Below are 42589 nucleotides of genomic sequence, written 5' to 3' on the forward strand. Positions count from 1 at the left end.
TCCGCGTGAGCCGACCTATGTCGACTTCCTTAACGCCAACAACGCGCTAGGCGGCAATTTCCTCGCGCGCNTTAAGGAAGTCGACATAGGTCGGCTCACGCGGATCGACCGGCGTGCGCTGGCCGCCCAGAATGAAGCTTTGCGGCGAGTTCGGGCGGTTGATCAGCACGATGCGCGGCTCGGTCGGCATGGCCGCCATGCTGCCAAAGCTTTTGGTGCCCTTCGCCACATTCGGAGCCTGCCAATCGCCGAAGACGGCGTTCAGCGCGGAGACGATCTCGTTCAACGGACGGTCGGAAACGACGAAGACCTGGCCGTTATCGGGCCGGATCCAGCGATCCTTGAAGCCGATAATATCGGCGCGCGTGATCGACTCGACCGATTCCGTGGTGCCGCTGCCCGGGCCGCCATAGGGGTTGTCCGCCCCGTAGACGAGCGGTGCCAGTGCGCGCACCGCGATGTTTTGCGGCGTGCGGAGTTCCTGCTGGATGCCCGTGAGCTGCTGATTGCGGACACGCTCGATCTCCGCCTCGGCGAAGGCCGGGTTGCGGATGATGTCGCTCATCAATTCGAGCGAGGGCACCAGGTTCGCGGAGAGCGAGGACAGGGTGAAGCTCGACCGATCGGCCCCGCCACCCGTCGAGATGCTGGCCCCGAGCCGCTCGCGCGCTTCGGCGATCTGCTGCGAGGTCATGGTGGTGGTGCCTTCGTCGAACAGGCCCAGCGCCAGCGATTCCAGCCCGCGCTTGCCGCGCGGATCGGCGGCGCTGCCCGCATCGAAGGACATGGTGACATAGGTCGCGGGCACCGCGTCGCGCTGCGCGTAATTGAGGCGCATCCCATTGGCGAGCGTGACGTGCTGGACATCGGGGAAGTCCAGTTCCGCCGTGCCGGAGATCGGCGGCTTGGGCCGGACCTTGGTGACGGTGATCTGCTCTTCGGCGGCCGCTTCTTCGGCAGCGGTCGGCTCGGCGGCGACAGAGGCGGCTTCGGCGTATTTGCCTTCGCGCTCGCCCGGTTCGAGGACCAGAGTCATCGCCGGGCGGGTCATCCAGCGCTGCATCGCGGCCTGGACTTCACCCGGCGTCAGCGTGGCGAGGATTTCCAGCTGGTTGGCGAAATAATCGGGATCGTCGGCCAGCACTTCGCCCGATGCCAGCGTGACCGCCTTGCCACCGAAACCGCCGACCTGTTCGAGGCCCCGGATCGTGCTGGAGACAGTGCTGGTAGCAGCACGGCGCACTTCGTCTTCGGTCGGGCCGGTGCGGATGAAATCGGCGACCAGCTCGTTAAGGCGCTTTTCCACCAGCGCCGGATCGACGCCGGGACGGGCCGTGGCGCTGACATTCAGAATGCCGACGCGCTGGAAGCTGAAATTGCCCGCCGAAACGCTGACGGCCAGCTTCTCGTCACGCACCAGCGCTTGGTCGAGACGGCTGGAGGCGAGGCCGCCCAGGATCTGCGTCCCCACGGTGAGCGCGGTCAGTTCGCGATCGAGCATACCGGGCGCGGTCCAGTATTTGGCGATATTGGTGGCCGCCACCTGATCCTTCATCACCGTGCGGACATCGGCGGGAAGCTCGGTGATTTCGGCCATCGCAGGCTCATTCACCGGGCCGCGCGCGATCGGGCCGAAATACTTCTCGACCATCGGGCGCGCCTGTTCGGGCGAGATGTCGCCGGCGAGGACCAGCGTGGCGTTGTTCGGGCCGTAATTGTCGCGGAACCAGTTCTGCACCGTATCCATCGTCGCCGCGTCGAGATCGGCCATCGAACCGATCGGCGTGTGATCGTAGGGGTGGGGCGCGGGGAACAGCGTGTTGACGATCTCGTAGAAGACGAGCCCGCCCGGCTGGTTGTCGCCCTGGCGCTTCTCGTTCTGGACGACGCCGCGCTGGTTATCGAGCTTCGCTTGCGTCACCGCGCCGAGCAGGTAGCCCATGCGATCGCTTTCCAGCCAGAGCGCGCGTTCGAGAGCGGCGGTGGGGACGGTCTGGAAATAATTGGTGCGGTCGAAATTGGTGGTGCCGTTGTAATCGGTGGCGCCCATTTCCTGCAGGTACTGGAAATAATCTTCCGGCGCGTTTTCCGATCCATTGAACATCAGATGTTCGAACAGGTGGGCAAAGCCGCTTTCGCCCTTGGGCTCGTCCTTCGAGCCGACATTGTACCACACCGCGACCGCCACGATCGGTGCCTTGCGGTCGGTATGGACGATCACGTCGAGCCCGTTCTGAAGCGTGAACTTCTCGTACGGAATTTCTACCTCGTCGATCAGCGAGGCGAGCTCGGCAGGCTCCGCGGTGGTCATGTCGCCCGCATCGGCCATCGGTGTCGCGGCAGCGGGCGTGCTCGCCATGTCCATGTCGCTTGCAGTGGTGGTGCAGGCGGCGAGCACGAGCGATGCAGCGCCCGCGGCGAGAATGGATTTGATGCGCATGATTTTCCCCAAGGTTTTTCGTGTTCTAGTTGGCAGCGTGGTAAACAGGTATCGCGTCAGCGGGCATTCGTCACTCGCTTTCGAGACGCGGCATTCGCGAGGACATCCTCGCGCCAGAAATGCACCGGCTTCAAGCGGTGCTGGACGAACAGCGTAGCCTGGTCGGTGAAATGCACATTGCGGGGCCGCGTGGTCGCCGCGCCGAAGGGCTGGATCGATTCCGAACGGACTCGCCGCCCGTCCTGCCATTCGACGAACTGGATGAAGCTGTCCCCGTGACGCACGGCGAGCCGCCCGTCATCCGCGACATCCCAGGTGGTGGATGCCCGCAGCGTATCCGATCCTCCGTCCAGCGGCAGATCGACGGCATAGGGCCCCGGCCCCTGGCGCAGCCGAAGCAGATCGCCCATCGGCGGATCGATCCGCCCGAAATGAGTCTGGAGATGCTCGACTGCCTCGGTCAGTTCCTCGCGCGCATCGGGCCAGGGATTGTTCTGGTATTCCGACGACATGAAATCGCGGACCAGCAGCAGGGCCAGGGCATCCGCGCTCCCGACATTGTCGGCGGTGAAATCCCAGGTCAGCAGCAGGTCGCGCGCCTTGGCCAGCTCGGGCGCATCCGACAGGTCGAGCGCCGCCATTTCCTCGAACATCCGCGCCAGATAGCCGGTCCGCTCGTAGCCCGTGTCGTATTTGATCTCCTCCAGCCGCGATCGGTCGATCAGGCTGGATTCGCTCATCAGCTTCCAGGCCCTGCGCGACCGATTGGTCTGCTTGGTCTCGACGCCCAGTTCAGGTGCGAAATCGTCAGGCGACAGGTCGCTGCCCGGCCCGGCGGCGGTGTAGGGCGCATTATTCGCGTTGTAGAGCCAGCCGCTCGCCGGATTGAAATAGCGCGGCAGGCGGTCGTAGGCGACCGGCCCGGTCCAGATCAGCGTGGGATCGTCACCGGGAAGGATGCTGCGCCAGTCCACGCCCGGCTTCCGGTCGGGCAGAGCGGCGTTGTAGATATAGGCGATATTGCCCTCGCGATCGCCGTAGATGAAATTGGTGCTGGGGATGTCCATGCGCGCCAGCACGCTCTCCCATTCCTCGAAATCCTCTGCCTTGTTCAGCCGGTAATACGCATCGAGTTGGCCGAGATTGTCGATCCCGCCATAGCGGAAGGCGAAGACGCCCCTGTCGTTCTTGATGACCGGCCCGTGGACGCTGCGATAGACCGTGCGGCGGATCGGCAGGACCATCGGACCCATCTTGACCGGGAGAGTGACGGTCTTCTCCTCGAGTTCGAGCCAGCGGTCGCCGAGGCGGTAGCGCGTGCCGCTATCGTCCATCACGAGCTCGTAGACATCGACCATGTCGGGCCGGTTGACCGTGTTGGTCCAGCCGAGATTCTCGTTATGGCCGAGGAAGGGAAACGGGCTGCCGGGGAAATTCGCGCCCGCATAATGCCAGCCTTCGCCGCTTTCGACGACCAGCTCGTACCAGGCGACGCCGCCCCGCCAGGGCTGGTGCGCATTGGAGACGAGCAGAGTGGGCCCACCCGATTTCTCCGGCGCGATGGCGAAGGCGTTGGAGCCCGCCAGCGCTCCGTCCCTGCCGAGGGGGAGGGGCGCGCGAGCGGGTTCGGGCCGGGCGGCGGCGCTGTGGTCCGCCGTATCCTCGATCACGCGGGCAGGCGGGATGCCGTCGTCTGCGGCAGTGGGATCGGGCACGATCGGCGGGCCGAATTCCGGCCGCAAGTCCTCGCCCGCCACCAGCGGCCCGATGATATTGTTGAGCCCGAAGAAGAATGGCTGGCGCAGCGCGAAGCCTGCCGCCACGTCCGTTCCGTCGACGGGGAAGAGATTGGCGATCTTGAGTTCGTCCGGATGCGCGGCGGCGAACTGGTTGAGGCCGCTGGCATAGGCTTCGAACAGGGCACGCGTATCTGCGGGAAGGTCGGGATAGCGCCGCTCCGCCGTGCCGCGCGCGTCGAGGAGGTGATAGACGTAATCGACCTGCGCCCCGTCCTCTCCCGCGATCGCACCATAGCGGCCGCGGCTCATCGCCATCACATCCTGCAGCGTGAAGAAATCGTCCTCTGCATGGGCGATGGCCACCCCATAGGCTACGTCGGCATCGGTCTCGCCGTAGATATGCGGCACACCGAATTCGTCGCGGATGATTTCCGCGCTGTAGATCCGGCCGGACGAGCTGCCGCTGGTATCCTGCCGGGCGAAGAAAGGCTCCCACGTAGCCAGAGCGACGAAAGCCGCCATCAGCAAAACCAGCAGGACAAAGCCGACGCGCGGCAACCATCTTTTCATCGCATATCTCTCCCGCGCTCTGCCTAGACGCGCGGAGCGCAGGAACAAGCCCGGTGCCGGAAAATTTTCGCCCGAGGGACTGTCCAGCCGAAGCGCAGGTTCTATATTCGACTAACACACCCCCTGTGGCCTGGAAATATACAGACCACACTTGTGTTGCGGAATGGCAACACCATATCGTTCGGGACACAGCATCAAAGGTAGCCGCCCATGAATCTCGAAAAGTTCACCGACCGCGCCAAGGGCTTCCTCCAGGCCGCGCAGACCGTTGCGATCCGCATGAACCACCAGCGCATCAGCCCCGCGCATCTCCTCAAGGCGATGATCGAGGATAGCGAGGGCATGGCGTCCGGCCTGATCGCACGTGCGGGCGGCCAGCCGCGCATGGTGGAAGACGATTTGGACGCGGCGCTGGCAAAGACTCCAGCGGTTACGGGCGGCGGCGCGCAGGCGACGCCGGGGCTGGATAACGATGCGGTGCGCGTGCTCGACCAGGCCGAACAGATTGCGCAGAAATCGGGCGATTCCTATGTGACGGTGGAACGGCTGTTGGTCGCGCTGGCGCTCGCCACCACGACCTCGGCGGGGCAGGCACTGAAGGCCGGGCAGGTCGATCCGGCCAAGCTGGAGGCCGCGATCACCGAATTGCGCGGTGGGCGCCGCGCGGACAGCGCCAATGCCGAACAGGCCTATGATGCGATGGAGAAATACGCACGCGACCTGACGCAGGCGGCGCGCGACGGCAAGCTGGACCCGGTAATCGGCCGTGACGAGGAAATCCGCCGCACCGTCCAGATCCTCGCCCGGCGCACCAAGAACAATCCGGCGCTGATCGGCGAACCCGGCACGGGCAAGACCGCGATCGCGGAAGGGCTTGCCCTGCGGATCGCCAATGGCGACGTGCCGGACAGCTTGAAGAACCGCACGCTGATGTCGCTCGATCTGGGCGCGCTCATCGCGGGCGCGAAATATCGCGGCGAGTTCGAGGAGCGGCTGAAGGCCGTGCTCGACGAGGTGAAGGGCGCGGACGGGCAGATCATTCTCTTCATCGACGAGATGCACACGCTGATCGGGGCGGGCGCATCCGAAGGCTCGATGGATGCGGGCAATCTGTTGAAGCCAGCGCTCAGCCGCGGCGAGTTGCATTGCATCGGCGCCACCACGCTCGACGAATATCAGAAATATGTCGAAAAGGATCCCGCGCTCCAGCGGCGGTTCCAGCCCGTCTATATCGAGGAGCCGAGCGTCGAGGATACGATCTCTATCCTGCGCGGCATCAAGGAGAAATACGAGCTTCATCACGGCGTGCGCATCACTGATGGCGCGATCGTGGCGGCGGCGCAGCTTTCGAACCGCTACATCCAGAACCGCTTCCTGCCCGACAAGGCGATCGACCTGATGGACGAGGCGGCATCGCGCATCCGTATGGAAGTGGAATCGAAGCCCGAAGAGATCGAAGGTCTCGACCGGCGGATCATCCAGCTGAAGATCGAGGAGCAGGCGCTCCAGAAAGAGAGCGACACAGCGTCCCGCGATCGGCTGGAGGCGCTGCGCAAGGAGTTGTCCGAGCTCGAACAGCAGTCGAGCGAATTGACGACGCGCTGGCAGAACGAGCGCGACAAGATCCATGCCGAAGCGCGGATCAAGGAAGAGCTGGATGCGGCGCGGCTCGAGCTGGAACAGGCGCAGCGCGCGGGCGATCTCGCGAAGGCAGGCGAGCTGTCCTACGGGCGCATTCCCGAGCTTGAGAAGAAGCTCGACGAAGCATCCGGCCAGACCGAGAACGCGCTTCTCAGGGAAGAAGTGACCGAGGACGACATCGCGGGCGTCGTCAGCCGCTGGACGGGTATTCCGATGGACCGGATGCTCGAAGGCGAGCGCGAGAAATTGCTCCAGATGGAAGAGATTCTCGGCAAGCGGGTGATCGGCCAATCGCAGGCGATCGACGCGGTGTCGAAAGCGGTGCGCCGTGCGCGCGCGGGTTTGCAGGATCCCAACCGGCCGCTGGGCTCGTTCCTGTTTCTCGGCCCCACCGGCGTCGGCAAGACCGAGCTGACAAAGGCGCTCGCAAGGTTCCTGTTCGACGACGACCAGGCGATGGTGCGCATCGACATGAGCGAGTTCATGGAAAAGCACGCCGTTGCCCGCCTGATCGGCGCGCCTCCGGGCTATGTCGGCTACGAAGAAGGTGGCGTGCTGACCGAAGCGGTCCGTCGGCGTCCCTATCAGGTGGTGCTTTTCGACGAGGTCGAAAAGGCGCATTCCGACGTCTTCAACGTGCTGTTGCAGGTGCTAGACGACGGACGCCTCACGGACGGGCAGGGTAGGGTGGTCGATTTCTCGAACACGCTGATCATCCTGACTTCGAACCTCGGGAGCCAGTTCCTTGCCCAGATGACCGACGACCAGCAGGTCGAGGATGTCGAACCGCAGGTCATGGATGTCGTGCGCGGCCATTTCCGCCCCGAATTCCTCAACCGGCTGGACGAGATCATCCTGTTCCACCGTCTCGGGCAGGATCACATGGCCCCGATCGTCGAAATCCAGGTCGTGCGGGTCCAGAAGCTCCTGAAGGATCGCAAGATCACGCTCGACCTGACCGATGCGGCGAAGCGCTGGCTTGGGAGGGTCGGATACGATCCGGTGTATGGCGCGCGTCCGTTGAAGCGCGCCGTGCAGCGCTACGTACAGGATCCCCTCGCCGACAAGATGCTGCGCGGTGAAGTGCCCGATGGCAGCTCGGTAAGGATCGACGAAGGCGACGGGGCGCTGGAGATGGCGGTGGAGTAAAACGCCTGACGTTCCGACCATCACGCCCTCGACTGCGTAAGCAATAACGAAAAAGGGCCCCGGTCTCCCGGGGCCCTTTTGGTTTTGAGCGGATCTCTCCGGCTGACTTAGAAGTCGGCGGTGATCCCGGCATAGAAGTACCGACCGGTATTGCTGAAGATACCCGATCCAGCGCCTGCGCCCGTCAGGCCGAAGGGCGGGAGTTCGTCGGTCAGGTTGTCGACACCGGCGTAGAAGGTGAACTCTTCATTCACGTCGTAACCGAAGCGAATGTCGTGGAACGCCTTGACCGGATACTTGCGCTCAGCCGTGAAGTCCGGATTGGCCGGCGGCGCCGTCACCAATTCGCCGACCGTACAGCTAGTGGTGGTGCGCGGTATTACGCCGCCACCGGCACCGTCCGAAATACATTCCGTGGTGTACGGGATGTAGTTTTCGGCAGCTCCGATGTACTGCGAGTCGATCCAGCGCCAGCTATAGCTGAACGAGATCGGTCCGGTCTGATACGACGCGTTGAAGTTGAACTGCCACTCCGGATCGCCGAGTTCGCCTTTGACGATATTCGGCAGATCGGGATTGTCGACGTCGAGGAAATTCGTCCGGTCGATGACGTGGGTGGCCAAGACGCGGAAGCTGATCCGATCGTCATTGTCGAACGTCTTCGTGTACCGAACGTCGAAGTCGATGCCTTCGGCGGTCAGGTTCGCGTAGTTGATCGGCGCGATGTTGATCGCATTGGTGTTCGCAAGCGAGCCATCGGGCAGACGCGGAGCGATCAGCGGGCAGAACCGGTTGTCCAGCGACGGCGCATCGAAACAGTTGGTCAGGATCTGCTGACCGCTGATGTTCGCGATGACGCTTTCCACCTCGATATTGTAGTAATCGACCGAGGCGGTGAACCCGGGAAGGAAGTCCGGCTGGAAGATCGCACCGATGGTGTAGCTGTCCGACTTTTCCGCTTCGAGCAGATCGTTACCGCCCTGGAGCACGGAACGGTTGCCCGTCACCGGATCCTGGAACCCGACCGGAACACCGGCGGCGCGGCAGTTAGCTTCGCGGGTGGCGGTGCCGTTCTGGATGTTGTCGGCGTCGCAGGGATCGTTCAGGAATAGAAAGTTTTCCGTCGGCGGCGAGAACAAATTGCTCAGAGTCGGCGAGCGAACCGCACGCGAATAGTTCGCGCGCAGACGCAGCGAGTCGACCGGCTCCCAGACGAGGTTGCCGTTATAGGCCCAGACACCACCGGTGTTGCCGGCACCCGAATTGTAGTCCGAGTAACGAGCGGCTGCGGAAACGGTCAGTTCGTTGAAGAACGGAACGTTGGCAAGCAGCGGCAGGCTGAGTTCGCCGAACACTTCGAACACTTCGAGTGCCGGAGGATCGAACACCTGGAACGCGTTGAAGAACGTCGCCCCGCTCGCCGACAGTTCGTCGGGCTCGGAGAAGGCTTCTTCACGGCGCCATTCGGTGCCGAGAACCGCGCCGATTGGCCCGCCGGGAAGTTCGAAGAACGAAGAGCTGTCCGAGCTGATATAGGCGAGCGCGTTGTACTGTTCCGCACGCTCACTCAGCCCAGCGTCGACAAGAATGTAATCGAGCGCGGCCTGGCTCGGAGCACCGGCACCGAGGACATTGAGCGGCGAACAGGCCGGATCGTCATTGCTGGGATCGGCGTCCGCATTGATACGGCAGACAATCTGGCCCGACGGGGCACGCACGGCGTCGAGAGCATTACGGGTGTTCTGGTAGATGATCTGGTTCTGAGCGAGGAGCTCGCTTTCGAACCGACCGTAATTGAACGAAACATCGTACCGCGTGTTGGCCGCGATATCGCCTTCGACACCGGCAACCACACGATAGGTTTCGCGCACGACGCTGTCATTGCGGGTGCCGAAATCGCTGTTGTTGCGATTGATGAAGAAGCCTTGCGATGCCGCTGTCAAACCACCTGCACCGAATGCCCGGAGCAGTTCACCCTGAACGTTGTTCCGGATCACCGCCGCATCGGCCGGGTTCAGATACGGATTGTCGAAGCGGATGAAGAAGGGCGGGGAGGTCAGGCCGTTCGTACAGCTGGGATCGAGGCCCGACAGGCCGTTCAGGCCGCCACAGAAGCTGTTGAAGAAGGTCGGCGTACCCTGGCCGAGGGCTTCGATGCGAGCATATTTCGCTTCGAGGTAGGGGCGGAACGCATCGCTGACATCGAAATGGGTGAGCAGATTGATGTTGTAGCGTTCGATGTCGGGAATAAGCGAACCGTCCGAGAGAGTGGAACCGGTCCCGCCTTGCGTGAAGCTACCGAAAATCGGGCCATTGGTCTCGTAGAAGAGACGGCCGTCTTGACCGAAGCGATACCGTCCGAAGGAATTGCCGGTCGGGCAGCTGGTGGGCTGACGAGCTTCGAAGCCGCGACGACAGAACGAAGCGACCGTACCGCCTTCGGAGATGAAGTCATACACCAGACGATCGGCGAGGATCGTGTCGGGGTTGCCGTCCGAATTGGTCAGTTCGGTGTCGCTATCGACCGTGATGAAGGACCGGAAACCCCGTCCGAAGCCCGAAATTTCGGGGCGCTGCGAATTCAGGACGCTTTCGATCTTGCTGTATTCGCCGACGAGGGCGATGTTGCCGCGACCGTCCGCGAAATTGCGACCGAAGGCGAGGCTGGTGGAATACCGGCCATTGTCGCCACGCTCGGAAATGCCGGCCTGGGCGTTCAGTTCAAGGCCTTCGAAATCGCGCTTGAGAATGAAGTTCACCACCCCGGCGATGGCGTCCGAACCGTACACGGCCGAAGAGCCACCCGTGATGATGTCGGTCCGCTCGAGCAGTTCGAAGGGAATGGTGTTGACGTCGACCTGGAAGTCGCCCGCGCTCGACGTGACGTGGCGACGACCGTTGACGAGGACCAGCGTGCGGCTCGTTCCAAGGCCGCGAAGATCGAGGAAGTTCACACCGGTCGTGCCGATGAAGCGCTGCGAGTTCGACGAGGAGAACGTTGAACGCAGCGAGGGAAGGTCGTTCAGCGCGTCGCCGAGCGAGATGGCGCCATCGTCGAGGATTTCCGACGCCTCGACCGAGGTGACGGGAACCGGCGAGTCGAGGTTCGGCCGCGCGATACGCGTACCGGACACGATGATCAGACCGCTGCTCGTCGCGCCCGCACCGGCATCGGCGGACGGATCGCATTCGCCATCATTGTCCACATCGGCGCAATCCGGAGTGACGGTACCGTCGTCTTCGGCATTCTGGGCGAATGCAGGTGTGGAAAGGGCTAGTGCGGCAAAACTTGCGCCCGCGCAAAGAAGGGCGCGGCCTCGCGCGGTGGCGAAGGTGGTTTTCATCTGGATTATCCCCTACAAGAAGGTCGGTCTGCTCCGACCCGCCTGAGGACACAAGCATAGAGGCGAGAGGCAAGGCAAGCGCGGCGGTGATGAATGCTGCATGACCGGCATGATTGCACGGTATCAGTAACACAATTGCAACACCCTTGCGTGGCGCTTGCTGAAATACCGGATCGCTGCACAGGCTGATCCGTTGCCCAGCCCTCTATCGGACGGGGGCGCGTTCATTCCACGCGCTTCCCCTTCACGCCGATCTGGCCAGCGATTCGAATGAAGAAGGATCCAAGCGAGGCCTTCTTAAGCACGATCTCGTCTCCCGGCCTGGGCATGCGAAGGCGCGAAGGAGCGCTGTCGATTTGCCAGACGCTTCCTTCCTCGATCTTGATCCGGTAGCCGTTGCGACCATAGCGGCTGACCCCGGTTATCGTCGATTCCAGCATGTCGATTTCATCGTCATTCCCGCTGCCGAAGATGTCGAGTTTGGGCAGGGTGAAGCCGAACAGGCCGCGCCGAGTCTGCTGGATCTCCTCGCGATCGACGAGGCGCACCTCGCCGCTGTCACGCGCCTCGACGAGCGTAGCCGAAGCACGGTCGAAGCATGCGAGGCGCTCCGCCGGCACCGCTATCGAGCGACAGGCTTGCAGTTCTGCGAGCAAATCCTTCTCTCCAGTGCCATCTTGAGCTGCGATCGGCGAGGCGAAAGCGAGGCTGGCGAATAGAAGCATCGCCGCGGCAGAACGTGTGCTGGGTCGCGAAAGGATGAGAGAGGGTTCGGTGCTTTCGGCTGCGACGTTCATGGCGCGGGTCATTCGTAAATCTCCATCAGAGCTGTAACGCCTTAAATGCTTTTCTAAAATTCGACTATGCCTATCCCCGGCGACCTCGGAGAGGGGGTGCAGTCGGTGTCTCTCGAATGTCACACTCGAAAGCTTCCGCATCTGCGAAGGTGTGGGATGCATTGCCCGATACGAGCGCCTTATCATAGAGGGCCCCTATTCGGACACATGTCTGAATCCGTTTTCATGCGATCGGGACGCCCTCCGGCCTCCCGCATATGAGGGGATTGCAATGTCTTATCGCTTCACCAAGGCCTCCTTGCTGACCGGCACCATCATGGCGGGTGCCATGATGGCCGCTCCGCTGGCGGCTCAGACTACCGCCACCAACAACACCGATGACCTGACCGATCAGGAGCCCGCCCTTCAGGCCGCTCCCGATGAAGCCGAAGGTCTGATCGTTGTCACCGGTTCGCGCATCGCGCGCCGCAACGTCGAAACCGCAGCTCCGATCGCCGTCGTCAACGACGAGGAATTCCAACTCTCCGGTACGGTCAACGTCGAAAACGTGATCAACACCCTGCCGCAGGTTGTTCCGGGTACGACGTCGTTCTCGAACAATCCCGGTAACGGTACCGCCACGCTGAACCTTCGTGGTCTCGGCTCGGCTCGTACTCTGGTGCTCGTTAACGGCCGTCGCTGGCTGTCGTACGACACCGCGCAGGTCGTCGACTTGAACACGATCCCGTCCTTCCTGCTTGACGGCGTCGATGTCGTGACCGGCGGTGCATCTGCGGTTTATGGTTCGGACGCGCTCTCCGGCGTCGTCAACTTCCGCCTTCGTCAGGTCGAAGGTATCGAAGTTGGCGGACAGTATTCGCTTACCGAGCGTGGCGATGGCCGTCGCTATGAAATTCATGGTGCTATCGGCACCAGCTTCGCCGACGGACGTGGCTCGGCCACCGTCTACGGTGAATACTACAATCGTGATTCTGTGTTCCAGGGCGATCGCGGCTTTTCGAACTTTGCTCTCGGCGGCGAAACCTTCGGTGAGAACCAGCAGCAGTTCGGTTCCTCGACGCTCCCGAATGGCGTGATCCGTTACTTCGGGGACGGCAATCGTGCCGGAACCGAATTCGCGGCGAACCGCGCGGTTGTGTTCGATGACACGCCCGGCCAGTTCCGTACCCGCGCTGGCGACACCTATAACTACGCACCCGTCAACTACCTGCAGCTGCCGCAAGAGCGTTACCTGATCGGTGGTTATGCCGATTACGAAATCGGCGGCGGTCATCGTGCGTATACGGAAGTCACCTACGTCAACAATCGCGTGGCGCAGGAACTGGCGGCGACGCCTGTCACCGGAACCTTCACCGTCAACCTGGCGACCGTTCAGCCGTTCCTGTCTGCGGAAGACTTCGCGCAGCTGGTCCAGCTCAATGCGACCGAAACCGATGGCGATCCCGACAATATCGACCTCTTCCTGCAGCGCCGCACGGTCGAAACCGGTTCGCGTAACAGCCTCGACGAGCGTAACGCCTTCCGCGTGCTCGGCGGTGCAACCGGCCCGATCGGATCGTACCTGGACTACGACGCGTACTACATGTTCTCGCGTACGCGGAACGCCAACGTCCAGCAGGGCAATATCTCGCGCTCGGCTTTCCAGCGTGGCCTCGACGGTACGGATCCGGCGATCAACATCTTCGGCCCGGGCACCCTTACGCCCGCAGCCGTCGACCAGATTTCGATCCTGGCACAGAACGGCGATATCTCGACCCAGCAGGTCGTCAACGCCGCCATCTCCGGCACGCTCGGAGATTTCGCCCTCGGCACTGCCGAACCGGTCGCTTTCGCCATCGGTACGGAATACCGCAAGGTGACGTCGGAATTCATTCCCGACACCGCGCTGGCTTCGGGCGATGTTATCGGCTTCAACGCCGGTGAAGCGACCCAGGGCGAATACGACGTCAAGGAAGTCTTCGCCGAGCTCAACATCCCGGTCGAGTTCGGCAGTGCCCGTCTCGAGCTTTCGGGTGCGGCGCGTTACTCCGACTACTCGCTCGACGCAGTCGGTGGCGTGTGGACCTACGCCGGTGGCGTCGAATTCGCTCCGATCCGTGATGTGATCCTGCGTGGTCAGTATCAGCGTGCGGTTCGCGCTCCGAACGTGGGCGAACTGTTCGGCGGTCAGGCGATCGGCTTCCCGGGCGCGACCGATCCGTGCACCACGGCGGGCGCAACGTCCGGCGGCCTGCGCGATATCTGTCTTGCCAACGGTGTTCCGGCAGGCAGCCTCGGCGATCCGGCCATTCAGCTGAACACGCAGATTCCTTCACTCTTCGGTGGTAACCCCGCCCTGGAAGAAGAAACCTCGACCAGCTACACCTTCGGTGTCGTGCTCCAGCCGTCCTTCGTTCCGGGCTTCACGCTCACGGCGGACTACTTCAACATCGAAATCGAAGACGCGATCACCACGATCTCGCTCGCTCAGAGCTTCGACCTGTGCTTCAATCAGGTCCAAGATCCGGATAGCGGCGTCTGCGGTCCGTTCTTCGGCAATGGCCCGATCCGCAACAGCGCCGGCGTCATCACCGAAGCCAATCCGCCGCTGCTTGGCGGTCAGAACATCGCTTCGTTCGAAACGTCGGGCATCGACCTTGAAGTCAGCTACAGCACCAGCGTGCCGTTCTCGATCTTCACGGATACGGGCGAGCAGGACTTCAACATCTCGTTCCTGGGTACCTGGACCGAAAGCTTCGACTTCCTGGCGTTCCCGGGTGCGGACCTGCTCGAGTGTGAAGGTCAGTTCGGTGCGAATTGCGGCGAACCGCGGCCGACCTTCAAGTGGACGTCGCGTGCCTCGTTCATCGATGGTCCGCTGACCACCTCGATCCGCTGGCGGCACCTGTCGTCGGTTGCGGACGACGATGACAGTGTCGATTATGCAGCCTTCAACGGCGTCGAAGAAATTCCGGCCTACGATCTGTTCGATCTGACCTTCTCGTTTGCCGCTTCGGAACGTGCGACGTTTACCTTCGGTGTGAACAACATCTTCGACGAACTGCCGCAGACGCCGACCTTCAACGGCATCTTCGTCTCCAGTGAGAACGATGGCACGTTGCTGGGCGACAACCAGGAGCAGGCGAACACCTATCCGAGCACCTATGACGTGCTTGGCCGCGACTTCTTCGTTTCGGCGAACTTCAAGTTCTAAGAAACGGGAAGCGCAAGCTCCACGAACAAAGAGGGGCGGCGGACTTCGGTCCGCCGCCCTTTTTTGTGTCATCGAGCCAAAATCAGACCGCCAAGCCGGGTCTGGTCCTGAGCATGCCGGTTGGTTCAGGCTTTGGTCAGCACCACAAAATCAGCAAAGGCGTTGCCCGTCTCGTCTTCGATCGTCTTGGCATCGACCAGTTCTATGCCGGTCGATGCGAAGCGATCCTCGATCGTCTGGCGATCGTCGGCCACGGCGCTAGCGCGGATCAGGGCCTTTATGCGGCCGATCTCGTTTCCTGCCTGCGCCTCGATCGCGTTTAGCGTGTCGAGTACGAATTGCCGTCCCGCGCGCGCGCCCATCAGCAGAGTGCGTCGAACGGCCTCGGGGATTTCCCATGCGGGTGAACTCTCACCAAACTGCTCCAGCCCTTTTTGGGCGGTTTCGGTCGCATAGGGCAGGGCAGGCGAAAGGTCGGACCCAGTGCCGATCGACTGACGCGTCTTCGCCACAATCGCCTTTTCCTCTAACGCCCATTCGAGCTGGGCCCGCCGAGTGCGGTTATGCGCGACGATCGGCCCGTCCCCACGGTGCATCATCAGCCCGATCCTTCCGCCCGGCTTGAGCACTCGCGCGATCTCGGTCGCGACGCGGGCGGTGTCCCCATATTCGAACCCGAACTGGCTGGTCACCACATCGAAGCTCGCAGCCTCGAATGGCAGCTCCTCCATCGGCACCCGACCGCGCACCGTAACGCCCGGCGGGGCCGGGGGCAGGCTGGGTGCCAGATCGACCCCGTGGCATTCCAGATCGGCACGGTCCGCGCCGATCCATGCGGGTACGCGGCCGTCGCCGGTCGCCAGATCGAGCAGTTTGGCATTTTTCGAGATCTGGGCTGCGAAAGCCTGCCAGGCCTTTTTCTGTGCCTGTTCAATGGCCTGCCGGCTATGCGGGAGGCAGCCGGATGATCCACCGCGCGCGTTCTGTTCCCAGAACATGTTCCACGCCGCCTGTTCGCTTGCCTGCGCCATATCGTTCTCCCCCATATGCGGTTCTCGGGCCGCTCAGTTTGACGGCCCCTTGTCGCGCGGCACGCCATCGAAGGCGACCGTAATCCGTTCGGCCCTGTCGAAGGGCGTGGTGCCATGAAAGAGATAGCTGGGAAACAGCGCCAGCCGGCCTGGTTCGGGCTGGATCGTCGCTATGGGGGGAAGGTCGAGGCGTATGTCGGGCGGCGGGCGGCCGAGTTCGAGCCAGCCGCTTGTATCTGGCCCATGCGCATCGTCCGGCACGACGAGATAGAGCGCGGACGAGATTACGCCTTCCGGGTGGATATGCGCGATGTGAAAATCGCCTCCTCCGGTCAGCCGAACCGACCAGGATCCGGCGAGAGCGAAACCGGCATCGCGGTGGCGAAGGAGCGGATGTTCGGGATCCGCTTCGGGCAGGCCCTGTCGATAGCGTTCGACCGCGCCTTCGACAGCTTGGCGCAGTTCCGCGAGAGCCGGCTCGGTGCGATCGAACAAGCGCCCGCGTGTCTGCGTACCGCCTCTCAGCGATTGACCGAGCGGGAGGGGAGAACTTTTGTGAAGATCGCGCAGGACCGCGACGGCGCGTTCGATCAGATCGTCGGCCCCGCCAAGGGGGAGCGGTCGGATCGTTTCGTCGGGACGATAGAGCCATTCCGCCCGCGGATCGTCCGAAAGGCGCCAGGCGAGGCCGCGCAGGGCCCACCCGCTGACGCTCCACGGCGTTTCCTCCTCGGCTCGGTCGAGCAGAGCGTGGGCGCGGCTGACGTCTATGAGGCGCAGAGCGTGCCGTGCTTCCTGCAACCAGCGTTCGCTCGTCTCCGAATCCAGCGCGGCAAACAGGGCTTCGGCGCGCTCATCGTCTCCGCCCGACGCGGCGTAGCTCGCTTCGAGCAGAGCGAGCGAGGGATCGTTTGGAAAGCGGCGGCGCGCTTCGGTCGCGATGTCTGCGGCTTGCGTGAAGCGATCGTGGACCGCGAGCAGGTTTGCGTGCGCGACGGGGATGGCAGGGTTGTCCGGCGCGCGGGCGGCGGCTTCCGCGTAATGCTCGGCGAATTCGGGGCGTCCCTGCGCGAGGTTCAGCTGCGCCATCAGGCGCAGGCCGTCCATCCAGCCGGGGGCCTGTGCCAGGATCTGCTGGACGAGGTCGCGCGCGCCCGCCACGTCTCCCGCCACGTCCAGCGCTTGCGCCTTTCCAAGCCAGAGATCCGCATCGCGCGGATTGGCGGCGAGCGCGCGATCGAAGCGGGCCACTGCATCCCCTTCTCCGCGCTCGATCGCGATGCGCGCCCTTCCGTGCAGGGCGCGGGGATGGTTCGGCTGAAGGGCGAGGCAGCGATCGTAGGATCGACCGGCCTGCGCCGCCATGCCCGCCGCGCGCTCCGCATTGGCGCGCACCGACCAATAGCGCGCGATCCGCTCTCCAGAAGTCTCGAGCGGATGCAATATTCGCACTGCCTCGCGCGGTCTGCCGAGCGCCGTCAGAGCGATGGCACGGTTGACGGCGAAATCGGTGTTATCGGGAGCGAGCGCCAGAGCGGCCGCGAACCTTGCCTCCGCCAGCGCATACTCGCCGAGCCGCTGGGCCAGCGAACCGGCATCGTTGATAAGAGCGGCGTCGCGCGGATGGTCTGCGACGGCCTGCGCGATCACGGCGAGCGCCTCTGCCCGCTCGCCCCGCCGTTCCGCGGCTCCGGCCTGTTCGAGCCATTGCCGCGGGGATTGACTGCTCACTGGTCGCGGAACCAGCCGCTGATCGCGATCCGGCCCTGCGGCGCGAAAGGGGGAACGAAACTGACCGCGTGATGCTGGGGCACGGCGAACAGGTTGAGCGTGTTGAAGCGCGGCATATAGCCTTCGATCACGTCTCCATCGTCGTCGAAGAACAGCAGATAACCGCCCCAGTCGGGCCGCCATTCCAAGGCTGTCATGTTGAGCACATAGGCGATGCGCCACCCTTCCTCGAGCTGCTGGTCCTGATGCAGGCCGAGGAAGTGTTGCGGGCCGAACAGGGTCGCCTGCCCATCCGCCTTCTTCAATTCTGGAATGCGCGTGACCTGACGCACCAGTTCGAGAAAGGGTTCGGTGTTGATATATTCGATCAGCACATCGTGCAGCCCGCCGGGATTCCACCCCTCCTGATAGGCCCTGACCATGGGATAGCGGGCGTAGCGGAAGGAGTAATGCCCCTTCGCCGCCGCTTCGTGAACCTCCTTGTTGAGCGCCTGAGCACGCTGGGCGTGCGCTTGCTGGCGCAGTTCCTCCACCCGGAAATCCTGCGGTTCGCCATCCGCCGCCTGCAACGCCATGCCCCACGGGGTGGTCTGGGCCAGAGCCGCGCGCAGGGCCTCGGCCGTCGGATCGGTCAGCACGTTGCGGATCTGAATCCGGCGGTTGCGGGCGAATTCTTCGGCGAGACCTGCCGTATCCAGTGTGCCGTTGACTTCGAAAATGTTGATCGCTTCGCTCATGGCGTGATGACTAGGGCGGGCGCCGCGCCAATTGCAAGCACCGGGTGGCACGAGCGCCCTCACGATAGGAAACCGGATCGGCAACTTGACGCTTACGTAAGCCTCCCATAACCCGGTCCTGAAAAGCAACGCGTTCCGAAGCGCGACGAGGAGAGAGATCGATGCCCGAAGCCTATATCGTCGAAGCCGTCCGTACTGCCGGGGGCAAGCGTGGAGGGCGGCTCGCAGGGGTTCACCCGGTCGATCTCGCCGCCGTCTCGCTCGATGCGGTGATGGAGCGGACCGGGCTGGAAGCCAAGGCGGTCGACGATGTCGTCATGGGCTGCGTCAGCCAGGGCGGCGAACAGGCCATGCAGGTCGGGCGCAATGCGGTGCTGGCGGCCAAGCGGCTGGGCGAAGGCGTGCCTGCCGTCACGATCGATCGCCAGTGCGGGTCTTCGCAACAGGCGATCCAGTTCGCCGCGCAGGCCGTGATGAGCGGAACGCAGGATGTCGTGATCGCGGCGGGCGTCGAAAGCATGAGCCGCGTGCCCATGGGATCGACCGCGATGCTGCATATGAAAGAGGGGCTGGGCCACTACAAATCGCCGGGGCTCGAAGACAAATATCCCGGCATCCAGTGGAGCCAGTTCACCGGCGCGCAGATGATCGCGGACAAGCACGGGTTCTCGAAGGACCAGCTCGACGCCTTTGCTCTGGAAAGCCACCAGAAGGCGATCCGGGCCACCGAAAGCGGCGCGTTCGAAAAGGAAATCGTCGGCGTCGAGATCGAGACGCCGGAGGGCGAGGCCTGCCACTTGGTGGACGAGGGCATTCGTTTCGACGCCACGCTGGAAGGGATCGCGGGCGTCAAGCTGCTGAGCCCGGACGGCAAGATCACGGCGGCGAGCGCCAGCCAGATCTGCGACGGGTCGAGCGCGGTCATGGTCGTGAGCGAGCGTGCGCTGAAGGAATATGGCCTCACCCCGCTCGCGCGCATTCACAATCTGACGGTGACGGCGGGCGATCCGGTGATCATGCTGGAAGAACCCCTGTTCGCGACCGATCGCGCGCTGGAACGTGCCGGCATGCGGATCGAGGATATCGACCTGTACGAGGTCAACGAAGCCTTCGCCCCCGTGCCGCTCGCTTGGCTGAAGCATACCGGCGCGGACCCGGACAAGCTCAATGTCCACGGCGGCGCGATCGCGCTCGGCCATCCGCTGGGCGCGTCGGGCACCAAGCTGATGGCGACGCTGGTCCACGCGCTGCACCGCCACGGCAAGAAATACGGGCTCCAGACGATGTGCGAAGGCGGCGGTGTCGCCAATGTCACCATCGTCGAGGCGCTCTGACCCCGTTACACCCGAATTTTTCGAGAGATAGAGAGGACTACCCCATGGAAATCAGCAGCAACACTCCCGCCGTCGTCACCGGTGGCGCGTCCGGCCTCGGCGAAGCGACGGCGCGCGCCATCGCGGCGAAGGGCGCCAAGGTCGCGATCTTCGACATGAACGAGGAAAAGGGCGAAGCGGTCGCGAAGGATATCGGCGGCATCTTCTGCAAGGTGAACGTCACCAGCGACGAGGATGTCGATGCCGGTTTCGCCAAGGCGCGCGAGGCCCACGGGCAGGAGCGTATCCTGGTCAATTGCGCAGGGATCGGCAATGCGATCAAGACCGCCAGCCGATCGAAGGAAGACGGCAGCATCAAGCATTTCCCGCTCTCCGCCTTCGATTTCGTGATCCAGGTGAATCTGATCGGCACCTTCCGCTGCATTGCCAAATCGGCGGCGGGCATGCTGACATTGGACCCGCTGAGCGAGGACGGAGATCGCGGCGCGATCGTCAACACCGCGTCTGTCGCGGGTGAAGACGGGCAGATGGGCCAGGCCGCCTATGCCGCGTCGAAGGGCGGCGTGATCGGCATGACCTTGCCCATCGCACGCGACTTGATGAGCGAGGGGATTCGGGTGAACACGATCCTGCCCGGCATCTTCAACACCCCGCTGATGAACGCCGCGCCGCCGCAGGTGAAGGAGGCGCTGGCCGCCAGCGTCCCGTTCCCCAAGCGTCTGGGCAATCCCGAGGAATACGCCAAGCTCGCGCTGACCATGCTCGAATGCGGCTATTTCAACGGCGAGGACGTGCGCCTCGACGGCGCGATCCGCATGGCGCCGCGTTGATGCGACCATCCCCGCCGGACACGGTCCGGCGGGGAGACACTCTCTGAAGGACCGGACGATGACAGACTACACCCAGATCAAGCTCGATATCGCCGACGGGATCGCGACGCTGACGCTGCATCGCCCGGACAAGATGAATGCCTTTACCCGCACGATGATGGACGAGATGATCGATGCCATCGACGTGACGGACGCGGACGACAGCGTGCGCGCCGTGATCGTCACCGGCCATGGCGATCGGGCGTTCTGCGCGGGCGCGGACCTGACGCCCGAAGGCAGCAGCGGCAATATCTTCGCGCGCCACGATCCGGTCGAGGACCTGTCCGACGAGCGAGTGCGCGACGGGGGCGGGCGGGTGGTGCTGCGCCTGTTCAATTCGCAAAAACCCCTGATCGGCGCCTGCAACGGCGTGGCGGTGGGCGTCGGCGCGACGATGCAATTGCCGTTCGACATCCGGCTGGCGAGCGAGACCGCGCGCTTCGGCTTCGTATTCTCCCGGCGCGGGATCACGCCCGAAGCCTGTTCCAGCTGGTTCCTGCCGCGCCTCGTGGGGATGCAGACCGCGCTCGAATGGTGCATGACCGGGCGCATATTCTCCGCTCAGGATGCGCTGGACCATGGGCTCGTCCGTTCTCTCCACGCCCCCGAAGACCTGATGCCTGCCGCCATCGAACTGGCGCGCGAGATCGCGGACAACACCTCCGCCGTCTCGGTCGCGATGACCCGCGCGATGTTGTGGCGCCTGTCGTCCACCGAACACCCGATGATGGCGCACCGGATCGACAGCCGCTCGATCTACCGCCTCGGCAAAAGCGCGGATTCGAAGGAAGGGGTCGCCAGCTTCCTCGAAAAGCGTCCGCCCGACTATCCCGATACGGTCAGCGCGGACATGCCCGATTTCTATCCGTGGTGGGACGAGCCGGAATATAGATAGTTGCGATTGCGACGGCCTTGCGCTTGCGCGGGCGAATTGTAGGACGGGTTCATGCCCGACAAATCTCCTTCGCCGCACACCTCGCAGCGGCTCGCCGATTTCCTGCCCTATCAGCTCTCCATTGCGTCCAACGCGGTGTCGAGCCGGATCGCCGAACAATATCGGCGCCGCTTCGCGCTCAAGACCACCGAATGGCGGATCATGGCGGTACTCGGCGATAGCGGCCCGCTGACCCAGCGCGACCTGTCGCAGATCACGTTGATGGACAAGGTGCCGGTCAACCGGGCCTGCAAGACGCTGGAGAGCCGCGCCCTTGCAGAGCGCAAGCCGAATGCCGCCGACGGGCGCTCGCACCTGCTCGAACTGACGGCGGAGGGGCGGGCGGTCCATGCACGGATCATGCCGCTGGCGCTCGACATCGAACGCGAACTGTTCTCCGCCCTCGACGAGAGCGAGCGCGAGCAGTTGAAATCCATGCTCCTGCGCCTGCGCGAAGCGGCGGGCGACTTCGACGCCGCGGCGCTGGAGGACTGAGCCCGCGTCTGCGGTCGCTTATTCGAACGCTGCAGTGATCGAACAGGCCGCCGGGCCGAGAATGACGATGAACAGCACCGGCAGAATGAACATGATCAGCGGCACGGTCATGATCGCAGGCAGGCGCGCGGCCTTTTCTTCCGCGCGCATCATGCGCTCGTTGCGGAACTCGGCGGACAGCACGCGCAGCGCGGACGCGAGCGGAGTGCCGTAGCGTTCGGTCTGGACCATGGTGGTCACCACACCCTTCACCGCTTCCAGATTCACGCGGAAGGCGAGATTGTCGAACGCCTTCTTGCGTTCGTTGAGGAAAGACAGTTCGATCGCGGTAAGGGCGAATTCGTCGCCCAGTTCGGGATAGGCGCGGCCCAGTTCCTTGGCCACGCGATTGAAGGCGGCATCGACGGTGAGGCCCGCCTCGGCACAGATCACGAGCAGGTCGAGCGCGTCGGGAAGACCTTTGCGGATGGCGTCGGTACGCTTGGTCGCCTTGTTCTTCAGGAACAGTTCCGGGCCCTTATAGGCGAGGAAGATGACCAGCGCGAGCGCGCCCACCCGCTTCATCTGCCAGTCGGGATAGATTTCGACCATGTAGAGCATCACGAAGGCGAAGCCGCCGACGACGATCGGCAGAATGGCGCGCAGCGCGATCAGGATGACCGCGACTTCCTGGTTGCGATATCCCGCCCAGGCCAGCTTCTGCTGCATTTCGCGGACCTGCGAATCCTGCAGCACCTTCATGCGGCCGAGCTGTTCCTTTACCTTTTCGGTGGTGTCGGACTTGCGCGTCAGGCTCTGGCGTTTCTTTGCGGTCGCGGTGACGACCCCGGCCTTCAGCTCCTCGCGCCGGGCGTTGAGCGCCTTGACCCGCTTCGACATCGGATCGGTAATCGTGACGGCCGTGTAGATCGCGAACAGCACGGCCATCGCGGCGACGGCGGCCAGGATCGAGCCCACGACCATGATGTCGACACCGAGAAGCGTAGGGCCAGCAGGGCTTTCCATGATCTCGTCCCGTTCTGCGCGATTAGATTTCGAAGCTGACCATCTTGGCCATGATGAACACGCCGATCGACATCCAGACGAGCCCGCCCATACCGATCACGATCAGAGTTTCGTTTTCGAAGAAGGTGCCGATATAGCCCGGATTGATCCACCAGATCAGGACGAAGACGATGAAGGGCAGGGCGCCGACGATATAGGCCGACGCTTTGGATTCCGAACTCATCGCCCGGATCTTGAGCTTCATCTGCGCGCGCTTGCGCAGCACCTCGGCCAGGTTGGCGAGCGTTTCGGCGAGGTTGCCACCCGTTTCCCGCTGGATTGCAAGCGTGATGCAGAAGAAGTTGAATTCCGGGATGCCCAGCCGATCGGCGGTCTGCTGGAGAGCATCCTCCATCGTGCGACCGATCTTGATACGCTCCACGACGCCGCGAAATTCCTCGCCCACTGGCCCAGGAACTTCCTGCGCGACGACGGACAGAGTCTCCGTAACGGGAAGACCGGATCGAAGGCCGCGCACCAGCAGATCGATGGCGTCGGCGAATTTGGCGTTGAAGGCCGTCGTGCGCTTCTTGATCGCGCGATTGACGATGAAATGCGGGACGCCCGCACCGAACAGAAGGCCAACCCCCAGCGCGAGCGGGAGCGCGCCGGTGCGCAGAAACAGAAGCAGGGCGATCACCAGACCCAGGCCGATCGAGGCATAGGCATATTGCGTCAGCGTCCAGCCCTTACCCGTCCGGTCGAGCCGCAAGGCCAGGGCATCCACCCGCGACGTCGATCCCGCGATCACCTGCCGCGTGGGGCGCCGCGAGGCGATGGCCTTCTTCAGCTGCGACTGGACCTTCGCATCCGTGCTTTCCGAATGGCGGAAACGCAGCTGTTCGAGCCGCCGCTGCGAGGCTTTGCTCGGCGACGGGCCGACGAAGGCGTAGCCCGCGATCCCGAACGCCGCCATCGCTCCCACGAGCAAGAGGGCCAGCTGCATCATGTCCATGCCGTGTCTCCGTCCGAAGCGATTGCGGATCTCGTGAAGCTGCGGCCCGTTATTCCGCCGTGGCGGGTACGGGCTTGGTCTTCTTGGCGAGCAGGGATTTCAGATCGAAGCTGCCGAGCAGCGATTTCTTCCCCGCATGCGGAGCGTCCTCGCCTTGCGCATCCTCTTCGCTCGCACCGATGATCCGCTCTCCGAGAGCCTTGATCACGCTGGCCGGTTTGCTCGTCGCATTGGCCTCGATGAAGGCCTGGCCAAGCTTGGCGGCATTGGCGGCGGTCTTCTGATCGAAGGGAATGCTGAAATCGATCGGGCGCTCGATCGAAGCTTCGAAATCGGCCTTGCTGATTTCCAGTGCGCCGGTCTGGACCTTGTTGGCGACCACGATCGGGACCGCGTGCGCCGCATAGCTCTTGAGCCAGGACAGGATGCGGATCGCATCGCGGGCCGAGGCCAGCGTCATTTCGACTGCCACCACCACCACGTTAACCTCGTTGAGCAAGTGGGGATAGGTGATCAGCATCGAACGCGGCAGGTCGATCACCGACATCTCGAAGGCCTGGCGGAATTCCTCCTCCAGCTGGAGGAAGGCGGCTCCATCGGTCATCAGCGGCGCGTTGATCGGCGCTTCGGCGGACAGGATCGAGAGATTGTCGTGCGCGCGGATCATGGCGCGTTCGATGAACAGCCCGTCGATGCGGCTCGGATTGTCGATGGCATCGGTAAGCCCGCGACCCGGTTCGAGATCCAGTGCCAGCGCGCCCGTGCCGAAATGCACGTCGAGGTCGAGCAGCCCGGTCTGGAGGTTCTTCTTGGAAGCGAAATACCAGCTGAGCGAAGTGGCGAGAGTGGAGGCGCCGACACCGCCGCGCATTCCGACCACCGCGGTGGAGACGTGGTTGTGGGCCGCATCGGGATCGTTCGCCTTGGGGGCGTTGAAGGACGCCTGAGCCTGTGTCAGCGCATCGCGCAGAGTGTTGGCCGACAAGGGCTTCAGAAGGTAATCGTAGATACCGCTTGCCAGCAGATCGCGATACAGGCGCACATCGTTGACCTGACCCATCGCGATCACGATCGTTCCAGGCTCGCAGACCTCCGCCAGCGAGTTGATATCGTTGAGCGGATCGCCGCTTTCCGACAGATCGACCAGCAGGATATTGGGGCTCGCGCTGACCGACAGCGACTGGATCGCGTTGCGCAGGCCGCCCTTGTTGCACTTTTCGGGTGCCCAGCCGAGCTCGATCACCACCGGACGCAGCGTGTCGAGCGCGGTTTCGTCGCACACATAGGCGGCGAAGGGGGTGCGGTCGCCGTTGGGATTGACTTTCCAGGGTGCGTTCACGTCAGTTCCCTCCGGTGGTAGGCTGTTCGGTCAGGCCTTCGGATCCCGTGGGTGCGGCTTCGCGATAGGCATCGATCGCCTTGGTCGAGGTCAGCAAAACGGTTTGTCCCGTACCACGCTTGCCCTGCACCAGATCCTCGGGATCGGCGATCATGGCTGCGATATTGCCGTTGGTGGCGCAGCCATAATTGGGATTGGTTGCGTTCGCATCGTTCCCTTCGGCCGTGTGCGACCAGTCGGGACAGCCGGGAACGGACGCGACGGAGCGGGTCAAAATCACGCGCGCCTGGCCCGGTGCGAGCGCCCCCGCCGTCACCGGCGGCGCTTCGGAAAGCAGCAGGCCATAGCGACCTGCCAGCGCCGCGACATCGTCACGCACGCCGTAGGAGCTGGTGGGATCGTCGATGGCGACACGATCGCCATAGCCGAGTTCCATCGTCTCGAACCAACTGGCAAGGCGGCGTTGTTCCGAAATCGGCAAGCCGTCACCGGTGGTGGCGACGTCGAGCGCGAAGTTGGTCCGTTCGACGACCGGCTGTTTCACGCTATAGAGCGAGCGATTGTCCGTGTTCACCGTGCCCGCGCACGCGCCCAGAGCGAGCGCCAGGGTGGCGGCGAGTGGTGCCCCGATCCGCGTGAACGGGCGGGACAGGAAATGGGAAGGCATGATCGGTCCCCTCACTTGAAGCTGAAGCCGGGCTTGGCGGATGCGCTCTTTTCCCGGTTGCGCGGATCGTAGGACTGCGCGAGCACGGGCTCGGCCTCGACCTTGCGCGAAATGGCGGGATTTGCCGGAGCTGCGGGCACTGCCGACGGTTCCGGACGCGTTCCGCCCGTCACCCCATCGGCGTCGCGATATTGCAGGATGCGCTGGTTCTCGGTGGGCTTGAGATAGCCATCCGTCGGCAGGCGAACATCGGCGGCGTTCATCGGCTTCACCAGATAAGGCGTCACGATGATCACCAGCTCGGTCTCGCCGCGCCGGAAATTGGTGGACCGGAACAGATTGCCCAGGATCGGCACGTCACCGAGGCCGGGCGCCTTTTCGATCGCGTTCTGCGAGAAATTGGACAGCAGGCCGGCGATCATCATACTCTGGCCCGAGCCGAGTTCGATGGTGGTTTCGGTACGGCGCGTGATCAGTGCGGGCACCTGATACCCGTTGAGATTGACCGATCCCTGGCTCGTGAGTTCCGACACTTCGGGTCGCACGCGCAGCGAAATGCGGCCATTGGCGAGCACCGTGGGTGTGTAGGAAAGGCTGACGCCGTAATTCTTGTACTGGACGGTGGTGGTACCGAGGCCTTGGCTGAGCGGGATTGGAAATTCGCCGCCAGCAAGGAATTCGGCGGTTTCGCCCGACAGTGCTGTCAGGTTCGGCTGCGAGAGGGTCACGGCAAGGTTCTGCGTTTCGGCAAGGTCGATCGCGGCGCCGATGTCGAGTCCGAGAAATTCGCCGGCCAGACCTAGAGTGGTTCCCTGGCCGATCTTGGTGACGAGTGAACCGCCGTCGGGTGCCTCTTCGAAGTTGACGCCGAAACCTGCGGGGCTTCCCGGAGTGTATTGCGGGAAGGTGCCCTGGCGGCCCTGGCCCACGCCGAACTGGAAGCCCTGCGTGCTATCGACCGTGGCGAGGTTCACGCCCAGCGAGCGCACGACGCTGCGGCTGACTTCGGCGATGCGCACTTGGAGATTGACCTGCAGGGGCGTCGCCATGCGCAGGCGGCTGATGACGTTGGTGTTATCGCCCACGAAGGCTTCAACCAGATCCTGCGCTTCCGCGGCATCTTCCGGGGCAGCGACGGTGCCGGTCAGCAGCACGGTGTTATTGCCCATGGTCGCGACCGCAATCTTGGCTTCGGGCATGGCGAGGGCCAGCATCTGGTCGATGCTGCCGATGTTCGATCCCACCCGGACATTGGCCGACCAGATGATGTCGCCACGCGAATTGCTGGCGTAGATCGTGGTCTCTCCACCGCCGACCCCGAAGACGTACAGCGCGCGTTGCGATTTGAGCTGCACGTCCGCAATCTCGCTATTGGCGACGAAGACGTCGGCCATGGCGCCGGGTACGTTGATCAGCTCGCCGCGGCCGATCGACAGGACGATATCCTGCGAAGGGCGCACCACCGTCTGGGCGTTTGCCATTGTGGCGGGCGCGGCGGCGGCCACCGGTGCGAGCGCCAGTCCGGCCATGACCGCCTTGGGCCAGACGGTCGGCAGCACTTTGTTGAAGATACGCGGTTTCATGGTTGCAAGCCCCCTGATGGCTTCGCCTGATATACGGTCGGAATTGAAGCGGCTCATCGCGTGCCAGCCCCGGCAGGCATGGCCTGGCCGTTCTTGTCGATTCCCACGGCGTCGGTCTGTGTGCCGCGCATGATGCGCACCTGCGGTCCGGTCGGTCTGGCGGGCTCTGCGCTCACCACCGTCTGCACGGGCCCGGTGACGCCCATCTGCTGGGGCGCCGGGTTGCGCGCGACCTGCGGCGGAATTGTCGAGCGCTGGAAGCGCGAGACATCGCCGCCGGTCGAGAACGAGCCGATCTTGTCGTTCGGTCGGGCCATCGCACGGCGGAGCAGGCGCTCTTCCTGTTCGGGCGTCGCATCGTCGGGGATCGAGATATCGCCCGAAGCCAGCGCGCTTTCGAGGTCGGACTGGTTATCCGTCAGCGAACGCAGCGACAGGCTGAGCTGGCCGATGGTTTCCGCAACCGCGATCTTTTCGGCCATCTTGGGCGTAACTTCGAGCGTGACGGTGCGCGATTCACGCACCACGGTCTTGCCGTTCTCGGTCTCCTGCGAGGTCGACTGATCGGTGGCGAGCACGCGCAGATTGCGCATGATGGTTTCCGACGCCTTCAGCGCCGCGCCCTCCACGCCGGCCACTTCCTGCGTCAGCATGATGTCCACCCTGTCGCCCGGAAAGACGAAGCCTGCGACGCCCGTCTGCGCGGAGACGGGCACGGTGATGGCCCGCATCCCCGGGCTGAGAGCCGCGGCGAGGAAGCCGCGATCGCCGGGGCTCACGAGCGAGCCCTGCGTGACCGGCTCACCTGCGGTGATCGGATGGCGCACCACGGTGCCCAGCAATTTCGCAAGGTCCGACTCGCCTTCGAGGAAATAGGCGTCGGCCACCATTTCGGCAGGCCAGGACTGGAAACCGATCGATTCGGCGGTGATGATCGTGCCTGCGGGCAGGGCGCGCTGGGCAACCAGCACTTTCGGCCCGGTCGGAACGACGGGCGCCGCCTGCGCCTGCGGCGCGGAAGCGCCTGCGAACATGCTCCGCGCGACCATTGCCGTGCCGACCGCGATGATCAGCGCGACGAGCAGCAGAACCAGTTTCTTCCTGTCCATGGCTTGATAAGCCCCCTTCGATGGCCCGCGCCCGGATGGCGGGCAGGTATGGTTTTCCGGCTTAAGGGTGAGTGGTTAACATCGCGTATTCAGGCCGTGAGCGCGGGGCCGCCGGAAACCACCGCCAGATCGCTGGCGATGATCCACAGCCCCGCGATCGCGATGGCGAGCCCGTAGGGCACCTGGATGCGGCGAGCGTGGCGCTTGATGACGCGCAAGGAAACGAGTGTGGCGACCAGCAGCACGAGCGAAGGCGCAAGCGCGACGACAAGCGCTCCGGCAAGGCCGCTGGCGCCGAAGCTGCGCAGGCCGGGCGGCATGGCCAGCCCGCCGAGGAGCATGGTGCCGATCGCAAGAGCGATGACGAAACAGACGCTCAACACGATCATGTCGCGGCTCAGCCCGCCGCCGCTCGACGCGCAAACGCGCCAGGCGGCCATGCCCATGGTCAGCAGCCAGCCGATGATCGCCATCATCACGACGAGGGCGGGGAGGCGATCGAACGGGATCCACAGAGCGAGCGCGCCGAGCAGCTTGACGTCGCCGCCACCCATCTGACCCAGAACGAAGAACAGGTAACAGACTGCGAAGACACCGAAACCGGCGGCGATCTGGATGGCGATGCCGGGCCATGGTGCAAGGCCGCTGCTCCACCAATACAAGGGCGCTGCAAGCGCGATGGAGAGCGTCAGCCAATTGTAGATGCGGCGGCTCTTGAGGTCGGTGGCGATCGCGATCAGCAGCGCGATTGCCAAGCCCCCGAGCAGTCCGTAATGCGCGATCTGATGTAGCGTCGTACCCACAGGGCCCCCTTTCGATGGGCCGTGCTACAGGGTGCGGCTTACCAAACGGTAACCATACCAAAGGACGCGGGCGATCACTCGAAGCGCATCATCCGACCCGATCGATCGGCGAACGATCCCGAACGCGGCGCGCGAGGCGGTGTGGACCGCGCCCGATGGGCACGAGGTGCGGCGGATCGACTGGCCGCTCGACGATGACGCGGCGCGCGGATCGATCCTGTTCTTTCCCGGGCGCGGGGATCATTACGAGAAATATCTCGAAACGCTGGAAGAATGGCACCGGGCGGGCTGGCGCGTCACGGCGGCGGACTGGCGCGGCCAGGCAGGCTCGGGCCGGTTGGGCGGCGATGCGACGACGGGCCATGTCGAAGATTTCCAGGTCTGGCTGGACGATCTGGCGGCCTTCTGGCGGGCCTGGAAAACGGCAACGCCCGGCCCCCACGTGCTCGCCGCGCATTCGATGGGCGGGCATATCGTCCTGCGCGCCGCGGTCGAACATCTGGTCGATCCCGATGCGGTGGTCCTGTCCGCGCCCATGCTGGGCATGGCCGGGCCGCCTTTGCCGCCAAGCATTCTCCAACCCATCGCCAAGCTGATGACGCTGATCGGCGATCCCGCGCGTCCGGCCTGGAAATGGAGCGAGAAGCCCGGCGAAATGCCGACCCGGCGGCGCGACCTCCTGACCCATGACGACGATCGCTACGAAGACGAACTCTGGTGGCGCGAGCATCGCCCCGAGCTGGTGATGGGGCCGGGCAGCTGGCGCTGGGTCGAACGCGCCTATGCCTCCACCATAGCGCTGTTCGAGCACGGCCGCCTCGAACGGCTCGCCGTGCCCGTCCTGATCGTGGCGACATCGGACGACAAGCTGGTCTCCCACTCCGCCATCAAACGGGCAATCGCGCGGTTGCCCAAGGGCGAGCTGGCCGAATTCGGGCCCGAGGCGCGGCACGAAATCCTGCGCGAGACCGATAGCGTGCGCGGCAGGGCGATGGACGCGATCGGCGAGTTTCTCGATCGCGTAGTACCCGTATCCGCACCCCAACCGGCCCAGTGACGGTTTACGATTTCGCCATCGTCGGCGCCGGCATGGCGGGCGCAAGCCTTGCCGCAGAGCTGGCCGAGCATGCCAGCGTCCTGCTGCTCGAAGCCGAAGATGCGCCCGGTTATCACGCCACCGGACGTTCCGCCGCATTCTGGGAGGAATGCTATGGCGGGCCGGAAATCGTGCCGCTGACGCTCGCTTCCGGCGATTACCTCAGAGAGCAAGGCTTTCTCGACCGGCGCGGCGCGCTGTATGTCGGGCGCGAGGGCGAGCGTGGCGCGCTCGATGCGTTCATGGACCGCTTCGGCGATACCGGCGCGACGATCGAGCGGCTGGAACGCCACGCGCTGGCCGAGCGGATACCGGGCCTGCGGAGCAAGTGGACCGGCGCGGTGTGGGAGCCTGCCTGCGCCGATATCGACGTTGCCGGACTGCACGCCCATTATCTGCAACACGCCAAAACGCGCGGCGTCGATCTTCGTACCAGAGCCCGGATTGCGCAGGTCGAGCGTGAGGATGGAGTGTGGACCCTTGCCTCCGAAAGCGGCGAGCAATTCCGCGCCGCCACGCTCGTCAATGCGGCGGGGGCTTGGGCCGATCGGCTGGCCGAAGCCGCCGGCATTCGCCCGCTCGGCATACAACCCTTGCGCCGGACGGTCGTCCAGTTGCGGGTCGATCCCGCCCCGCCATCCGACATGCCGCTGGTGCTCGATATTTCGGGGCGCTTCTATTTCAAGCCCGAGGCCGGACGCGTCTGGCTGAGCCCGCATGACGAGGAGCCGAGCGAGGCTTGCGATGCGGCGCCCGAGGAACTGGCGGTGGCCGAAGCGATCGACCGGTTGCAGGGCGTGGTCGATTGGCGGGTCGAGGCGGTCGAGCGCCGCTGGGCGGGCCTCAGAAGCTTCGCGCCCGACCGGCGGCCGGTCTATGGCTACGATCCGCGCGTCGAGGGCTTCGCCTGGTTCGCGGGGCAGGGCGGGTTCGGCATTCAGACCGCGCCCGCTGCCGTTCGCCTCGCATCGCAGCTCCTGCTCGGGCTGGAGCGGGATGCGATGACCCGTTCTCTGGATGCGAGCCTCTACGCGCCGGAACGCTTCGGCTAGCGCCTTTCAGCCGCCCTGAAAGGTTTCGGCCGCGTCGCTCGCCAAGCGGTCCACGCGTTCGTTTTCGGCATGGCCCGAATGGCCCTTCACCCAATGCCATTCGACCCGGTGCCGGTCCGTCAGCGCGATCAGTTCATGCCAGAGATCGGCGTTTCGCACCGGCTTCTTGCTGGCATTGATCCAGCCGCGCTTCTTCCAGCCGTGGACCCACTTGGTGATCCCGTCGATGAGGTATTTGCTGTCGGTATAAAGATCGACCTCGCACGGTTCGATCAGCGCTTCCAGCCCACGGATCGCGGCGGTCATTTCCATGCGGTTGTTGGTGGTATCGGGCTCGCCCCCCGACATTTCCTTTTCGTGTGGGCCGAGCCGCAGCAGCGCGCCCCAGCCTCCGGGGCCGGGATTGCCCTTGCAGGCGCCATCGGTGAACAGGTCTACGCGTTTCATCTTCGGGGCTCTTAGCGCGCTCTCGCCCTCAGGCGAAAGCCTCTTGGCCAAGATCGCGATAGGTGTTCCATCGCCGCACGAAGTCCATCGGATCCTTGCGGATGACGAGTGCGCCCGCAGGCGTTTCGATCCAGTCCTGCGCGCGGCTGGCGACGAAGCGCAGGCAGGCGCCTTCGGCCAGCAGGGGAAGCGCATCGCGCTCACGCGGTCCGAGCGGGCGCACCGATTCGTACCCGCCGACGAGCGCATGGCCCAGCGCGGCATCGAAGCGGCTTCCGTCCTTGGAAAAGCACCAGGCGGCGTGCGTCACGGCGAGATCGTAAGCCATCGTATCGTGGCAGGCGAAATAGAAGTCGATCAGGCCGCTGACCCGGTCGCCCAGCATCAGGACGTTGTCGGGAAAGAGATCGGAATGGATGATGGATCGCGGGAGATCGCTCGGCCAGGCTTCCGCTACGGCGCGGGCGCGGGGCAGCACTTCGGGCAGGTCGGGGTCGATCTGCGCGAGCGCGGCGCTACCGCACGATTCCAGCGTGGCGGAGTTTTCTTGTGGCCCCAGATCGTTGACGCGCGAGCCGGGAAAAGCCTGCGCCGCGGCATGCATTCGCGCCAGGGCCACGCCGACGGCGCGGGCCTGAGCGGCGCTGGGCGCGGTGGGCGAAACGCCGGGCAGAAATTCGATCAGCGCCACCGCCTTGCCCTCGACCATACGGAAGCTTGCGCCCTCGCCGTCGTGAATGGTGCGCGGTACCGGGCAGTCGGCGGCGGAAAGATGATCGAGCAGGTCGAGGAAGAAGGGCAGGTCCGCCGTTTCGATGCGGCGTTCGTACATGGTGAGGATGAAGCGCGCGCTTTGCGCGGAGTCCTTCCTCGGGCCGCCATCCTTACCCGAGGTCTCGATCAGCCAATTGCTGTTGGACACACCCTCGGCGATGCCTTTGGCCGACACCAGATCGCCGACATCGTAGGCGGCGATAAGCTCCGCCAGCCGCTCGGTGCCGAGATCGGTATAGACCGCCATGCGTCCGCCGCCGCCTGCTCAGTCGAGCAATTGCCGGGGCAGCTTGAAGACCATCTTTTCTTCGGCGGCCATGATCGTGGTCTCTTCCACCGTGCGCCATTCGCCGAGCCTGTCGACCACTTCGCGCACCAGCAGTTCGGGCGCGGAGGCGCCGGCCGTGAGCCCCAGCGTCCCGACGCCTTCGAGCCATTCCGGATCGATATCCGATGCGCGCTGGATCAGGTAGGCATCCGTCCCCAACCGCTCGGCCACTTCGACCAGCCGCAGCGAGTTCGACGAATTGGGCGCGCCGATCACCAGCACCAGATCGCTGCCCGGCGCGATTTTCTTGACTGCGGCCTGGCGATTGGACGTGGCATAGCAGATGTCTTCCGCCTTGGGGCCGGAGATATCGGGGAAACGCCGTTCCAGCGCGGCGATCACATCCGCCGTATCGTCGACCGACAAGGTGGTCTGGGTGAGATAGGCCAGCTCGGTCCCGGCGGGAAAATCGAGCTTCGCGACATCGTCCACCGTTTCGACCAGCGTCATCTGCCCGTCTTCGACCTGGCCCATCGTGCCGATCACTTCGGGGTGGCCTTCGTGACCGATGAAGATGATGTGCCGATCCTTTTCGATCTGGCGTTCGGCCTGGCGGTGCACCTTGCTGACCAGCGGGCAGGTGGCGTCGACATACAGCATTTCGCGCCGATCGGCTTCGGCGGGCACGGATTTGGGCACGCCATGCGCGCTGAACACCACCGGTGCACCATCGGGCACCTCGTCCAGTTCCTCGACGAAGACCGCGCCCTTTTCGCGTAGCGCATCGACCACGTAGCGATTGTGGACGATTTCGTGCCGGACATAGACGGGCGCGCCGTATTTCTCGAGCGCGCGCTCCACGATCTCGATCGCGCGATCGACTCCGGCGCAGAATCCGCGCGGGGCGGCGATCAGCAACGCCAGCGGCGGCTTGTCCTGTGAGTCGGGCGAAGATGCGGAGAGGGGGCTTGGGTGCAAGGGGGCGTTCATAACCCGACCCCTAGCGCTTTGTGCGCGCCCTCGCTAGGGGAAGCGCTTTCTCGCGGGCTCCGGTCCGCTGCCTTCGTATTGACCCAATTTGCCAGGGACGTTCCAGCTCATGACCTCGCGCTCCAGCCTGTTCTCGATCCTCGCTCTCGGTATCGCTCTTGCGGGCTGCCGTTCGGAAGGCGAGCTGGTGCTCGACCAGGGCGTCGGCATCACGGCGGTGCGCACCGCCTGCCCCGCAGTGGGCGTGCCCGATTTTACCGGCGACATCACCACCTTCCGCAGCCCGAATTCGCGCCTCGCCAGCGATATCGACGTGACCGCCGCGATCACCAATGTCCGCTCGACCTGCAATGAAAGCGGCGACCGGGTCTATAGCGAGGCAAGCTTCGACGTGGTCGCCCGCCGGACCGATACGAGCGCGGCGCGCCAGGTTACGCTGCCCTATTTCAGCACCGTCCTTCGCGGCGGCAGCGCCATCGTGACCAAGCGGGTCGGCAGCGTGACGCTGAATTTCCCGGCAGGCGCGGAGCGCGCGCAGGCCAGCGCGAAGGCCGGGGCCTTCGTCGATCGTTCGGAAGCCACTCTGCCCGACGATATCCGCCGTCAGATCACGCGCCGCCGCAAGCCGGGCGACCCCGACGCCGCGCTCGACCCGCTGGCCGATCCGGCGGTGCGCGCGGCAGTGCAGCGCGCCACGTTCGAATTGCTGATCGGCTTCCAGCTGACCGAACAGCAACTGGCCTACAACGCTACGCGCTGAGCCGATCGGGGCCTCGCGCTCCGGCCATTCGACACGCGACACTGGTTGCCGCGCGGGCACCGCGCGGCCATGGACGATTCTATGACCGACACGACGACTCTCTACGCCCATTTCGCCGCGCGGATCGATGCGGTGCTCGACGCGCTCGAAATGGAAGGCTCGCTGCCCCCGGAAACCGACCGCTCCAACGTCGCGGTAGAGCCGCCGCGCGATCCTGCGCATGGCGATCTCGCCACCAATGCCGCCATGGTCCTCGCCAAGCAGGCCAAGAGCAATCCGCGCGCGTTGGCCGAGAAGATCGTTTCACACCTTGAGCGCGATCCCGACGTGGTGTCGCTCGACATCGCGGGGCCGGGGTTCATCAATCTGCGCATCGAACCCGACGCCTGGCGGCGCGAGATCGCCGCGATCGCGGAGATGGGCGATGCCTATGGCCGCTCGGCGATGGGCGGCGGCAAGCGCGTGAACGTCGAGTACGTCTCCGCCAATCCGACCGGGCCGATGCATATGGGCCATTGCCGGGGCGCGGTGGTGGGCGATGCGCTGTGCGGCCTGCTGGAATTCGCAGGCCACACGGTCACGCGCGAATATTACGTCAATGATGCGGGCGGCCAGGTCGACGTGCTCGCCCGTTCCGCGCACCATCGTTATCGCGAGGCTCTGGGGCAAGATGCTGGCGAACTTGCCGAAGGGCTCTATCCCGGCGATTACCTGATCCCGGTCGGCAAGGAGCTGGCCGAGGAATTCGGCGATCGCTATGCCGATGCGCCCGAAAGCGAATGGCTCGCTCTGTTCCGCACCCGCGCCGTGGCGGCAATGATGGGAATGATCCGCGCCGATCTCGCCCTGCTCGGCATCCATCACGACCTGTTCTCGTCCGAAGCGGAACTGCAGGCCGCGAAAAAGCCCGAAAAAGCCGAAGCATGGCTGCGCGCGCGCGACCTCGTCTATGACGGCGTGCTCGAAGCGCCCAAGGGCAAGGCGCCGCCCGAAGATTGGGAGCCGGTCGAACTGCCGCTGTTCCGCTCGACCCAATTCGGAGACGACCAGGACCGGCCGATCAAGAAATCGGACGGCAAATGGACCTATTTCGGCGCCGACCTCGCCTATCACTTCCAGAAGGCGGAACAGGCCGATGCGCTGATCGACATCTGGGGCGCGGACCACGCGGGCACCGTCAAGCGGATCAAGGCCGCCGTCGCCGCGCTGACGCAAGGGGCGGGGCGCAGCGTGCCGTTCGACGTCAAGCTGGTGCAGATGGTCAAGCTGTTGCGCGACGGCGAGCCGGTGAAGATGTCCAAGCGCTCAGGCACTTTCGTGACCTTGGCCGAAGTGGTCGAGGAGGTCGGCAAGGATGTCGTGCGCTTCACCATGCTGACCCGCAAGCCCGACGCGCAGATGGAATTCGACTTCGCCAAGGTGGTCGAAGCGTCGAAGGACAATCCGGTCTTCTACGTTCAATACGCCCACGCCCGCATCCATTCGACGCTGCGCAAGGCGAAGGAACAGGGCATCATACCCTCGGGCGAGCATCTCGACCGATTGGGCGAGGCGGAGCTGGCCTTGGTGCGCGAGGCGGCGCAATTCCCCCGCGTGGTGGAATCCGCCGCGATCGCGCGCGAGCCGCATCGCATCGCCTTCTATCTCGGCGATCTGGCCGCCGCCTTCCACAGTTTCTGGAACGCGGGGAACGACGATCCCTCGCTCCGCATGATCCAGTCCGAAAACGAGACGTTGAGCGCGGCGCGGCTTTTCCTTGCGGTGCAGATCGGGCAGGTAATCCGCAACGGGCTGGCGATCCTGGGGGTCGAAGCCGTCGAGGAAATGTGAGGGATTTGAACGGTGATGCAGGGCGCGGAGGGCACTAACGACAGCCGGACGCTCGATTTCGGCGATGGGGACGAAAGCCTCCCCTGGCTCGAATCGGGCGAGGAAGAGACGCAGACCGGTTTCGACACCACGCGGCTGATCGGAATCGCGCTGCTGATGGTGGTCGCGCTGGGTGTGATCGTGGGCGCGATCTGGTGGTTCACCAACTCCACCGCCGCAGGCGGGCCAGAGCCGGACGGATCGCTGGTGGAGGCGCCGGACGAGCCCTATCGCAGCCGACCCGAAGATGCCGGCGGCAAGACCTTCGCCGGAACGGGCGACACCAGCTTCGCAGTCGGCGAAGGCCAGACGCGGGAAGGCCGCCTGGCCAACGAGCCAGCGCCTGCGATTACGCCCACTCCTACCGAGACCGCTGCGAGCGAGCCTGCGCCCGCCGAAACGCCCGCGCCGCGATCCAACGCCCTGCCGCGCGGCACGGCGGTGCAGGTCGGCGCCTATTCTAATCGGGCGGATGCGGAAGAAGGGTGGCGCACCTTGCAGCGGCAGACCGACGCGCTGTCGGGCGTCGATTATCGCATCGTCGAAGGTCGCGCCGATATCGGCACCGTCTTCCGGCTTCAGGCGGCGGGCGGCGACAATGCCGGTGCGCGTCGCCTCTGCAACGCGCTTCAGTCCGACGGACTGCCCTGCCAAGTCAAATAGGGCCAAGTCAAATAGGGCTAAGTCAAATAGCTGAGGGGCAGGCGCGGCCTGTCCACACCGATGCTTCTGATGATGCTTGCGGCAGGGGGGCAAAGCTGCGATTCTTCAGGCTATGACACCTGCCATATTCGGTATCGCCGGTCCGCGCCTGTCCGCTGAAGAGCGCGCTTTCTTCAAGGATTGCGATCCTGTCGGCTACATCCTGTTCGCGCGCAATTGCGTCGACCGGGACCAGATGCGCGCGCTGACCGACGAGCTGAAGGCGATCCACGGGCGCGAGCAGACCTTCATCTCGATCGACCAGGAAGGGGGCCGTGTCGCGCGTATGAAGCCGCCCGAATGGAACCGCTACCCGGCTGGCCAGGCCTTTGCCGAACTGTACCAGATCGCGCCCGCCAGCGCGATCGAGGCGGTCCGTTTGAACGCCGAAGCGATCGCGCGCGAATTGTCCGAAGTGGGCGTCACGGTCGATTTCCACGCCCCCTTCGATGTGCGTCGCCCCGAGACGAGCGATGTGATCGGCGATCGGGCGCTGGGCACCGATCCCTTGCAGGTCGCAGCGTTGGGGCGCGCCACGCTCGAAGGAATGGCGCGCGGTGGCGTACTGGGTTGCCTCAAGCACATGCCCGGCCATGGCCGCGCCACCGTGGACAGCCACAAGGAAATGCCGGTGGTCCATGCGAGCGAAGCGGAGCTTGAAGAGGACATCGCGCCCTTCCGCGCGCTTTCAAGCCATCCGCTCGGCATGACCGGCCATCTGATGTTTCCCGCCTGGGATGGCGAGCATCCCGCCACCCAGTCGCCGACGATCATCGAAGATGTGATCCGCGGCGCGATCGGCTTCGACGGCCTGTTGCTGACCGACGATATCGACATGGAAGCGCTCGAAGGCAGTGTACCCGAACGCTCGGAACGCGCGCTGGCCGCAGGGTGCGACGTGACACTCAATTGCTGGGCGAAGATGCCGGACATGGAGGGCATCGCCACGCGCAATCCCGATCTGAGCGATCCGGCCCGCGCGCGGTTCGATCGGGTCATGGATGCGATCGGTCCGATGCCGGAAGGGTTCGAGACCTCCGACCTGATCGCCCGTCGCGATGCCTTCTTCGCCGCCGCGCAGGACGCCGCGTGAGCGATACGCTCTCTCTCTTCGGCGATAATGCGGAGGAGCAGCGGGCATCCGATGGGCAGGAAATCGCCGACGAGAGGGCCAACGACCGGTTAGGCACCGACGAAGCGCTCTATCTCGAACTGGACGGGTGGGAAGGGCCGCTCGATCTCCTGCTGGATCTCGCACGCCGCCAGAAGGTCGATCTGCGGTCGATCTCGATCCTCTCGCTCGTCGATCAATATCTCACCTATATCGACGAGGCGGAGGCGCTGAAGCTGGAGCTGGCGGCCGATTATCTCGTGATGGCGGCATGGCTCGCCTATCTCAAATCCGCGCTTCTGCTGCCAAAGGACGAACAGGAAGAGCCGTCTGCCGAAGAACTGGCGCTGAAACTGCAATTGCGGCTCCAGCGCCTAGGCGCGATGCGCGAGGCGGCGGCGCGGTTGATGGCGCGCGACCGTATCGGGCGCGACGTCTTTCTGCGCGGAAGGCCGGAGGGGCTTGAGATCGCGCACAAGACGCGCTGGCGCTGCGACCAGTTCGCGCTGATCGAGGCTTATGGCCGGGTCAAGGCGCGCACTGCGCCTGCCGTTCACATGGTGCGCGAGCGTCCGGTGATGACGCTCGATTCGGCGCTCGACCGGGTGTCGGCCATGCTCGGCGTGACGCTCGACTGGATGCGGCTGGAAGAATTCCTCCCGCCCCATGCCGAACCGCGCTTGCGCAAATCCGCGCTCGCCTCCAGCTTCGTCGCAGCGCTCGAACTGGCGCGACTGGGCAGGGCGGAGCTGGCGCAGGACGAGGTCTTCGGACCCCTGCGTTTGCGCAGGGTCGCACGATGAGCACCGATCTGGAGCGCGCGCTCGAAGCGGCTCTGTTCGCGGCGGACGAGCCGATGAGTGCCGAATCGCTTGCCGGCTTCCTGCGCGATGCGCCGCTCGGCGAGGTCGAGGAGGCGCTGCGCGCGCTGGCGGAGCATTACGAGCGGCGCGGTATCCATCTGGTCGAGCGGGCCGGACGCTGGCATTTCGAGACCGCGCCCGATCTGGCGCATTTCCTCAGGCGGGAGCGCGAACAGGTCCGCAAGCTCAGCCGCGCGGCGACCGAGGTGCTGGCGATCGTCGCCTATCACGAACCGGTGAGCCGGGCCGAAGTGGAATCGATTCGCGGCGTGCAGACATCGTCCGGCACGCTCGATGTGCTGATGGAGGAGGGCTGGGTCCGTATCGCCGGACGCCGCGAAGCGCCGGGCCGACCCACGATCTATGCGACGACGCCTGCCTTTCTGGACCATTTCGGGCTCTCCAGCCGCCGCGATCTTCCCGGCCTTGCGGAACTGCGCGCCGCCGGACTGCTCGACCCGGTGGAGGAGGCATACGAGGACCTTATGGGCGAAGGGAGCGATCCCGATCGCGAGGATGCAGACGAGGTCTGACACCGAAACATGCGGTCCTGTGCGCGATCCGCTGGCTTAATCGCACGCGGGCCCCTATATCGGAGGGACAGCTAGCAAAAGGTACTCAAATGTCGCTCGGTCCATGGCAGCTCATCATTATCGCTCTCGTCATTCTCGTCCTGTTCGGACGGGGCAAGATTTCCGAAATGATGGGTGATTTCGGCAAGGGTATCAAAAGCTTCAAGCAGGGCATGAACGAGGAGGACGGTGCGTCCGAACGCCGCGATTCGCCCCGGATCGAAGGCCCCGCGCATGATGCGAAGCCCGCCTCCGAAACGGTGAGGGACGAGCAGGCGCACACGCCTTCGGACCGCACCTGATCCGCAACGGCGGGCGGACCCGTAAATGTTCGATATCGGAGCCGCCGAGCTTCTGGTGATCGTCATCACTGCGATTGTGGTGATCGGCCCCAAAGAGATGCCGCGCGCCTTGAGGACCGCCGGGCGCTGGATCGGCAAGATGCGGCGCATGTCCAATCACTTCCGCACCGGGCTCGACGCCATGATCCGCGAAGCGGAAATGGAAGAGGCCGAAAAGGAATGGCGCGAGCGCAATCGCGAGATCATGGCGCGTTCGGGCGGCGAGACGTTCGGAAGCGATCCGGTAGAACCGGCAATGGAGCCGCTTCCCGGCCCGGCGCCGGAACCCGTTGCGAACGAAGCCGACGCTCGGGCCGAAGCGGCGATCGAGCGCGCTAAGCCCAAAGCGTCTGGCGAAGCGGCCGGTGAGCCCGAACTTCCGCTCGATCCACCCCCGCCGCCCGAAAACGGCGAGGCCGGACGATGAAGGACCTCGACGAAACCCAGGCACCGCTGCTCGAACACCTGATTGAACTGCGTACGCGCCTGGTTCGCTGCGTTCTGGCGCTGGTCGTCGCTTTCGGCATCTGCCTCTATTTCGCCGATTCGATCCTCGGCTTTCTGATCCAGCCGCTGAAAGGCGCCTTCCCCGACGGGGAAGGGCAGCTGATTTTCACCAAGCTCTACGAGGTGTTCTTCGTCGAGCTGAAAGTGGCTCTGTTCGCAGGCTTCTGCCTCAGCTTCCCGATCATCGCCAACCAACTCTGGGCCTTCGTCGCCCCGGGGCTGTATGCGCGCGAGAAGAAGGCATTTCTGCCATTCATTTTGGCCACCCCGCTGCTGTTCGCTTGCGGCGCGTCGCTCGCCTATTTCGTCGTCATGCCGACTGCGTTCGAATGGTTTCTCGGCTTCGAGGGCGAAGCGGGCGGAATGGCGATCCAGGCGTTGCCGACAGCGAACGAATATCTCGGCCTGGTGATGCAGTTCATCCTCGCCTTCGGGATCAGCTTTCTTCTGCCCGTCCTGCTCCTGCTGCTGCACCGCGCAGGCATCGTGTCGCGCGAGCAATTGGTGGGCGCGCGGCGATACATCATCGTGCTCGTGATCGCGCTTTCGGCGGTCATCACGCCGCCGGACCCCGGATCGCAACTCTTGCTGGCCATACCCTTGCTGTTGCTGTTCGAGGGATCGCTTATCCTGATGCGCCTTGCGGATCGGAAGACAGGCGGCGAGGAAGACGCGAAGGACGAGAGCGGCGATGCGTCCAAGGGCAGTACCGAGAGCCTCTGAAACCGGCTGATCGGCCGACGTTTGGTAATGCGGCTTTATCTGAACCGCGGTCCATTCGTCCGTCTCAGGTTGCAGGCCGCGCGATTGGCTTGAGCGCGCAATCCGATCACCCGGTCGAGCGCGCCTTTTGGATCTTCGAAATCCTCGACCGAAGGGATGGGCTGAACGCGCTTCGGTCCTGCCCCCGACGACAGAACGCCCGACAGTGATAGACCAAAAAAAACGGGGCCGATCGGCCCCGCTTTCTTAATCGGAATGATCAGTCCGCTTACGGGCTGACGGCATCGTCGTCGCCATCGTCGGCAGCGATCACAACCGCGGTGATGATGGCGGCAGCGGCCAGAACGCCGATGACCACACCGACGCCGCCGGCGAGTTCGGATTCACCTTCGACCGGAGCAGCGCTGCGCTCGGCAGCGACAACCGGGGCGGAAACCAGAGTGGCAGCAGCAGCAACTGCAGCGAGGTTACGAATCTTCATTTCAATCTCCTTCGGAGAACACAGCGTTTCTCGTTCATGTGCGGTGATAGGAAGGGTGGGAGTTGGATGCAAGACCTAAATATCGCCCCAAAAGCGACAATTTAAGTATTATGGGCTGACGGGATCATCATCTTCCGAAAGGAAAACGATCGCTGCGGCTACTGCGGCAATCCCGGCGAGAAAAACGATCGGCGATTGTCCGCCGATTGCGCTTTCCCCTTCGATCGGCGCGTGACCGCGCGTTTCGGCCTGGGCGAGCACAGGAGACAGGGCGATCGCCCCAACTGCACCGACCAAACAAATCTTGCGAAGCATCGATATCCCCTTTTTGGATCGGACCAGCCCCAGATCGGGTCAGGCCGCTCCCAAACACGAACAATCTCACCATAGGCGCAACCGAGCCCGTGCGGCCCGATCGCGTGCATGGACCTAGACGAGGGTTGGTTTAGCTGAGGTTAACGCGATCCGGAACCCCGACCGACCGACGCCGTAGACAAAGACTCATTCGGCATCCTTTGCATAGACCCGG

The 42589-nt window shown here is 64.3% G+C and carries 36 protein-coding genes; 17 read left to right on the plus strand and 19 right to left on the minus strand.

From position 1 onward, the window contains the following. Nucleotides 1–46 precede the first annotated feature (46 nt). Nucleotides 47–2440 (minus strand): pitrilysin family protein, encoded by a 2394-nt coding sequence (locus A3736_RS04820; RefSeq protein WP_082851317.1) that lies wholly within the window; start codon nt 2438–2440, stop codon nt 47–49. 56 nt (nt 2441–2496) lie between these two features. Beyond that, complete coding sequence (locus A3736_RS04825; protein WP_067679902.1) at nt 2497–4749, minus strand: penicillin acylase family protein; 2253 nt, start codon at nt 4747–4749, stop codon at nt 2497–2499. A 210-nt stretch (nt 4750–4959) separates the two neighbouring features. On the opposite strand from A3736_RS04825, the gene clpB reads away from it, so the two are divergent. Next, nucleotides 4960–7539, plus strand: a complete 2580-nt coding sequence (gene clpB, locus A3736_RS04830; protein WP_067679905.1) for an ATP-dependent chaperone ClpB — start codon at nt 4960–4962, stop codon at nt 7537–7539. Nucleotides 7540–7646: 107 nt separating this feature from the next. Here clpB and A3736_RS04835 read toward each other — a convergent pair whose 3' ends face one another. Together A3736_RS04835 and A3736_RS04840 are read right to left on the minus strand one after the other, a co-directional pair. Then, nucleotides 7647–10883, minus strand: a complete 3237-nt coding sequence (locus tag A3736_RS04835; protein ID WP_067679908.1) for a TonB-dependent receptor domain-containing protein — start codon at nt 10881–10883, stop codon at nt 7647–7649. A 224-nt stretch (nt 10884–11107) separates the two neighbouring features. Beyond that, entirely contained in the window at nt 11108–11803 is a 696-nt protein-coding gene (locus A3736_RS04840; RefSeq protein ID WP_156501980.1) for a hypothetical protein, read from the minus strand. 148 nt (nt 11804–11951) lie between these two features. On the opposite strand from A3736_RS04840, the gene A3736_RS04845 reads away from it, so the two are divergent. Next, nucleotides 11952–14873 carry a TonB-dependent receptor domain-containing protein gene (locus A3736_RS04845; RefSeq protein ID WP_067679911.1) on the plus strand — a complete coding sequence of 974 codons (2922 nt, stop codon included), beginning with the start codon at nt 11952–11954 and terminating at the stop codon, nt 14871–14873. 125 nt (nt 14874–14998) lie between these two features. On the opposite strand, the gene A3736_RS04850 is transcribed toward A3736_RS04845, so the two are convergent. The 3 genes from A3736_RS04850 to A3736_RS04860 are packed head-to-tail and all read right to left on the minus strand — an operon-like array spanning nt 14999 to nt 18372. Continuing rightward, nucleotides 14999–15904, minus strand: coding sequence for a class I SAM-dependent methyltransferase (locus tag A3736_RS04850; RefSeq protein ID WP_197465495.1), 906 nt, complete (start codon nt 15902–15904; stop codon nt 14999–15001). Nucleotides 15905–15937: 33 nt separating this feature from the next. Continuing rightward, a complete protein-coding gene (locus A3736_RS04855) occupies nt 15938–17635 on the minus strand; it encodes a tetratricopeptide repeat protein (protein ID WP_067679917.1) in 1698 nt (565 codons plus the stop codon). Next, a complete protein-coding gene (locus A3736_RS04860) occupies nt 17632–18372 on the minus strand; it encodes a 2OG-Fe(II) oxygenase family protein (protein ID WP_067679920.1) in 741 nt (246 codons plus the stop codon). The genes A3736_RS04855 and A3736_RS04860 overlap by 4 nt, the downstream gene beginning before the upstream one ends. A gap of 161 nt (nt 18373–18533) precedes the next feature. On the opposite strand from A3736_RS04860, the gene A3736_RS04865 reads away from it, so the two are divergent. Genes A3736_RS04865 through A3736_RS04880 form a run of 4 tightly spaced genes read left to right on the plus strand, consistent with a single transcriptional unit; the run spans nt 18534 to nt 22004 of the window. Next, entirely contained in the window at nt 18534–19706 is a 1173-nt protein-coding gene (locus tag A3736_RS04865; protein WP_067679923.1) for an acetyl-CoA C-acetyltransferase, read from the plus strand. Nucleotides 19707–19750: 44 nt separating this feature from the next. Continuing rightward, a complete protein-coding gene (locus tag A3736_RS04870) occupies nt 19751–20536 on the plus strand; it encodes an SDR family NAD(P)-dependent oxidoreductase (protein ID WP_067679925.1) in 786 nt (261 codons plus the stop codon). Between the two features lie 58 nt (nt 20537–20594). Continuing rightward, nucleotides 20595–21470: a crotonase/enoyl-CoA hydratase family protein gene (locus A3736_RS04875; protein ID WP_067679928.1), complete on the plus strand. Its 876-nt coding sequence runs from the start codon at nt 20595–20597 to the stop codon at nt 21468–21470. Between the two features lie 51 nt (nt 21471–21521). Beyond that, complete coding sequence (locus tag A3736_RS04880; RefSeq protein ID WP_067679931.1) at nt 21522–22004, plus strand: MarR family winged helix-turn-helix transcriptional regulator; 483 nt, start codon at nt 21522–21524, stop codon at nt 22002–22004. Nucleotides 22005–22022: 18 nt separating this feature from the next. Here the strand turns inward: A3736_RS04880 and A3736_RS04885 are convergent, their stop codons facing one another. From A3736_RS04885 to A3736_RS04915, 7 genes are all read right to left on the minus strand, one after another. After that, nucleotides 22023–23009, minus strand: a complete 987-nt coding sequence (locus tag A3736_RS04885; RefSeq protein ID WP_245173894.1) for a type II secretion system F family protein — start codon at nt 23007–23009, stop codon at nt 22023–22025. 22 nt (nt 23010–23031) lie between these two features. Continuing rightward, nucleotides 23032–24003, minus strand: coding sequence for a type II secretion system F family protein (locus A3736_RS04890; protein WP_067679937.1), 972 nt, complete (start codon nt 24001–24003; stop codon nt 23032–23034). A gap of 49 nt (nt 24004–24052) precedes the next feature. Continuing rightward, nucleotides 24053–25342: a pilus assembly protein CpaE gene (locus A3736_RS04895; RefSeq protein WP_067679940.1), complete on the minus strand. Its 1290-nt coding sequence runs from the start codon at nt 25340–25342 to the stop codon at nt 24053–24055. Nucleotide 25343: 1 nt separating this feature from the next. Next, nucleotides 25344–26009: a CpaD family pilus assembly protein gene (locus A3736_RS04900; RefSeq protein ID WP_067679992.1), complete on the minus strand. Its 666-nt coding sequence runs from the start codon at nt 26007–26009 to the stop codon at nt 25344–25346. An 11-nt stretch (nt 26010–26020) separates the two neighbouring features. After that, complete coding sequence (locus A3736_RS04905) at nt 26021–27592, minus strand: type II and III secretion system protein family protein (RefSeq protein WP_067679995.1); 1572 nt, start codon at nt 27590–27592, stop codon at nt 26021–26023. A 53-nt stretch (nt 27593–27645) separates the two neighbouring features. Continuing rightward, the gene (gene cpaB / locus A3736_RS04910; protein ID WP_067679943.1) at nt 27646–28701 is read right to left on the minus strand and encodes a Flp pilus assembly protein CpaB; all 1056 of its coding nucleotides are present in this window, start codon (nt 28699–28701) and stop codon (nt 27646–27648) included. Nucleotides 28702–28790: 89 nt separating this feature from the next. Beyond that, entirely contained in the window at nt 28791–29504 is a 714-nt protein-coding gene (locus A3736_RS04915) for a prepilin peptidase (RefSeq protein WP_082851318.1), read from the minus strand. 139 nt (nt 29505–29643) lie between these two features. Between A3736_RS04915 and A3736_RS04920 the strand changes: the two genes are divergently transcribed. Beyond that, complete coding sequence (locus A3736_RS04920; protein ID WP_233999235.1) at nt 29644–30561, plus strand: alpha/beta fold hydrolase; 918 nt, start codon at nt 29644–29646, stop codon at nt 30559–30561. Further along, nucleotides 30558–31652, plus strand: coding sequence for an FAD-binding oxidoreductase (locus tag A3736_RS04925; RefSeq protein WP_082851319.1), 1095 nt, complete (start codon nt 30558–30560; stop codon nt 31650–31652). Before A3736_RS04920 ends, A3736_RS04925 begins: the two co-directional genes overlap by 4 nt. A gap of 6 nt (nt 31653–31658) precedes the next feature. Here A3736_RS04925 and rnhA read toward each other — a convergent pair whose 3' ends face one another. Genes rnhA through ispH form a run of 3 tightly spaced genes read right to left on the minus strand, consistent with a single transcriptional unit; the run spans nt 31659 to nt 34131 of the window. Further along, complete coding sequence (gene rnhA, locus A3736_RS04930; protein WP_067679953.1) at nt 31659–32099, minus strand: ribonuclease HI; 441 nt, start codon at nt 32097–32099, stop codon at nt 31659–31661. A 28-nt stretch (nt 32100–32127) separates the two neighbouring features. Beyond that, nucleotides 32128–33120 carry a homoserine kinase gene (gene thrB / locus A3736_RS04935; RefSeq protein ID WP_067679956.1) on the minus strand — a complete coding sequence of 331 codons (993 nt, stop codon included), beginning with the start codon at nt 33118–33120 and terminating at the stop codon, nt 32128–32130. A gap of 18 nt (nt 33121–33138) precedes the next feature. Next, nucleotides 33139–34131 carry a 4-hydroxy-3-methylbut-2-enyl diphosphate reductase gene (gene ispH / locus A3736_RS04940; RefSeq protein ID WP_067679959.1) on the minus strand — a complete coding sequence of 331 codons (993 nt, stop codon included), beginning with the start codon at nt 34129–34131 and terminating at the stop codon, nt 33139–33141. 109 nt (nt 34132–34240) lie between these two features. Between ispH and A3736_RS04945 the strand changes: the two genes are divergently transcribed. The 9 genes from A3736_RS04945 to tatC all read left to right on the plus strand — a co-directional run bounded on the left by A3736_RS04945 (nt 34241) and on the right by tatC (nt 41579). After that, nucleotides 34241–34891, plus strand: a complete 651-nt coding sequence (locus tag A3736_RS04945) for a hypothetical protein (protein ID WP_067679962.1) — start codon at nt 34241–34243, stop codon at nt 34889–34891. Nucleotides 34892–34972: 81 nt separating this feature from the next. Further along, nucleotides 34973–36721, plus strand: a complete 1749-nt coding sequence (gene argS, locus A3736_RS04950) for an arginine--tRNA ligase (RefSeq protein ID WP_067680001.1) — start codon at nt 34973–34975, stop codon at nt 36719–36721. Between the two features lie 15 nt (nt 36722–36736). Next, nucleotides 36737–37423, plus strand: a complete 687-nt coding sequence (locus A3736_RS04955; RefSeq protein WP_067679965.1) for an SPOR domain-containing protein — start codon at nt 36737–36739, stop codon at nt 37421–37423. A gap of 112 nt (nt 37424–37535) precedes the next feature. Further along, on the plus strand, nt 37536–38555 hold the full coding sequence (gene nagZ / locus A3736_RS04960) for a beta-N-acetylhexosaminidase (RefSeq protein WP_067679968.1): 1020 nt from the start codon (nt 37536–37538) through the stop codon (nt 38553–38555). A gap of 62 nt (nt 38556–38617) precedes the next feature. After that, nucleotides 38618–39376, plus strand: a complete 759-nt coding sequence (locus tag A3736_RS04965; RefSeq protein ID WP_067680004.1) for a ScpA family protein — start codon at nt 38618–38620, stop codon at nt 39374–39376. Next, nucleotides 39373–39969, plus strand: a complete 597-nt coding sequence (scpB, locus tag A3736_RS04970; RefSeq protein ID WP_067679971.1) for an SMC-Scp complex subunit ScpB — start codon at nt 39373–39375, stop codon at nt 39967–39969. Before A3736_RS04965 ends, scpB begins: the two co-directional genes overlap by 4 nt. A gap of 89 nt (nt 39970–40058) precedes the next feature. Then, a complete protein-coding gene (tatA, locus tag A3736_RS04975; RefSeq protein ID WP_067679974.1) occupies nt 40059–40310 on the plus strand; it encodes a twin-arginine translocase TatA/TatE family subunit in 252 nt (83 codons plus the stop codon). 25 nt (nt 40311–40335) lie between these two features. Next, entirely contained in the window at nt 40336–40776 is a 441-nt protein-coding gene (gene tatB / locus A3736_RS04980) for a Sec-independent protein translocase protein TatB (RefSeq protein ID WP_067679977.1), read from the plus strand. Then, nucleotides 40773–41579 (plus strand): twin-arginine translocase subunit TatC, encoded by an 807-nt coding sequence (tatC, locus tag A3736_RS04985; RefSeq protein ID WP_067679980.1) that lies wholly within the window; start codon nt 40773–40775, stop codon nt 41577–41579. Before tatB ends, tatC begins: the two co-directional genes overlap by 4 nt. A 268-nt stretch (nt 41580–41847) precedes the next feature. On the opposite strand, the gene A3736_RS04990 is transcribed toward tatC, so the two are convergent. Beyond that, complete coding sequence (locus tag A3736_RS04990) at nt 41848–42060, minus strand: hypothetical protein (RefSeq protein ID WP_067679983.1); 213 nt, start codon at nt 42058–42060, stop codon at nt 41848–41850. 108 nt (nt 42061–42168) lie between these two features. Beyond that, the gene (locus tag A3736_RS04995; RefSeq protein ID WP_067679986.1) at nt 42169–42375 is read right to left on the minus strand and encodes a hypothetical protein; all 207 of its coding nucleotides are present in this window, start codon (nt 42373–42375) and stop codon (nt 42169–42171) included. Nucleotides 42376–42589 lie beyond the last annotated feature (214 nt).

Source organism: Erythrobacter sp. HI0063, from assembly GCF_001635685.1.
Classification (GTDB): Bacteria; Pseudomonadota; Alphaproteobacteria; order Sphingomonadales; family Sphingomonadaceae; genus Qipengyuania.

Coding starts and splice junctions, on each gene's coding strand:
- A3736_RS04825 (WP_067679902.1), bottom strand. CDS start 4,749: ATGAAAAGATGGTTGCCGCGCGTCGGCTTTGTCCTGCTGGTTTTGCTG.
- clpB (WP_067679905.1), top strand. CDS start 4,960: ATGAATCTCGAAAAGTTCACCGACCGCGCCAAGGGCTTCCTCCAGGCC.
- A3736_RS04835 (WP_067679908.1), bottom strand. CDS start 10,883: ATGAAAACCACCTTCGCCACCGCGCGAGGCCGCGCCCTTCTTTGCGCG.
- A3736_RS04845 (WP_067679911.1), top strand. CDS start 11,952: ATGTCTTATCGCTTCACCAAGGCCTCCTTGCTGACCGGCACCATCATG.
- A3736_RS04850 (WP_197465495.1), bottom strand. CDS start 15,904: ATGGCGCAGGCAAGCGAACAGGCGGCGTGGAACATGTTCTGGGAACAG.
- A3736_RS04860 (WP_067679920.1), bottom strand. CDS start 18,372: ATGAGCGAAGCGATCAACATTTTCGAAGTCAACGGCACACTGGATACG.
- A3736_RS04865 (WP_067679923.1), top strand. CDS start 18,534: ATGCCCGAAGCCTATATCGTCGAAGCCGTCCGTACTGCCGGGGGCAAG.
- A3736_RS04870 (WP_067679925.1), top strand. CDS start 19,751: ATGGAAATCAGCAGCAACACTCCCGCCGTCGTCACCGGTGGCGCGTCC.
- A3736_RS04875 (WP_067679928.1), top strand. CDS start 20,595: ATGACAGACTACACCCAGATCAAGCTCGATATCGCCGACGGGATCGCG.
- A3736_RS04880 (WP_067679931.1), top strand. CDS start 21,522: ATGCCCGACAAATCTCCTTCGCCGCACACCTCGCAGCGGCTCGCCGAT.
- A3736_RS04885 (WP_245173894.1), bottom strand. CDS start 23,009: ATGGAAAGCCCTGCTGGCCCTACGCTTCTCGGTGTCGACATCATGGTC.
- A3736_RS04890 (WP_067679937.1), bottom strand. CDS start 24,003: ATGGACATGATGCAGCTGGCCCTCTTGCTCGTGGGAGCGATGGCGGCG.
- A3736_RS04900 (WP_067679992.1), bottom strand. CDS start 26,009: ATGCCTTCCCATTTCCTGTCCCGCCCGTTCACGCGGATCGGGGCACCA.
- A3736_RS04905 (WP_067679995.1), bottom strand. CDS start 27,592: ATGAAACCGCGTATCTTCAACAAAGTGCTGCCGACCGTCTGGCCCAAG.
- cpaB (WP_067679943.1), bottom strand. CDS start 28,701: ATGGACAGGAAGAAACTGGTTCTGCTGCTCGTCGCGCTGATCATCGCG.
- rnhA (WP_067679953.1), bottom strand. CDS start 32,099: ATGAAACGCGTAGACCTGTTCACCGATGGCGCCTGCAAGGGCAATCCC.
- thrB (WP_067679956.1), bottom strand. CDS start 33,120: ATGGCGGTCTATACCGATCTCGGCACCGAGCGGCTGGCGGAGCTTATC.
- ispH (WP_067679959.1), bottom strand. CDS start 34,131: ATGAACGCCCCCTTGCACCCAAGCCCCCTCTCCGCATCTTCGCCCGAC.
- A3736_RS04945 (WP_067679962.1), top strand. CDS start 34,241: ATGACCTCGCGCTCCAGCCTGTTCTCGATCCTCGCTCTCGGTATCGCT.
- argS (WP_067680001.1), top strand. CDS start 34,973: ATGACCGACACGACGACTCTCTACGCCCATTTCGCCGCGCGGATCGAT.
- A3736_RS04955 (WP_067679965.1), top strand. CDS start 36,737: ATGCAGGGCGCGGAGGGCACTAACGACAGCCGGACGCTCGATTTCGGC.
- nagZ (WP_067679968.1), top strand. CDS start 37,536: ATGACACCTGCCATATTCGGTATCGCCGGTCCGCGCCTGTCCGCTGAA.
- scpB (WP_067679971.1), top strand. CDS start 39,373: ATGAGCACCGATCTGGAGCGCGCGCTCGAAGCGGCTCTGTTCGCGGCG.
- tatA (WP_067679974.1), top strand. CDS start 40,059: ATGTCGCTCGGTCCATGGCAGCTCATCATTATCGCTCTCGTCATTCTC.
- tatB (WP_067679977.1), top strand. CDS start 40,336: ATGTTCGATATCGGAGCCGCCGAGCTTCTGGTGATCGTCATCACTGCG.
- tatC (WP_067679980.1), top strand. CDS start 40,773: ATGAAGGACCTCGACGAAACCCAGGCACCGCTGCTCGAACACCTGATT.
- A3736_RS04990 (WP_067679983.1), bottom strand. CDS start 42,060: ATGAAGATTCGTAACCTCGCTGCAGTTGCTGCTGCTGCCACTCTGGTT.
- A3736_RS04995 (WP_067679986.1), bottom strand. CDS start 42,375: ATGCTTCGCAAGATTTGTTTGGTCGGTGCAGTTGGGGCGATCGCCCTG.